The organism is Undibacterium sp. Dicai25W (genome assembly GCF_049340505.1).
Taxonomy (GTDB): Bacteria; Pseudomonadota; Gammaproteobacteria; order Burkholderiales; family Burkholderiaceae_D; genus Undibacterium; species Undibacterium jejuense.
This window is the reverse complement of sequence record NZ_JBMPOQ010000007.1, coordinates 115,343-173,013: the sequence shown is the minus strand read 5'-3', so window position 1 is coordinate 173,013 and position 57,671 is coordinate 115,343. Positions and strand designations below refer to the sequence as shown.

At 46.7% G+C, this 57,671-nt stretch carries 55 protein-coding genes (2 of these 55 running past the window's edge); 32 read left to right on the top strand and 23 right to left on the bottom strand.

Translation table 11 applies throughout. The annotated features are described in order from the left end of the window. Positions 1-469, top strand: partial view of an NAD(P)H-dependent oxidoreductase gene (locus tag ACO0KY_RS10660; protein ID WP_423045884.1) — the 3' portion only. It extends 101 nt beyond the left edge of the window; only the last 469 of its 570 coding nucleotides appear in the window; its start codon lies beyond the left edge, outside the window; it ends in the stop codon at positions 467-469. A 68-nt stretch (positions 470-537) separates the two neighbouring features. Here the strand turns inward: ACO0KY_RS10660 and ACO0KY_RS10655 are convergent, their stop codons facing one another. After that, positions 538-990 carry a hypothetical protein gene (locus ACO0KY_RS10655; protein WP_423045882.1) on the bottom strand — a complete coding sequence of 151 codons (453 nt, stop codon included), beginning with the start codon at positions 988-990 and terminating at the stop codon, positions 538-540. 254 nt (positions 991-1,244) lie between these two features. On the opposite strand from ACO0KY_RS10655, the gene ACO0KY_RS10650 reads away from it, so the two are divergent. Further along, positions 1,245-2,873 carry a M28 family peptidase gene (locus ACO0KY_RS10650; RefSeq protein ID WP_423045880.1) on the top strand — a complete coding sequence of 543 codons (1,629 nt, stop codon included), beginning with the start codon at positions 1,245-1,247 and terminating at the stop codon, positions 2,871-2,873. 123 nt (positions 2,874-2,996) lie between these two features. Here the strand turns inward: ACO0KY_RS10650 and ACO0KY_RS10645 are convergent, their stop codons facing one another. The 5 genes from ACO0KY_RS10645 to kynB form a co-directional block, all read right to left on the bottom strand. Further along, positions 2,997-3,623 (bottom strand): LysE family translocator, encoded by a 627-nt coding sequence (locus ACO0KY_RS10645; RefSeq protein ID WP_423045878.1) that lies wholly within the window; start codon positions 3,621-3,623, stop codon positions 2,997-2,999. A gap of 121 nt (positions 3,624-3,744) precedes the next feature. Next, positions 3,745-3,975 (bottom strand): hypothetical protein, encoded by a 231-nt coding sequence (locus ACO0KY_RS10640; RefSeq protein ID WP_422989697.1) that lies wholly within the window; start codon positions 3,973-3,975, stop codon positions 3,745-3,747. 474 nt (positions 3,976-4,449) lie between these two features. Next, positions 4,450-5,304: a tryptophan 2,3-dioxygenase gene (gene kynA / locus ACO0KY_RS10635; RefSeq protein ID WP_423045875.1), complete on the bottom strand. Its 855-nt coding sequence runs from the start codon at positions 5,302-5,304 to the stop codon at positions 4,450-4,452. 45 nt (positions 5,305-5,349) lie between these two features. Further along, complete coding sequence (kynU, locus tag ACO0KY_RS10630; protein ID WP_423045873.1) at positions 5,350-6,600, bottom strand: kynureninase; 1,251 nt, start codon at positions 6,598-6,600, stop codon at positions 5,350-5,352. Between the two features lie 67 nt (positions 6,601-6,667). Next, the gene (kynB, locus tag ACO0KY_RS10625) at positions 6,668-7,300 is read right to left on the bottom strand and encodes an arylformamidase (protein ID WP_423045871.1); all 633 of its coding nucleotides are present in this window, start codon (positions 7,298-7,300) and stop codon (positions 6,668-6,670) included. A gap of 272 nt (positions 7,301-7,572) precedes the next feature. Between kynB and ACO0KY_RS10620 the strand changes: the two genes are divergently transcribed. Together ACO0KY_RS10620 and ACO0KY_RS10615 are read left to right on the top strand one after the other, a co-directional pair. Further along, a complete protein-coding gene (locus ACO0KY_RS10620; RefSeq protein WP_423045869.1) occupies positions 7,573-8,052 on the top strand; it encodes an Lrp/AsnC family transcriptional regulator in 480 nt (159 codons plus the stop codon). A 39-nt stretch (positions 8,053-8,091) separates the two neighbouring features. After that, positions 8,092-8,307, top strand: coding sequence for a DUF6500 family protein (locus tag ACO0KY_RS10615; RefSeq protein ID WP_423045867.1), 216 nt, complete (start codon positions 8,092-8,094; stop codon positions 8,305-8,307). A 68-nt stretch (positions 8,308-8,375) separates the two neighbouring features. Here ACO0KY_RS10615 and ACO0KY_RS10610 read toward each other — a convergent pair whose 3' ends face one another. After that, on the bottom strand, positions 8,376-9,479 hold the full coding sequence (locus tag ACO0KY_RS10610; RefSeq protein ID WP_423045865.1) for a serine hydrolase domain-containing protein: 1,104 nt from the start codon (positions 9,477-9,479) through the stop codon (positions 8,376-8,378). 114 nt (positions 9,480-9,593) lie between these two features. On the opposite strand from ACO0KY_RS10610, the gene ACO0KY_RS10605 reads away from it, so the two are divergent. From ACO0KY_RS10605 to ACO0KY_RS10595, 3 genes are all read left to right on the top strand, one after another. After that, positions 9,594-9,746 (top strand): hypothetical protein, encoded by a 153-nt coding sequence (locus ACO0KY_RS10605; protein ID WP_423045863.1) that lies wholly within the window; start codon positions 9,594-9,596, stop codon positions 9,744-9,746. Between the two features lie 20 nt (positions 9,747-9,766). Further along, on the top strand, positions 9,767-11,320 hold the full coding sequence (gene murJ / locus ACO0KY_RS10600) for a murein biosynthesis integral membrane protein MurJ (RefSeq protein ID WP_186911729.1): 1,554 nt from the start codon (positions 9,767-9,769) through the stop codon (positions 11,318-11,320). A gap of 134 nt (positions 11,321-11,454) precedes the next feature. Beyond that, positions 11,455-11,952: a hypothetical protein gene (locus tag ACO0KY_RS10595; protein WP_423045861.1), complete on the top strand. Its 498-nt coding sequence runs from the start codon at positions 11,455-11,457 to the stop codon at positions 11,950-11,952. A 111-nt stretch (positions 11,953-12,063) separates the two neighbouring features. On the opposite strand, the gene ACO0KY_RS10590 is transcribed toward ACO0KY_RS10595, so the two are convergent. Next, positions 12,064-12,378 (bottom strand): pyrimidine/purine nucleoside phosphorylase, encoded by a 315-nt coding sequence (locus ACO0KY_RS10590; protein WP_186911731.1) that lies wholly within the window; start codon positions 12,376-12,378, stop codon positions 12,064-12,066. A 508-nt stretch (positions 12,379-12,886) separates the two neighbouring features. Here ACO0KY_RS10590 and ACO0KY_RS10585 point away from each other — a divergent pair. Next, positions 12,887-13,714, top strand: coding sequence for a hypothetical protein (locus ACO0KY_RS10585; protein WP_423045858.1), 828 nt, complete (start codon positions 12,887-12,889; stop codon positions 13,712-13,714). A 132-nt stretch (positions 13,715-13,846) separates the two neighbouring features. Here ACO0KY_RS10585 and ACO0KY_RS10580 read toward each other — a convergent pair whose 3' ends face one another. Beyond that, a complete protein-coding gene (locus ACO0KY_RS10580) occupies positions 13,847-15,079 on the bottom strand; it encodes an argininosuccinate synthase (RefSeq protein ID WP_422993525.1) in 1,233 nt (410 codons plus the stop codon). Positions 15,080-15,189: 110 nt separating this feature from the next. Further along, on the bottom strand, positions 15,190-16,104 hold the full coding sequence (gene argF, locus ACO0KY_RS10575) for an ornithine carbamoyltransferase (RefSeq protein ID WP_423045856.1): 915 nt from the start codon (positions 16,102-16,104) through the stop codon (positions 15,190-15,192). Positions 16,105-16,498: 394 nt separating this feature from the next. On the opposite strand from argF, the gene ACO0KY_RS10570 reads away from it, so the two are divergent. The 4 genes from ACO0KY_RS10570 (at position 16,499) to ACO0KY_RS10555 (ending at position 20,578) form a co-directional block, all read left to right on the top strand. Beyond that, positions 16,499-17,158 carry an SGNH/GDSL hydrolase family protein gene (locus ACO0KY_RS10570; protein ID WP_186911735.1) on the top strand — a complete coding sequence of 220 codons (660 nt, stop codon included), beginning with the start codon at positions 16,499-16,501 and terminating at the stop codon, positions 17,156-17,158. 190 nt (positions 17,159-17,348) lie between these two features. After that, positions 17,349-18,005: a cell division protein FtsQ gene (locus ACO0KY_RS10565; protein ID WP_422993531.1), complete on the top strand. Its 657-nt coding sequence runs from the start codon at positions 17,349-17,351 to the stop codon at positions 18,003-18,005. Positions 18,006-18,025: 20 nt separating this feature from the next. Further along, entirely contained in the window at positions 18,026-19,423 is a 1,398-nt protein-coding gene (locus tag ACO0KY_RS10560; RefSeq protein ID WP_423045853.1) for an MBOAT family O-acyltransferase, read from the top strand. A 9-nt stretch (positions 19,424-19,432) separates the two neighbouring features. Then, positions 19,433-20,578 carry an alginate O-acetyltransferase AlgX-related protein gene (locus ACO0KY_RS10555; protein ID WP_423045851.1) on the top strand — a complete coding sequence of 382 codons (1,146 nt, stop codon included), beginning with the start codon at positions 19,433-19,435 and terminating at the stop codon, positions 20,576-20,578. Positions 20,579-20,676: 98 nt separating this feature from the next. Here the strand turns inward: ACO0KY_RS10555 and rsgA are convergent, their stop codons facing one another. The 3 genes from rsgA to ACO0KY_RS10540 are packed head-to-tail and all read right to left on the bottom strand — an operon-like array spanning position 20,677 to position 23,245. Continuing rightward, positions 20,677-21,591 (bottom strand): ribosome small subunit-dependent GTPase A, encoded by a 915-nt coding sequence (rsgA, locus tag ACO0KY_RS10550; protein WP_423045849.1) that lies wholly within the window; start codon positions 21,589-21,591, stop codon positions 20,677-20,679. Further along, on the bottom strand, positions 21,591-21,941 hold the full coding sequence (locus ACO0KY_RS10545) for a 4a-hydroxytetrahydrobiopterin dehydratase (RefSeq protein WP_186911740.1): 351 nt from the start codon (positions 21,939-21,941) through the stop codon (positions 21,591-21,593). The genes rsgA and ACO0KY_RS10545 overlap by 1 nt, the downstream gene beginning before the upstream one ends. A gap of 47 nt (positions 21,942-21,988) precedes the next feature. Continuing rightward, positions 21,989-23,245 (bottom strand): M48 family metallopeptidase, encoded by a 1,257-nt coding sequence (locus ACO0KY_RS10540; RefSeq protein WP_423045846.1) that lies wholly within the window; start codon positions 23,243-23,245, stop codon positions 21,989-21,991. Between the two features lie 40 nt (positions 23,246-23,285). On the opposite strand from ACO0KY_RS10540, the gene orn reads away from it, so the two are divergent. After that, positions 23,286-23,873 carry an oligoribonuclease gene (gene orn, locus ACO0KY_RS10535; RefSeq protein WP_186911742.1) on the top strand — a complete coding sequence of 196 codons (588 nt, stop codon included), beginning with the start codon at positions 23,286-23,288 and terminating at the stop codon, positions 23,871-23,873. Positions 23,874-24,121: 248 nt separating this feature from the next. Here the strand turns inward: orn and ACO0KY_RS10530 are convergent, their stop codons facing one another. After that, on the bottom strand, positions 24,122-24,478 hold the full coding sequence (locus ACO0KY_RS10530) for an FKBP-type peptidyl-prolyl cis-trans isomerase (protein WP_162021193.1): 357 nt from the start codon (positions 24,476-24,478) through the stop codon (positions 24,122-24,124). Between the two features lie 248 nt (positions 24,479-24,726). Between ACO0KY_RS10530 and ACO0KY_RS10525 the strand changes: the two genes are divergently transcribed. Genes ACO0KY_RS10525 through ACO0KY_RS10500 form a run of 6 tightly spaced genes read left to right on the top strand, consistent with a single transcriptional unit; the run spans position 24,727 to position 30,553 of the window. Beyond that, the gene (locus ACO0KY_RS10525; protein ID WP_186911744.1) at positions 24,727-25,701 is read left to right on the top strand and encodes a cytochrome D1 domain-containing protein; all 975 of its coding nucleotides are present in this window, start codon (positions 24,727-24,729) and stop codon (positions 25,699-25,701) included. A 7-nt stretch (positions 25,702-25,708) separates the two neighbouring features. Next, on the top strand, positions 25,709-26,509 hold the full coding sequence (locus ACO0KY_RS10520) for a polysaccharide deacetylase family protein (protein WP_423045923.1): 801 nt from the start codon (positions 25,709-25,711) through the stop codon (positions 26,507-26,509). A 37-nt stretch (positions 26,510-26,546) separates the two neighbouring features. Then, positions 26,547-27,515, top strand: coding sequence for a sterol desaturase family protein (locus ACO0KY_RS10515; RefSeq protein ID WP_186911745.1), 969 nt, complete (start codon positions 26,547-26,549; stop codon positions 27,513-27,515). Positions 27,516-27,557: 42 nt separating this feature from the next. Further along, complete coding sequence (locus tag ACO0KY_RS10510) at positions 27,558-28,370, top strand: EI24 domain-containing protein (RefSeq protein WP_186911746.1); 813 nt, start codon at positions 27,558-27,560, stop codon at positions 28,368-28,370. A 15-nt stretch (positions 28,371-28,385) separates the two neighbouring features. Then, complete coding sequence (locus ACO0KY_RS10505) at positions 28,386-29,180, top strand: competence/damage-inducible protein A (RefSeq protein WP_423045843.1); 795 nt, start codon at positions 28,386-28,388, stop codon at positions 29,178-29,180. A 26-nt stretch (positions 29,181-29,206) separates the two neighbouring features. Next, positions 29,207-30,553: a TAXI family TRAP transporter solute-binding subunit gene (locus tag ACO0KY_RS10500; protein ID WP_423045841.1), complete on the top strand. Its 1,347-nt coding sequence runs from the start codon at positions 29,207-29,209 to the stop codon at positions 30,551-30,553. 115 nt (positions 30,554-30,668) lie between these two features. On the opposite strand, the gene ACO0KY_RS10495 is transcribed toward ACO0KY_RS10500, so the two are convergent. Beyond that, a complete protein-coding gene (locus ACO0KY_RS10495) occupies positions 30,669-31,763 on the bottom strand; it encodes a threonine aldolase family protein (RefSeq protein ID WP_423045839.1) in 1,095 nt (364 codons plus the stop codon). A gap of 127 nt (positions 31,764-31,890) precedes the next feature. On the opposite strand from ACO0KY_RS10495, the gene ACO0KY_RS10490 reads away from it, so the two are divergent. From ACO0KY_RS10490 to ACO0KY_RS10470, 5 genes are all read left to right on the top strand, one after another. Then, on the top strand, positions 31,891-33,597 hold the full coding sequence (locus ACO0KY_RS10490; protein WP_423045837.1) for a M14 family zinc carboxypeptidase: 1,707 nt from the start codon (positions 31,891-31,893) through the stop codon (positions 33,595-33,597). Between the two features lie 104 nt (positions 33,598-33,701). Beyond that, on the top strand, positions 33,702-33,917 hold the full coding sequence (locus tag ACO0KY_RS10485) for a hypothetical protein (RefSeq protein WP_423045835.1): 216 nt from the start codon (positions 33,702-33,704) through the stop codon (positions 33,915-33,917). Between the two features lie 32 nt (positions 33,918-33,949). Continuing rightward, positions 33,950-35,713, top strand: coding sequence for a GGDEF domain-containing protein (locus ACO0KY_RS10480; protein WP_423045832.1), 1,764 nt, complete (start codon positions 33,950-33,952; stop codon positions 35,711-35,713). Between the two features lie 33 nt (positions 35,714-35,746). Next, positions 35,747-36,583, top strand: coding sequence for an SAM-dependent methyltransferase (locus tag ACO0KY_RS10475; RefSeq protein WP_423045830.1), 837 nt, complete (start codon positions 35,747-35,749; stop codon positions 36,581-36,583). Positions 36,584-36,776: 193 nt separating this feature from the next. Further along, a complete protein-coding gene (locus tag ACO0KY_RS10470; RefSeq protein ID WP_423045828.1) occupies positions 36,777-37,181 on the top strand; it encodes a hypothetical protein in 405 nt (134 codons plus the stop codon). Between the two features lie 206 nt (positions 37,182-37,387). Here the strand turns inward: ACO0KY_RS10470 and ACO0KY_RS10465 are convergent, their stop codons facing one another. The 4 genes from ACO0KY_RS10465 to hutC form a co-directional block, all read right to left on the bottom strand. Then, the gene (locus ACO0KY_RS10465) at positions 37,388-37,597 is read right to left on the bottom strand and encodes a DUF3820 family protein (protein ID WP_186911909.1); all 210 of its coding nucleotides are present in this window, start codon (positions 37,595-37,597) and stop codon (positions 37,388-37,390) included. A gap of 18 nt (positions 37,598-37,615) precedes the next feature. Further along, positions 37,616-38,305 (bottom strand): DUF2242 domain-containing protein, encoded by a 690-nt coding sequence (locus ACO0KY_RS10460; RefSeq protein ID WP_186911755.1) that lies wholly within the window; start codon positions 38,303-38,305, stop codon positions 37,616-37,618. 45 nt (positions 38,306-38,350) lie between these two features. Then, on the bottom strand, positions 38,351-38,548 hold the full coding sequence (locus ACO0KY_RS10455; protein ID WP_422991286.1) for a hypothetical protein: 198 nt from the start codon (positions 38,546-38,548) through the stop codon (positions 38,351-38,353). A gap of 144 nt (positions 38,549-38,692) precedes the next feature. After that, a complete protein-coding gene (hutC, locus tag ACO0KY_RS10450) occupies positions 38,693-39,406 on the bottom strand; it encodes a histidine utilization repressor (RefSeq protein ID WP_423045920.1) in 714 nt (237 codons plus the stop codon). A 185-nt stretch (positions 39,407-39,591) separates the two neighbouring features. Between hutC and hutU the strand changes: the two genes are divergently transcribed. The 7 genes from hutU (at position 39,592) to ACO0KY_RS10415 (ending at position 50,915) form a co-directional block, all read left to right on the top strand. Beyond that, positions 39,592-41,295 (top strand): urocanate hydratase, encoded by a 1,704-nt coding sequence (gene hutU / locus ACO0KY_RS10445; RefSeq protein ID WP_423045825.1) that lies wholly within the window; start codon positions 39,592-39,594, stop codon positions 41,293-41,295. Positions 41,296-41,344: 49 nt separating this feature from the next. Beyond that, on the top strand, positions 41,345-42,886 hold the full coding sequence (gene hutH / locus ACO0KY_RS10440) for a histidine ammonia-lyase (RefSeq protein ID WP_423045823.1): 1,542 nt from the start codon (positions 41,345-41,347) through the stop codon (positions 42,884-42,886). Between the two features lie 20 nt (positions 42,887-42,906). After that, positions 42,907-43,518: a HutD family protein gene (locus ACO0KY_RS10435; protein ID WP_423045821.1), complete on the top strand. Its 612-nt coding sequence runs from the start codon at positions 42,907-42,909 to the stop codon at positions 43,516-43,518. Continuing rightward, positions 43,518-44,726 (top strand): imidazolonepropionase, encoded by a 1,209-nt coding sequence (gene hutI, locus ACO0KY_RS10430; protein ID WP_423045819.1) that lies wholly within the window; start codon positions 43,518-43,520, stop codon positions 44,724-44,726. The genes ACO0KY_RS10435 and hutI overlap by 1 nt, the downstream gene beginning before the upstream one ends. 250 nt (positions 44,727-44,976) lie before the next feature. Beyond that, the gene (locus ACO0KY_RS10425; protein WP_423045817.1) at positions 44,977-48,672 is read left to right on the top strand and encodes a DUF748 domain-containing protein; all 3,696 of its coding nucleotides are present in this window, start codon (positions 44,977-44,979) and stop codon (positions 48,670-48,672) included. Positions 48,673-48,869: 197 nt separating this feature from the next. Next, entirely contained in the window at positions 48,870-49,262 is a 393-nt protein-coding gene (locus ACO0KY_RS10420; protein ID WP_186911763.1) for a response regulator, read from the top strand. Next, a complete protein-coding gene (locus tag ACO0KY_RS10415) occupies positions 49,263-50,915 on the top strand; it encodes a diguanylate cyclase (RefSeq protein WP_423045815.1) in 1,653 nt (550 codons plus the stop codon). A 103-nt stretch (positions 50,916-51,018) separates the two neighbouring features. Here ACO0KY_RS10415 and parC read toward each other — a convergent pair whose 3' ends face one another. Both parC and ACO0KY_RS10405 read right to left on the bottom strand, forming a co-directional pair. Next, the gene (gene parC / locus ACO0KY_RS10410) at positions 51,019-53,334 is read right to left on the bottom strand and encodes a DNA topoisomerase IV subunit A (RefSeq protein ID WP_423045813.1); all 2,316 of its coding nucleotides are present in this window, start codon (positions 53,332-53,334) and stop codon (positions 51,019-51,021) included. Between the two features lie 73 nt (positions 53,335-53,407). Next, a complete protein-coding gene (locus ACO0KY_RS10405; RefSeq protein ID WP_422991277.1) occupies positions 53,408-55,399 on the bottom strand; it encodes a DNA topoisomerase IV subunit B in 1,992 nt (663 codons plus the stop codon). 134 nt (positions 55,400-55,533) lie between these two features. Here ACO0KY_RS10405 and ACO0KY_RS10400 point away from each other — a divergent pair, with 134 nt between their 5' ends. After that, a complete protein-coding gene (locus tag ACO0KY_RS10400) occupies positions 55,534-56,364 on the top strand; it encodes a response regulator (protein WP_186911767.1) in 831 nt (276 codons plus the stop codon). A 60-nt stretch (positions 56,365-56,424) separates the two neighbouring features. Here ACO0KY_RS10400 and ACO0KY_RS10395 read toward each other — a convergent pair whose 3' ends face one another. Continuing rightward, positions 56,425-57,594 (bottom strand): vWA domain-containing protein, encoded by a 1,170-nt coding sequence (locus tag ACO0KY_RS10395; RefSeq protein ID WP_423045810.1) that lies wholly within the window; start codon positions 57,592-57,594, stop codon positions 56,425-56,427. A gap of 51 nt (positions 57,595-57,645) precedes the next feature. After that, positions 57,646-57,671 carry the final stretch of a GNAT family N-acetyltransferase gene (locus ACO0KY_RS10390; protein WP_423045808.1) on the bottom strand. It continues 568 nt past the right edge of the window, so 26 of the gene's 594 nt are visible here — the last part of the coding sequence; its start codon lies beyond the right edge, outside the window; its stop codon occupies positions 57,646-57,648.

Below are 57,671 nucleotides of genomic sequence, written 5' to 3'. Positions count from 1 at the left end.
CCTGATTTTGATCGACAAAGAAGGCAATATTACAGACGCACAATGGGCCAGCCTCGCAGCGGCGCAGGCGATCATTTTTGGCTCACCAACCTACATGGGAACGGTTTCATGGCAATTTAAGAAATTCGCAGATGCAACTTCCAAGCCTTGGTACACCCAAGTCTGGAAAGATAAAATCGCTGCTGGTTTTACTAATTCTGCGAGTATGAATGGCGATAAACTGTCGACGCTGCATTATCTGTTTACCCTGTCTCAGCAGCATTCGATGATTTGGGTGGGCACGGGTATGATGCCATCCAACAGCAAAGCTGCGCAAAGAAACGACATCAACTATTTGGCAAGTTTTAGCGGTTTGATGACACAATCTCCATCCGATGCTTCGCCTGACGAAGGTCCATTGCCAGGCGATCTGGAAACAGCGAAATTGTTTGGTCAACGTATTGCGACGGTCGCAAAAAAACTCGCTTAATTCTTCGTTGAAGAAATAGATGGATTTGGCATCTTTTGCTTAACGGTGAAAGATGCCATTTACTTTTTTTAAGGATGCTGGATATTTTTCTGTTTCGCATCCAGTTCTATCGTTTTCGATAAAATCTGTTCGATAGTCCAATGTCGGGTAATCCAGATCACCATCGCGCTGCCAGACAGTTGTTGCCAGCTTGCTCCATCGCGTAACTGATGCTCACGTTGATAAGCCGCAGCAATGCGCCAGGCAAAAATAGTTGCTGGTGGTGGTGCCTCTAACGTACCAGCTGAAAAGAAATAAGATACGGGATCCAATTCAACTAATGTGGGAGTGCCTTCACATCCGGCTTTTTCCCATAAAACTTGCTGTTGTTGAACGTTGGCGACGACCGTTGGAAGAGCTGGTTTTCCACTCATACCTTCAAGACCCCAAAAATATAAAATCCACGGCCCACCGTAGATCAATGCAATGATGGTGATAAGCACGCCTGCGACTATTGCTTTGAGTTTCGTTGATTTCGTCATAAAAAACTGCATGAGATAAAAGAGGAATTACTCTTATTATCGACTGGTTTTCTGGCTTATTGGCAGGAATTTTAGAGAAATTCAATTCAGACTTACTCAATGTCAATATTATCTGCTGACATTTTGTATTCATGTCGACGGAAACATTATTGATGACAATTAAATGCTTTCTTTTGTAGTCCAGGTGGTAAGTAGCGCAAGCTATAATTCCAGAACTCTTCCTTACTTGATCAATAATTTATTTTCCGCTTCCCATGATAAAAAAAGCTGTTGGACTTTTCATTGCACTGAGTGTGTGTTCTCCATTCACCCCAGCACAGCAAGCTCGCATTAGTGAGCCAGTGATGCGAGCGCATTTGTCTTTTCTTGCCGATGATTTATTGGAGGGGCGTGGTACCGGTCAGCGTGGTGGTGATCTGGCGGTACGCTATCTGGAAACCCAATTAAGCATCATGGGCTTGCAGTCGCTGCCATCGGATAAAGTGTCTGGTTATCGCCAATCAGTGCGTATCGTCGGTAGCAAAACCTTACCTGAGAGCAGCGTCAGCTTTGAAATCAATGGTCAGACTTACGCACCGCAATTGGGTAGTGACATTGTCTTTGGATCTTCAGGCGGCAAAGCGGATGTGGCGTTCGATGCTCCGGTTGTATTTGTGGGTTATGGCGTGCGCGCACCAGAAGAGCGTTGGGATGATTTCAAAGGCGTTGATCTTAAGGGTAAATTGTTGGTGATGTTGGTCAATGATCCACAACCAACCGCCGAAGAGCCACATCGTTTTGCCGGTAAAGCGCTGACTTATTATGGTCGCTGGACATACAAATTTGAAGAAGCCGTTCGTCAGGGGGCGGCTGGTGTCCTATTGATCCACACCACGCCATCAGCAACGTATGCGTGGAATGTGCCACAAACCAGTTTCAGCCATGAGCGTTTTAGTCTGGCCAATAATGGCAATGCGATGGAAGGGTGGATACAGGACAGTGTTGCTCAGCAATTGTTTAGCCGTGCTGGTGCAAACCTCGATCAGTTGCGTACCCGTGCTGAAACGCGCGACTTTGCCCCAGTCGTTTTAAATGCCGTCGCGCATGTCAAACTCAAGAGCCAGATACGCCACGTCGAGCAATTTAACGTGTTGGGAATGGTGCCAGGCACAGATGCGACATTGAAATCGCAAGCAGTGGTGTATTCCGCACATTGGGATCATCTTGGGATAGAAACGCAGCCTGATGGTAGTACGCATATCTGGAATGGTGCGGTAGATAATGCATCAGGCGCAGCGGCTTTATTGGCGATGGCGCAGTTTGCTGTAGCGCATCCTGCCAAACGCACACAAATATTTTTATGGCCGGCAGCAGAAGAGCAATATTTATTAGGGAGCGCTGCCTACGTTAATAATCCTCCTTGGCCACTCGCAAAAACGGCAGCCGATTTGAATTTGGATAGTATGAATTTTGTTGGAAAAACACGCGACATCGGTATCGAAGGCAGTGAACGCAGTAGCTTGCATGCGAGTGCAGTCAAAGTCGCAAAGCAAATGGGTTTGCAAATTGCCACTGCGGCTCCGGATTTGGGTGGCGCATTTTTCCGCGCCGATCATTTTAATTTTGCGCGTTTTGGTGTTCCGGCTTTCAACGTTGGTTCAGCGGTATTTTCTGGCGATGGGCATTTTGACTTTATTGAACAAGATCATAGCAATGCCAGTGCCAAAATGCTGGGATTTAAAAACGATTATCATACCGAGCGTGATAAATATCACTTGGAATGGGATCTGAGCGGTATGCAACAGCAAGCACAATTTACACTCAATTTAGGTTACGAGATCGCCAATGCCAAAACCATGCCAGTGTGGAATAAAGGTGAAGCATTTGGAAAAAATCGCCACTAAGCGGCATTAGTAAATATCTTGCCGCTTAAAGCATATTTATTCTTTGAACGATAAAAAAGCCTTGCAGAGAAAATGTTTCTGCAAGGTTTTTTCTTATCAACGTTTGGGTTGTCAGAGTTTTTTTCAGCGTTGCGAGAACGCGAGTTTTAATGCCAGGCCTGCAAATACGAATGCTGCTGCCCGATTCATCCAACGTTGCGCACTCGCTGAACCGCGCAGACGTTGTCCGACCGTCGCTGCAAAATAGCTGATACTACCAAAGGCGATGATGGTCGCAAGGATAAAAATCGCACCTAATTCCACAAATTGAAATGCAACTGAACCACGTTCTGCAGAGACAAATTGCGGTAAAAATGCAAGGAAAAAGAACACTACTTTAGGATTAGTCAAATTCATAATCACTCCGCGCAAGTAAAGCTGGCTTGGGCGCAATGCTGTGGCGTTGATGCTGGTATCTTCACTTACAGGCGCACGGAACGCGCCCCAGGCGAGATATGCAAGATAGGCAGCACCAAGGCATTTTAAGACCAGAAAAGCCACTGCTGATGCCGCAAAAACGGCAGCGAGCCCCAGCGCAATAGCGATTGTATGAACGATGAGGCCAGTACACAGACCAAGCACGACGAGCATGCCTGCTTTGCGTCCTTGTGTCGCGGACTGCATCAGAACAAAGACGTTGTCTGGTCCCGGGGATAATCCCAATAAGATGGAGACGCCGAAGAAAGTCAGCGCAGTTTGAAAGGTAAGCATTGCCATCCCCGAGAATAAATGGACATTATGCAATATTTATTCTCAAGTCGCCACGAGCGCTATCAGAATGAAAAAGATAGCCCCTGTCCGCAAATGCAGGGACGTCTGCTTCAGGCGGTCATCAGATGTGCTGTAAGTGCTGAAGGGACCGGATCAAGACCTGTTGTGTGATTTGATTTGGCACGCCTTTACCTTGCATATATTCAATCGCACAGGTGGTGCCGTAGTCTTGTTGCAGGCTCAATCCCATTTCTATGTGATTGGCTACTACCTGATCGTAGTGGCGGACTTCTTCTGCGAAATGGGGGATCGTTGCTGTTGGCGTTGCCGTGCGTACCATGGGGGTGATCATGTCAAACTCCATATTCCATTCATATTGCATTGCATCAAAATTACTGATTAAGCATTTAAAAAATGTTGTCTCAGTGCGTATTTCATGCTTTTCAGTCACCGCATATTGCACTGACCACATAAGAAAAGAAGCATCCTTGAATCTGTCGCGATTATAGTCCGCTTAATAGATAAAAGTTTGTGCGAGCTCAAGAAAATTTAGCAATGTGTAAGAAAAATCATATTGAGTATGTATTTGATATGTCAGAGTGGTATGTAGTTAGTTATTTGATATCGCATTGCAGCAAAAATGACTTGAATAACTTGATTGACTAGTTGAAATTCGGGATAAGGAGCCTTGCGTGGATTTGAATATGCAGGTGAATGACGGCTTGCACCCACCCTTGCTTCTTGAAAAGATTATCGGACTCCAGCCTTCGCTGGAGTGATGTGCATGAGCTGTTTTGACTTAATTTGATAACGCAAATGTCATCGATTACAACGCTGTGCGCAACGCAAACAGTTCTGGGAACAGCACCACATCCAGCATTTTACGTAAATAACTCACGCCTGCAGTACCGCCGGTACCGGTCTTAAAGCCAATGATGCGCTCCACCGTGGTCACGTGACGGAAGCGCCAGATACGGAATGCGGTTTCCATATCCACCAGTTTCTCAGCCAGTTCGTAGAGTGACCAATATTGTTCCGGTGCTTGGTAGACTTTCAGCCATGCCGCTTTTACAGATTCGTTAGCCTGAACAGGTTGTGTCCAGTCGCGTTGCAAGCGATCCGCATCAATGTCAAAGCCCTGACGGGACATGAGCATAATCGCCTCGTCATAAATCGATGGTGTACTCAAGGCATCGTTCAGGGTCGCATGAATTTCTGGCTTGCTTTCATGCACCGTCAGCATGGTGGCGTTTTTGTTGCCGAGCAAATATTCCAGTTCACGATACTGATGCGATTGGAAGCCCGAGGATGCACCAAGATACGGGCGTATGGCAGTGTATTCACTTGGAGTCATTGTTGCTAACACGTCCCAGGCGTGCACCAACTGATCCATGATACGGGCAACGCGGGACAGCATTTTGAATGCGGGTGGTAAATCGTTGTTATGAATTTGTTGACGTACGCCATGCAATTCATGCAGCATTAATTTGATCCACAATTCACTGGTCTGGTGCTGAATGATGAACAGCATTTCATTGTGATTGGGCGAGCGTGGGTGTTGCGCAGTCAAAATCTGATCCAAACCCAGATAGTCGCCGTAACTCATGGACTCAGAAAAGTCGAGTTGTGCGCCATGCCAGGACATAGGGCATTTGCCGGATGATTCGTTGTTATTACTCATGATGGTTCTTTCAAAATAAGTTTTTATTGTCGGGACATTTGCCAATCAAGTCACGGCATTGCGTTGCAAATTCGTATCGTAATCTTGCTTGTCCAAAACATCGCGCAGTGTCTCAACCGCATCCCAGACATCGACGTAACGCACGTACAGCGGCGTAAAGCCAAAGCGCATGATCGCTGGCTCGCGGTAGTCACCAATCACACCACGTGTGATCAATGCCTGAATCACGGCATACGCATGTGGATGCTTGAAGCTGGCCTGACTACCACGTTGATGATGATCGCGGGGTGTAACCAATTCTAGTGGATGGGATGCGCAACGCTGCTCAACCAATTGAATAAACAAATCGGTGAGAGCCAGCGATTTTTTACGAATCGCTTGCATATCCGTTTTTCCGAATACATCCAGACCACAGCCAACCAGGGCTAATGAGACGATAGGTTGCGTACCGCACAAGGCGCGACGTATCCCTGGTGTTGGTGTAAATCCTGGTGCCATCGCAAATGGACTTTCATGTCCCCACCAGCCGGATAAAGGATGATTGAACACGGCTTGATGACGCTGTGGAACCCAGATAAATGCTGGTGCACCTGGGCCGCCATTCAGATATTTATAAGTACAACCCACCGCAAAGTCGGCATTGGCGGCATTCAAATGTACTGGCAAGGCGCCCGCAGAATGCGCGAGATCCCACAAGGCTAATGCGCCATGCTGATGAATTAATGTAGTGACGGCGGCCATGTCATGCAAATAGCCAGTACGGTAATTCACATGGGTGAGCATCACCAGTGCCGTTTGATCATTGATCACATCCGGTAATTCTTCTGGCGTGTCAATCAATACAATCTGATAGCCACGGTCCAGCCATTTAGTAATACCTTCCGCCATGTAGATATCGGTAGGGAAGTTACTACGTTCAGTAATAATTGTTTTGCGTTTTGCATCCTTAGCTTGAATTTGCAAAGCAGCCGCAATCGCTTTAAACAAGTTGATCGATGTCGAATCAGTGACCACGACTTCATTGGCTTCAGCGCCTACCAAAGGCGCAAGTTGATTGCCGAGTGAAGATGGCAATTCAAACCAGCCGGCCTTGTTCCAGCTGGTGATTAAGTCGGTGCCCCATTCTTGGGTAATGACTTCTTGTGCGCGCTGTAATGAAGCTTTAGGACGTGCGCCGAGTGAATTGCCATCGAGGTAAATGACGCCATCTGGCAAAATAAAGTCGTCGCGTAACGACCCTAAAGCATCTTGTTGATCTAATGCCTGGCAATCAGCGCGGCTTGTAATTTGAGTCATGTTGTCTCCTGAATATGGGCTAGTGGCTTACTTAGTTCGGAATTTAAATTTTTCTAAATATTGAAAATCACAAGGAACGCAATACCGCGCGTACCGGACTGGCATCGAGCCCTTTGAGTTTTAGGGGCAGGCAAATAAGTTCGTAATCACCAGCGGCGATGTCATCTAATACGATGCCTTCTAAAATCGCCATCTGATGTTTTTTAACGCACAAATGGGCGTCGAGTGTTTTGGATTCTTGTGGGTCTAGCGAAGGGCTATCAATACCTATTAATTTGACGCCGTGTGCAGCGAGCAACTCAATGGCAGCTGAACTGACATAGGGGAAATTGTTATCCCACTGCATCTGCGGCGCTTGCTGGTAAGCGCGGAACAATACACGGGGCGGTATTTGCGCTAGATAGGGTTGGACATGTTCGGGCAGAACTTGTGCCACACCGATGCAATGAATCACGCGGCAAGTGCCGATGTACGTTTGCAGATCCACTTCATCGATGGCCTTACCATCCACGCCGTAATGTGATGGCGCATCGCAATGCGCACCCGTGTGCGTGGACATGCTGATTTTGCTGACTTTGACCGGGCAACCATCAGCGATCTGCCAGGTGGTTTCTGCGGTATATTCACTGTCTCCCGGCCAGACCGGAATCCCTGCTTGTATTGCGGGGCTGATATCCCACAACTGAGATGGCGCAGACATAAGCTCTCCTGTTTAAAAACATGCAGAGATTTTATGCTGGAATGGCTGAATAATTGTTTCAAAGTGCAGTGAGTAATTTGGTATTTATAGAATATACTTCGAAGATATTGAGTATTTTTGAAATAATTGTTGTTATTGTGCTTGTGCGCCGCATCAATTGCTGTTTTTGGGTTGGTTTGTGCGAGAAAGTTCTAAAACTCCCAGCTTGGAGGGTGGGGGCACCCACCCGATAACTTTAAAACTGGCTGGACATTTTTATCCGGAGTTAAGGCATGCAGTTAGATCCCACCGATTTAAAAATTCTTCAACAATTACAAGAAGATGGTCGCATGAGTAATCAGGATTTGGCAGACAAAGTGTTCTTGTCTCCATCGTCGTGTCTGCGACGCGTCAGAATGTTAGAGGAGGCGGGGATTATTCATCACTACTGCGCAGTCATTGATTCCGCCAAAGTGGGATTAGAAGTCGATGCGTTTGTGCAAGTAACGATGCGCCGCGACGTCGAGCAATGGCATGAGAATTTTTCGCAAGCACTATTGCAATGGCCGGAAGTCATTGGTTCTTACATCATTACTGGCGATGCTAATTATTTGCTACGGGTCAGAGCGCGTAATTTGAAACACTATTCCAGCTTTGTACTGGAGCGTTTGTATAAGACCACGGGTGTCTTAGATATTCGTTCGAATATCGTATTACAGACTTTAAAAGATACGCATCAGATTGCAACTGAATTGATGAAAGATGCACTGTGAACTTATCCATTTTTCCTATTTTGAATGTAGAAAGTATGCATGACACCTGAATTAAAAAACAAAATCATTGCCGTCTGCGATCAAAAAATTTCACAAAAGGGCGATAACGTCGGTTTATCGTTTTACGCCTTTTTTGCCAATAAAAATGATAATCCGGTATTGTTGATGGAAGCCGCGACCTGGTGGATCGCAACGCATCAGCTCGACCATTTTGAGAAAGCGGCCAAAATCAAGGCGCTGGTACAGACAGAATAAACGCTTTTAGAGTGTGTGCAACCCGCCAAATAAGGCCGTACAGCTTCTCATTAATAGCTGTGTTTTATTTACTTACTTTGCAAAAGCGCTTTCAGCAATCCTGCCGCTGGTCCTTTGTTGGCCCAGGTTTGCGTCAAATCCAGATCGCCGTTGGTGCTGACGATGATCAAGATATTTCCAGATTGCACATCGACTAAATTTAAAATACGGATGCCTGCGATCCAGCCCTGGCGTTCGACGATCACAGTAGGATTTTTTTCATCAGCGCCATTAAATGGATAAACCCAGACTCCCAGCGCACCGCCGACGGCATTCGGTTTGATCATCTCTGAGCGTGATTTGGCGGAGATATATTTGTCTTTGATAAACGCACGGTCAAATGCTAACAAATCTTTTAAAGTACCAAACGACGAACCCGCAGCACCATAGCTGGCAAAGTTGACTTCTGGTTCTGCTTGTCCGCCCAGGCTGCCGTGGACATGCTCCGGGTTGTCTGGCATTGCAGCCGTATAAAAGCCAGAACTATTCATACTGGCAGGCGCAAAAATCCTTTTTTGCAAAAGTTGTACGTAAGGCTGCTGGGTGATTTTTTCTAGTAAAGCACCAAGCACCATGTAATCGCAATTGTTGTAATCAAACGTTGTTCCTGGTTGGCTATTCATTTGCCCGGCGCACATGCCGGTCGCAAATTTTTGCATGTTGTCGCCGTTATTGGCGTTCAGCATATGAAAAGTAGGAACGGCATTATCGTTAAATAAGCCAGAATAATGCGTCATCAATTGACGTATCGTCACGGCACGCACAGCAGGGTTAGGATAGTCGGACCAATAGGTGCCCAGAGTCGCGTCCAATTGCAAATGTCCTGCCTCGACTTCCTGCATCAGCATAATCGCCGTCATTTCTTTGGTAATCGAGGCAAAACGGAATGTACGGTTGATATCGCCAAAATTGCCAATGCTGGCTTTGTACAGCAGCTTGTCTCCGCGGGCAGCCAGTATCGCACCTTGAAAACCAGTTTGTTGCAATGCTGTGGCAGCAGCTTCAATGTCATTGCTGGCATTTTTATTCTTACCATCGGCAGCAAGCGCTGTGTTGCCGAATGCAAACAGGCTGGATAAAACCAGAGTCGCAGGACCTACATAACGGCGGCAGAATTGGTGCAATCGGGACATGGACACTCTCCGGATGAGAAGACTAAGGTTGTTACGACGGTATCTGACACGTGCTATAGAAAACTTGCTAAAGGTCTAAGCTCGGCCGTTAGTGTAGCAAATCAACGGTTTGCCGTGGATATAGTTGAAGAAATTGAGAAAGAAATTGAGAAAAAAATTGAGAAAAAAATTGAAAGATACGGGCTTGCTTTTGGTGCAAGAATATTGAAACCGGGGGAAGCTGTTCTGATAACAAATTTACCTTGTGTTAAAAATATCCATGAGTAGCCGATATATAATGCCGCACCATGAATTTAATCAAAACTCTCGCTTCCATTAGTGGCATGACCATGTTGTCGCGCGTTACCGGCCTGGCCCGTGATGTGCTCTTTTCAACGTATTTTGGTGCTAATGCTATGACGGATGCCTACAATATCGCATTCCGTATTCCCAATTTATTACGTCGTTTATTCGCCGAAGGCGCTTTTTCGCAAGCATTCGTGCCGATTCTGGCTGAATATAAAACGCAGCAGGGTAATGCGGCGACCAAAGAATTGGTCGATCACGTTGGAACATTATTGACCTGGGCCTTGTTGATCACTTGTATGCTAGGCATTATTGGCGCGCCAGTGATTCTTTATTTTGCTGCGAATGGCTTGCTGAAAAAGCCTGAGATATTTAGTGCCACGGTGCTGATGACGCGCATTATGTTTCCTTACATCGGATTTATGTCGATGGTGGCGCTGGCAGGTGGGATTCTGAATACCTGGCGCGAATTTAAAATACCTGCATTCACTCCGGTTATTTATAACCTGACTTCGATCGCATTCATGTTAGGTTTGTCACGCTGGATGGAAACGCCAATATATGGGCAGGCAATTGGCGTGTTTGTTGGTGGTTTGTTGCAGTTGTGGATACAGGTTCCCGCGCTGGTCAAGATTGGCATGTTACCGCGTATAGGCTGGCGACCCGCAACCGCATGGCAAGACGAAGGCGTGCGACGCATCATACGCAATATGCTTCCGGCAATCGTTGCGGTATCAGCCTCCCAGATCAGTATTCTGATTAATACCAGCCTTGCTTCAGGAATGGTCGCTGGCAGTACGACGTGGTTGGTGAATGCTGATCGCTTAATGGAATTCCCGACTGCGCTGCTCGGCGTCGCGCTGGGAACGATTCTATTGCCGGGCTTATCTAAAGCCAACGCCGATGGCGACACGGCAGAATATTCTGCATTGCTTGATTGGGGCTTACGCCTGACCTTCTTGCTGGCGATGCCAGCAGGTGTGGCGCTGGCAACGATTCCAATTCCGCTGACGGCGACCTTGTTCCATCATGGCGCTTTCGACGCACACGCAGTGCAAATGACATCCAATGCGCTGGTTGCTTACGGATTAGGTCTGATTGGCTTGATCGTGGTAAAAATTCTGGCACCGGGTTTCTATGCGCGTCAGGATATTCGTACACCGGTCAAAATTGCGGTCAGCGTGATGATCGCAACGCAGTTGATGAACTTGGTTTTTGTGCCGAAATTTGCGCATGCCGGACTTGCCTTGTCGGTGGGATTGGGCGCTTGTGTGAATGCCAGCTTTTTGTTTATTGGCTTGCGCCGCCGAGGAATCTTTCACCCACGAAAAGGTTGGGGGATGTTTTTGTTGAAATTACTTGCGGCATTGTTGTTGATGGCCTTTGTGTCACTTTGGATCTCTGATCAGTTTGACTGGTTGGCGATGAAGCATACCCCCTTACGTCGGATCGGAGCTTTATTTTTGCTGATACTGGCATCGGTCATCACTTATTTCTCCGCATTAGGTTTGATGGGCTTCCGTCCACGGGATTTTCGTAAAGTAGCAAAGATCTAAAATAGCAAGTAATGACGCGTTTGCTTTCATGATGCGACATAGCGTTACAAGTTGATTGCTTGTCCACGTCATCCTTTTTACATCCGCTCCCGTTGATGCAGTATGTTTCAATGGATGTACAAAGGATGTGTGTAATGAAAAAAATTATCTTCGCAGCTTGCGCACTTATCGTCGCCAGTGCCTCATTTGCACAAGGGGTCGGTGTTTCTGTATCTGTTGGCGAGCCAGGTTTTTACGGCCAGATTGATATTGGCCATGTCGCTCCACCCGCATTGATTTACTCAACTCCTGTCTTAGTTGCACGTCCTGCGTATGGTTACGTTGAGCAACCATTGTATTTACGCGTTCCACCTGAACATGTCAGATATTGGAGCCGCTATTGTGATGCGTATCATGCCTGTGGCCGTCATGTGTATTTTGTGCAGGATCATTGGTATAACAATGTCTACGCGCCGCAATATCGCATTCATGCCCATGAGTGGTATGGCCAGCACGATCGTTATGAAGACCACGCACGTTATGAACGGTATGAAGATCATCACGAACGAAGATACGAAGATCGCCATGATGATAGGCGTGATTGGCGTAATGAATATCGTGGTAACGAACATGGTGAATATCAGTATCGTTAAGCTTGGTTGACTTTAAAAGATGATTCTCAAGTCATCAAAAAAATACGTCAAAATTAAAAAAAGGAGCGCTTCAATTAGGCGTTCCTTTTTTTAAAAAATATCACCAATTTTTTAAACGAAGTGACAAACGTAATCCAGTGTTTCTAAGGTTTCGATTTCAAAACTGGAGTTCGCTGGTACATTAAATTGCTGGCCACCTTCATAGGCCGTCCACGTGTTTTCATCTTTGAGTCTGATTTTGCATTTACCTGCATTCAGTTCCATGATTTCGGCTGCCACCGTATTAAAGACCAAATTGGATGGGAAGATCACGCCTATGGTTTTCTTACTGCCATCGCTAAACAAAATGCTGTGTGAAACGCATTTTCCATCAAAATAAATATTCGCTTTTTTGATAACGCTGACTTGATCAAACTGGGTATTCATGACGTACTTTCTGTAGGTAAAAAGAGGAATCGCTAGGGGAGTCTGAGGTGCAATATAAATCAGTACCATCATGCAATGTATTCGCCCGGAGATCAACCCTGATCCGAAATTCATCTAAAAACTGTCGCGAATTTTCATACTCAGAAAATGTTCAGTGGATTTTTTTCCGGGATTTTTTATAACCAGAAAGCAATCCACATCCAAACAACATATTCAAAAAAATTGTAACTAAATTCTGTCGCGATTCGTTTGTTTCGTTACAAGAAACATTTTTTTGCAGTCATCTTTTTAAAAGTGCTCAACGTTAATGTGGCATAAGCAAGAACATTAATTTAGACGACATACATGTTCAGAACGGCGCGGAAATATGCTCTGAACTTGAGTCTGCATTGAGCATTTGCTTAAGGCTAAAACGTCATCCGAACACAGTCATTAGTGAGTATTTATTTATGGTGATTGATTGTCTGATGCTTCAATTTAAAAAACAGTACTAATTAAGGGGGAAATCATGAATTGCCAATTCACAAAAATTGCGTTGATGTGTGGTTCAGTTGTCGCAGCTCTTAGCTTGTCTGCGTGCGGTGGTGGCACCGTAACGGTTGGTACAGATGGCGGCGGAACTTTTGTCCCAGTTGCAATTTCCAGCAGCTACAACGATATTAATTTTTTGCAGAGCGTGAATGGGACTTCGTCTGGTATTGGCAGCATTGCTGATTATGGACCGGGTGGTCAAACTGGCTCTATTGTATTTGGTTCTAATGGTATGCAAAGTACGTCTGGATACGCCGTCAGCACGAGTGGCAATGTCTATTGGGGAAACAATATTTACGCAGCTTTGGGATTTGATACCAACGCCAATGATTCTTACACTCCCTCTCTTGCGATGATATGTAATCCTGTCGCTAATGGTGGAGTTGGTGCGAATAATGAAACTTCGACCGATGTATTGGTGAGTGTCGGTGCAATGCAGATTTTTAGCGGCTTACAATTGGCGGGTTTGACTTTTACACAGTACTACGAAAATTGTCAGGCTGGTGGCAGCATTCCTGCTCGGACTAGCGGCAACAACCTGACCTTCAATGCGGATGGGAGCGCAACAATTATTACGGTAAACGGTGGTTCTCAGGTGGATGGCATACAGACACTGACACCAACACAGGTTAATGCGGCATTGCAGGGTCTGCCAGTTCCTACCCTTGGCCCTCTGGGGGCCTATACGACCTTCACTGCGTATCAATACAAAAATGCGGCTGGCTCTACCAATTATGCCGTGGTTGAGCATGGTAGTTATATGCCGGTGAATTTAACGAATGGTTATGTGGCGGTCTGGTATTGATAGTAGTTGTTTTGCAAAAGCCAGTATTGACCAATATTGACCAATATTGACCAATATTAGCCAGTATTGAAAAGATAAAAACGTAAAAAAGCCTGCGCATTTTATGGCGCAGGCTTTTTTGAAGGTGAAAAATTACTGTCCGCGTTTGGCGCGAGCGTTGGCTGCAATACGCATACGCAGCGCATTGAGTTTGATAAATCCACCAGCATCTGCCTGGTTATACGCACCACCATCTTCATCAAATGTCGCGATGTTCATATCGAACAAAGAATCTGTTTTAGAATCGCGCGAGACGGTAATTACATTGCCTTTGTACAGCTTCAGACGCACCCAGCCGTTAACTGTTTGTTGGGTATGATCAATCAGTGTTTGCAGAGCCAAACGCTCTGGTGCCCACCAGTAGCCGTTGTATATCATGCTTGCGTAGCGTGGCATCAAATCATCTTTCAGATGCGCTACTTCACGATCGAGAGTAATGGATTCAATCGCACGATGCGCACGCAACATGATCGTGCCACCAGGGGTTTCATAGCAGCCACGGGATTTCATGCCTACGTAACGGTTTTCAACCAAATCTAAACGGCCAATACCATGTTTGCCACCGAGGCGGTTTAATTCAGTCAGTACGGTCGCTGGAGACATGCGTACGCCATTCAATGCAACGATGTCGCCACGTTCGAATTCGATGTCCAGATATTCAGGTGCATCCGGTGCTTGTTCCGGGCTGCAAGTCCAACGCCACATGCTTTCTTCTGCTTCAGCACTTGGGTTTTCCAGGTGACGACCTTCGAAGCTGATGTGCAATAAGTTGGCATCCATGGAATACGGAGCGCCGCCATTTTTGTGTTTTTGATCGATTTCTATACCTGCATCTTCGGCATATTTCATCAGTTTTTCACGGGACAGCAAATCCCATTCGCGCCATGGTGCGATGATTTTGACACCTGGCATTAACGCATAAGCGCCGAGTTCAAAACGTACCTGATCATTCCCTTTGCCAGTCGCGCCGTGGGAGATCGCATCGGCGCCCGTTTCTTTGGCGATGTCGATCAGACGTTTGGCGATCAATGGACGGGCGATGGAAGTACCCAACAGGTATTCGCCTTCGTAAATCGTGTTTGCACGGAACATCGGGAATACGAAATCACGCACGAATTCTTCACGCACGTCATCGATGTAAATATTTTCTGGCTTGATGCCGAATTTAATTGCTTTAGCGCGTGCTGGTTCCAGCTCTTCGCCTTGACCCAGATCAGCGGTGAAAGTAACGATTTCACACTGATAATTATCTTGCAGCCATTTCAGAATGACGGAGGTGTCCAGACCGCCAGAATAGGCGAGGACGACTTTTTTAATATCGCTCATGATGTACTTTCGAAAAAAATGCTATCAATCAAATTTAATTATTTTTTGGTGCTGTTTCGTATTTCAGGATCGATTTGAGATTCAATTTAAATAACCTGAACATACAAAAACTAGCGAATTTCGCCAACGACCAAATATTCCAATAATGCTTTTTGTACGTGTAAACGGTTTTCCGCTTCATCCCACACTACCGATTGTGGTCCGTCAATCACGCCAGCAGAAACTTCTTCACCACGATGGGCTGGCAGGCAGTGCATGAACAAGGCATCCGGGTTGGCGCGTGCCATTTTTTCTTCGTCAACTATCCAACCATCAAAGGCTTTCAAACGCGCCAGATTTTCAGCTTCATAACCCATACTGGTCCAGACATCGGTATTGACCAGGTCAACGCCAGCGCAGGCATCCGATGGGTCCTCAAAGACGGTGTATTGCGACGGATCAGCCGTGACTAAAGACATATCCATGTCATAGCCTTTTGGCGTAGAAATATGCAGATGGAAGTTGAATACTTGCGCCGCCTGCAACCAGGAGTACAGCATATTGTTGGCGTCACCGACCCAGGCGACTTTTTTGCCTGTGATCGAACCGCGATGCTCAATATAGGTGAAGACGTCCGCCAGAACCTGACAAGGGTGGTGCTGATTGGTCAGACCATTAATGACAGGTACGCGGGAATTCGCCGCAAAGCGTTCTATCATTTCCTGCTCAAACGTGCGGATCATGATGATGTCGCACATGCGTGACATGACTTGCCCTGCATCTTCTACCGGTTCGCCACGACCGAGCTGGCTGTCGCGGGTGTTGAGGTAAATCGCCGCGCCGCCGAGCTGGTGCATGCCAGCCTCAAAGGAGAGGCGAGTACGGGTGGAATTTTTCTCAAAAACCATGACCAGCGTTCTATCCAATAAAGGATGGTAGGTCTGATAAGCCTTAAACCGTTGTTTAATGATGCGGGCACGCTGCATCACATATTCGAACTCGGTGAGCGTGAAGTCGGAGAATTGCAGGAAGTGTTTGATAGCCATAAATAAAAACGGGCAGCATTTAAAGTTGCCGCCACTGGTCGTAACTGCTTAATTATAAGGGATTAAAATCACTTTCCCATATTAAATTCTGGGAATATCGAATTTCAACAGTATTTTGCTTTGTTTGAATAAAAAAAATCCAGCAAGGGGATAAATTTAACACAGACGTTTTAACTTAGCCTGATTTGTTAATTTTCGTCAATTAGTAAAAAAACGTAAATCTACTTGATAATCTTGTAATTCTGTCAGTGTTTAGTTGCTGCATCGTATTTATAATGGCTACTCTGTATCAACAAAAAGCATCTGTTTTACTGTAGTTGTCTATGTAGTTGTCTATTGTGGACATGACTCCAGGCAGATACCTTCAACAATATTTTAATTTCATCTATCTACTATGAGCGCACTTTTAGCCGGACTGACCGTCCTGATTATCGGCGATAGCCACATGTCTACACCAGATTATCTGATCACGACTTTGCACGATGACTTGATGAATAAAGGTGCTGTTGTCTATTCGTTCGGTGCTTGTGGGGTGGCAGCGGGAGAATGGATGGTGAAGACCCAATCTTCCTGCGGTGGTGCAGAGCGGATTAAAGATGGCCCGGTTGAGGTGAAAAGCGGCCAGGACGCCATGACGCGTCCATTTAATGAATTGGTTAAAACTTACAAACCAAATCTGGTCGTTGTTGTGAATGCCGATACCATGGCTTCATACAATCAGCCAGAATTGCAAAAAAACTGGATCTGGCAACAGGTTTCGCGTTTAACCAAAGGCATTAAAAAGAACGAAGTGAGCTGCGTCTGGGTTGGCCCGGCATGGGGAACCGAAGGTGGCAAGTTCGGTAAAACTTATGCACGTGCTAAGGAAATGTCTGGCTACCTGTCAGAAATCGTTTCTCCATGTACTTATGTTGATTCTCTGAGCTTTTCTCAGCCAGGTGAATGGGGCACGATCGATGGCCAGCATTTCGACGGCGCCGGTTATAAATCCTGGGGCTCAGCAATTGGAAACTTTATTTCTTCCCCAACAGTTTTGAAAACAATTAAGCATTAATATCTGAATGACGCATCGGTTCTGATCCAGAGCTGATGCGTTTTAATTTCAATAGTCGTTCGACGCCTGAATTTATCGTTCACTTCATCGTTGTTTGCCTGGCATTAAGTAAAAAAATCTGGCCGTCATGCTGATCTGATGTTATAGCGACGACCGTGACGAAAACTACTCCAATTATTGATTCGAAAAAATGAAAAAACTGATACTGACCTGTATTGCGACTATGTGTTCAATGGCTGCTTATGCGGATAATCCTTTGTATGAAACGGGTCCAGGGCAGGATTCTTCTTTCGTCCGTTTTTTAAACGCTAGCGGCGATAAAGCGACGGTAGTAAATGGATCAGCTAAAGTAAATTTAGACGCTAAAACAGAAGGGCGTGTTTCACGTTTCTATCCCGTAAAAGCAGGTGAAAAATTAACAGCAACGGTGCAAGTTGGCGCAGTCAAAACGTCCGTCGAAGTTACGGCGAAACCGGGTGAATTCGTTACCGTTGCGATTGTGAATAAAGGCGCAGCATTGGAAAGTATGTTGGTACGCGAAACACCGACCGATTTCAATGCCATGCGTGCATCCATTTCTTTGATGAATGTCGATGCGAGTTGTGCTGCCGCTGGCCTGACTGGTGGCGCCAAAAATGCCATGATATTTGAAGCGGTTAAGCCGGCGACCACAACGCGCCGCCTGGTCAATCCCGTAAGTCTGACTGTGCAGGCTAATTGCGGTGGCGAGGCAGCAGGTGCTGCGGTCGATATGTCGCAATTGCAGGCGGGAGAGCGTTACAGCGTGATTGTTATTCCTGCTAAAAAAGGTCGCCAAGCGTTCTTTGTACGCGATTCCACTTCCTAATCTGAGTCAGCGTATTTACCATGGTATTTGCATCTTTAGAGTTTCTGACGCTCTTTTTACCGCTTTTTTTTGCGTTTTATCTGATCACGCCTCAGCGATTTCGTAACCATACCTTACTGATCGGTAGCTGGTTATTTTATGCGTGGTGGACGCCGAAATTTTTATTGCTGATCATTGCCTTGACTATCCTGGCATGGGGTGCGGCGATATTGATCGATAAAGCATATGACGAGCGTTTAAAAACTCGCCTGATGGTGGCGACCATCGTATTAAATCTGGCATCGCTGGTTTGGTATAAGTACACCAATATGGTCATTGCCTCTCTCAATACGATATTGACCGGACATGATTTGCCGGAGATACCATGGGTCAAGCTGATGTTACCAATCGGCTTGTCGTTCACAGTGTTGCATGCTATTTCTTATGTCGTCGATGTCCGTCGTAAAACGGTACCGGCGCAATACAGCATCATTTCTTTTAGTGCATACATGGCGATGTTCCCGCATTTGATTGCAGGACCTATCGTACGTTATAAAATCATCGATAAAGAACTACGCGAACGCGTCTTTTCTTTAGATAAATTCAGCATGGGGGTGCGGCGTTTTATGATCGGCTTTTCTATGAAAGTGCTGATCGCTGATACGCTGGTACCGGTGGTGACTTTGGTTTTTGGATTGAAGAATCCGAGTTTCCAGGATGCATGGGTCGGTTGCATTGCGTACACTTTTCAGCTTTACTTTGATTTTGCTGGTTATAGTGCGATGGCCATTGGCTTGGGGCTGATGCTGGGTTTTGATTTTGCTGAAAACTTTAATCATCCTTATCTTGCCGTGTCGATTCAGGATTTCTGGCGTCGTTGGCATATGACTTTATCGTCTTGGTTGCGCGACTATTTGTATATCAGTCTGGGTGGTAATCGTCACGGGGCGGGCCGTACCTATGTGAATCTGATGTTAACCATGGCGATTGGTGGCCTGTGGCATGGTGGCGATAACTGGAATTATCTGATCTGGGGTTTTATCCAGGGCGCTGCTTTGTGTTGCGATCGTGCGTTCACACAGCGTGGATTGTCGATGCCCAATTATGCTTCGCGCACCTTGACCATGTTGACGGTCATGTTTGCCTGGACGGTATTCCGTGCGTCTGGTTTTGATCATGCGCTCGATATGTGGGCTGGTCAGTTAGGTTTGCACGGCATGGCGATGGCGGACGAAGTGATTTTGGCTTTACGACCAAGTATCTTGCTCACCTTTGCGATTGGCCTGATCTGCGTAATTTATCCAGCAACGCCTATCGGTAAACGCGGCGGATTAGGCATCATGAGCTGGAGCATGGTGTGGCCAGTCATCACATTCGCGTATGCGATTGTCGTGCTGGCAGGACAAAAAGCCATTCCGTTTTTATACTTTCAGTTTTAAGGAAAAAACATGAGCGAATCTTTTTCCTTTGACGCCAAAAAAGCGGGTGCGTGGCGCTATGTTCCGGCCGTATCCTTTGCTGCCATCATGCTGACCGGTCTGGTTGTCAGTGTTTCTTCTTTAATGAATGTGTCGCAAAAGACATGGCAAGAGATGGCACCTGTACAAAGCATCGTACAAGGTGAGTCTACACGTCGCTTTACTACACAATTAAATGAGCATTTTCTGTGGAGTAAGCCATTCGCCAAAATTCAGCGTGCAGTAGATTGGAACATTGCACGTGATGCGGGCGCCGCGGTCAGTGTCGGATGCACAGATTGGTTTTTTCTGAATGACGAGTTGAACACCTTTGATGGTGGTTCGCAAAATGCGAACGCACGCGCTTATATGGTGGAGCAAGTTGCACATCTGCTCAAACAACGTGGCGTGAGTCTGATGGTTGCAGTTGTACCTGACAAAACCCGCATAGAGCAAGAACACCTGTGTGGGGTTCATCGACCAGCAGCATTTGCGCAGCGCGTCGAAATGTGGATCAATACCCTTAGAAAGAATCAGGTTGAAGTCATCGACCTGCGTGAAGCACTGGAGTCAGTCAAAACAGAGCGTTATTACCGTACAGATTCACATTGGAATGAAACCGGTGCTGATGCCGCAGCAATGGCGATCGCGCGTCGATTGCAAGATTTACAGTTGGCTGATAAAACGGATTTAAAACCAGCACCTGGTGCGATTAAAACCGTTACCGAAGAACGCCCCGGTGATTTGTTCCGTGTATCCAATCTAGAAGGCGTGCCGCTGTGGTTGCGTCCACCAGTTGAAAAAGTCGCCAATAGTACCGTCGCCCCCGTCGTTAATAAGAGTGATGATTTGTTTGGTGACGGCGGTCTACCATCGATCGCATTGGTGGGAACTTCATTTAGCCTGCGTGGCAATTTTGTGCCGTTTATGAGCCAACATCTGGGCGTACCAGTCGCTAATCTGGCAAAAGACGGCGGCGATTTTGACGGCGCGGCGATGACTTATCTGCAAAGTAAAGCGTTTCAGCAGGAACCACCTAAAGTTGTGATTTGGGAAGTGCCAGAACGCATGCTGCAAAAACCGTTTAAAGAGAGTGAACGACAATGGTTGGAGAAGTTGAAACAGGGGCAGCTTTGAAGCGTATCGACGCTTTCTGAGAGGTTCTGTAGGGCGGGTGCGCACCGCCAGCCAACGCGATGGCAGGAGATGCACCCACCCTACGAGTCTTTACAACATCAATGTGGTTTATAACCCATTGTCTGTTGAGATTCGTGTACCAACTGTTCAAACATCTGGTGCCGCATCGGCGAGATTGCGCCGCTTTTTACAGCCTCTAAAATCGCACAATTTGGTTCGGCATGATGGTGGCAATTATAGAATTTGCAGTTTCCCAGATACGGCAAAAATTCTGGAAATGCGCGCTCCAGCATACCTTCGCTTAAGTGATGTAAACCAAATTCCTGAAAACCCGGAGAATCAATCACATACGAATTCTCGTCCATGTGATACAGACGCGTAAATGTGGTCGTATGTTTTCCGGTGTCTAATGCAGCAGAGATCTCGCGTGTCGCGATTTCTGCGTCGGGTATCAGCAAATTGATCAGAGAAGATTTACCCATCCCCGATTGACCAATCAGAATAGTACTTTGGCCTTGCATTAGTTTGGTCAGGAGCGAGCGGGTGACTTCCGGATCGCCTTTAGCTGAAACCTCATGCACCGGATAGCCCAGTTTGGCGTACAAACCAACGCGCTGACGGGCTTTTTCCAGTGATTCTGTCACGTCGACTTTGTTCAGAATTAAATGCGGCTTAATGCCAGACGATTCCGCAGCAACTAAGGCACGCGATACCAGATCATCGGTAAAGCTAGGTTCGGTGGCGACCACAATCAAGAGTTGCGTTAAGTTTGCCGCCAGCATCTTAGATTTGTACTGGTCAGAGCGGTACAGCAAAGTTTTGCGGTCGGTGATCGCTTCGATGACGCCTTGATTTTTGGACGTGAGGGCAAACTCCACAATATCACCAACGGAGACATCGCTTTTTTTTCCGCGAGTGACACAATGTAGTTTTTGCTGGCTGCCGTCAATCTCGGCCTGAATCAGATAATGGCGGCCATGCGCAGCAATGACCAGACCTTGCAAGCGTGCCATCAGGAAAAGCTCTGCTCAAAAACCGCATCAATCTTAGCCGCGCAGATAAAGTCATTGACTGAAATGCCGCCTTTGCCGTCATTCACAGTGTGTGTATCGAATTTGATCACGCAACGGTTATAGGTAACGACTAATTCTGGGTGATGATCTTCGGCGTGAATGACGTAGGCAATCGCGTTAATAAACGACAGCGTTTCGTAATAGTTTTTGAAGTTGTATGTTTTAACGATGCGTGGGCCATCTTGCTCCCAACCTGGTGTCGCTGCGAAATAGGGCGCCAGCTTGGAATCAGCCAGGCCAGTTTCAGTATGCTGAGATTTGATCGCAAGTAAATCTGTGGTCTTAATCATGGTGTCTTCCTTTATTTGCTTATTTCTTACTTATTTTAAAACTCGTTTCAGGATGTCAGCAATTTGCTGATGCGAACGCTCGCTGGTGGGTGAGAATCATAAAATGCCGAGTGCAGCGGGTCTGGCGTCAATGTCGATGCATTATCTTCATACAGTTTGACCAGCGCTGCAACCAGGTCATTTGCATTGGTGTGATGGGCAGCAAATGCATCGGCTTCAAATTCGTGTTTGCGGGAACTGATCGAGGTCAGTGGCGAAAACAAAAAGGTAAAGACAGGCAAGCTCAGCATAAACAAGATCAGTGCCATCGCATCATTTTTTGCCAGTAACATAGGATCAACACCCAGTCCAGTATAAAACCAGACTTGCTGCTTCAGATAACCAAGCAATGCTAAAAATGCCAGCGACACACCAAAAATCACCACCATGCGTTTGACGATGTGTTTGAGCTTAAAGTGCCCCAATTCATGCGCCAGTACAGCTTCGATTTCTTCTGGTGCCAGGCGGGCAATCAGCGTATCAAAAAACACAATGCGCTTCGCTGCGCCAAAACCTGAAAAATAGGCATTGCCATGTGCGCTACGCTTGGAGCCATCCATTACAAACAAGCCTTTAGAAGCAAAACCTACTCTTTGCATTAAACCTTCAATGCGGCTACGCAGACTGTCGTCTTCTAATGGCGTAAATTTATTAAAAATCGGCGCAATCACGCTAGGGTAAATCAACATCATCAACAGTTGAAAACCACTCCAGACTACCCAAGCGTACAGCCACCACAGCGCACCGGACTTATCCATCAAATTCAACACCACCCAGATCAAAGGCAAACCAATCACTGCACCTAAGGCGGTGCTTTTCAGCATATCACCGAAAAACAGAGCAGGGGTCATCTTATTAAAGCCAAACTTTTGTTCCAGCACAAATTGCGAGTAATACGAGAATGGCAAATCCAGTAATCCGCTGACAACAGCAAATGCCGCCAACAAGCCAATTTGGTACAGCATGCCGGGGCCAGTCAGGTTGAGTACCGTTACCGACAAGAATTGCAGTCCACCAAACAAAGTAAAACCCATCAGCACCACAGCGTTAAAAAGCAGCGAAACCAAGCCGAATTTAGTCTTGGCGATGCTGTAATCAGCCGCCTTCTGATGCGCTTCCAGGGGGATTTTAGACGCAAATTCTGGTGGTACTGCAGCGCGATGCTGGAGAATGTGACGAATCTGGCGCGAGCCCAGCCAGAACTGCACAATAAGAGTAATCAGCAGAAAGCCGATGAAGAAAACCGAAAAGGTAACTGAATTCATGGGAAAATGTGGCATTCGTAAAAAAAGCTAAGGAAGAATTATGTCACAAGCTACCGACATTCAAGCAAACACTAACACTACAATCCGCCCAAATGAGATGAATCTGATCTGGGTTGACATGGAAATGACCGGTTTAGAGCCAGATACTGACAAAATCATTGAAGTGGCGGTCGTGGTCACAGACTCACAATTGAATGTATTGGCAGAAGGTCCGGTGTTTGTTATCCATCAATCTGACGAAACGCTGGATAAAATGGATGCCTGGAACAAAGGCACCCACGGTCGTTCCGGTTTAATCGATAAAGTGAAGGCGTCCACAGTCACTGAAGCTGAAGCTGAGCAAGCACTGATAGAGTTTTTAAAACCTTACGTGCCAGCCGGTAAATCACCAATGTGCGGAAATACCATCGGTCAGGACCGCCGTTTCATGGTACGCGGCATGCCAAAACTGGAAGCGTATTTCCATTATCGCAATTTGGACGTATCGACGCTCAAAGAGCTTTGCCGCCGTTGGAAGCCGGAATTGTTGGCGGGTTTTAAGAAGCAGCAGAAGCACACAGCACTGGCTGATATTGTTGAATCGATCGAAGAATTAAAATACTACCGTCAGCATTTTATTAAAGAATAAGGTAAATTTTTTGTAGCCACTATTTTGTAGCCACTATTCAACGAACCCTTCTTCCGTGAATGGAAGATCACATGATGGGGTAGGGATTCGGGGAGTTGAGGCGTCCTACATCAGATTGTAAAAAAGCGCCGACATTGGCGCTTTTTTACTGGTAGGGAGTATTTAAATTCATGCTCTTGTGGAGCTTATTTCATCAAGACATTGAGAGAAAATTGAAGGATACTCCCCCATGTTGGTGTCAAACCAAATTAAACACCCAACAATTCAACTTCAAAAATCAAGGTCGCGTTTGGTGGAATCACACCGCCTGCGCCGCGTGGGCCGTAGCCTAAGCTCGACGGGATAGTCAGGATACGTGTGCCGCCAATTTTCATGCCTTGTACGCCTTCATCCCAGCCCTTGATCACATGACCAGCACCGAGTGGGAAGGAGAATGGGTCATTGCGGTCTTTGCTGGAATCAAATTTTTTGCCAGCGCTGCCATCAGGATTTTGCAACCAGCCTGTGTAATGCACTACAACGTGGTTGCCAGCTTGTGCTTCTGCGCCTTCGCCAACAACTTTATCTTCGTATTGCAAACCGCTTACGGTAGTGATCGTGCTCATGGGATTCCTTTAATCTCGAAAAAAAGTGGGGCAATTGTAGAACAAAATTCCTGTTATCGCTTTTATTTACGATGCAATTGCGCTGATCGCGCTCTTAATAACGGCTTTATTTCTCAAATGAAATAAATTGCTTATCGAATTATCATTAAAAAATGGCGAAAAATAAGAAAACTATAAGCTTAATCAAACACTATCGGTCTATGCACGGTAAAATGCTGGCTTATTTCTTTTATTAGCGGTCTTTGTTCATGCGTAGTCGTTCTTTGTTGGCATCCTTGCTGGTTGGTCTTCTCTTTCCTTTTTTCAGTCCTGCGGCACAAGCAAATGTGGTTGTGGTATTGAATTCTCGTGATGCGACGGTAACGCTCCTTGATCAAACGACATACAAAGAAATCAGCACTTTCCCGGTCGGCAAAGAACCCCATCATCTGATGGCGACGCCAGACAACAAATCATTGATCATTGCCAATGCGGTTGGTGATGAGTTGGTGTTCCTCGATCCGGTCAGTGGACAAATTCAACGCCGCATCAAAGATATTGCCGATCCTTATCAAATTGGCTTCTCGCCAGATCAAAAATGGTTTGTTTCGAACTCATTGCGTTTAGATCGTGTTGATTTTTATCGCTATGACGGTAAAGATTTGAAATTAGCAAGTCGTGTACCTTTAGCCAAATTACCTAGTCACATGGCTTTCGACAAAGCGAGCACCACAGTATTTATTACCCAGCAGGGTAGCGATCAGGTGTCAGCGATTGATCTGGCGACCCAAAAAGTAAAATGGACTATCCCGGTGGGAAAATTACCGGCTGGTATTGCCATGACACCAGACGATAAATACTTATTGGTTGGCATCATGGGCAGTAATTATGTTGAAGTCATTGATTGGCGCACCCAAAAAACCGTAAAGAAAATCACGGCTGGTGTGGGCACTCATAATTTCCGTGCAATGGGTGATAAACGGCATATCTTTGTTTCAAATCGTACTTCGAATGAAATCAATATCATCGACCAGCAAACTTTAGAAAACATCGGCAGCATTGCTGTTCCAGGTGGCCCGGATTGTATGGAGGTCAGCGCTGACGGAAAAACTTTGTGGACCACATTGCGCTGGATTAAAAAAGTCGCCGTGATCGATATTCCATCCAGAAAGGTCATCAAGCTGATTCCTGTTGGACGATCACCGCACGGAGTGTACTTTGCCAATCGCGCACCGGACATGTAAAGCTATTCTGAGTATCCAGCGCCCCGCCCAGTACCTGCTGGAGTGGGTGTTGGTAGCCTCGACACTACTCAATGCCAGTAGTGTCACCGCAGCGGGTAACGTTGATCCAAAAGTATGTAAAGCAACCGTCTATCTGACTTTTGATACGGGCAGTCAATCACAGGCGCAGTTGGTTGCCAATACACTGCGTCAACATCACATCAAAGCCAGTTTTTTTCTGGCGAACGAAAAAACCATCAATGGCGATTATTCGCTAGACCCGAACTGGGCTACCTATTGGAAAAGTTTAGCCAACGAAGGGCATGCGTTTGGTACGCATACCTTCGATCATGTCTATGTGGTCAACGATTTAGCCGATGGCCGTATCGTCGTCAAACCACAATTTGGTGCCCAGGCGGGTAAAGAATTAATCTGGACATCACAACAATATTGCGAAGAATTGCATCGTGTCGATGAACGATTTCTACAATTGACGGGTCATAAGCTTGATCCACTCTGGCGCGCACCCGGCGGTAAGCTCACGCCGAATTTGCTCAAAGCCGGTGAGTCTTGCGGTTATCGCCATGTAGCTTGGGCACCCGCGGGATTTTCTGGCGATGAATTATCGAGCGAAAAATTTAGTAATCCGGTGTTGTTGAAGCGGGTGCTTGATCATTTACGCGATGGCGACATTTTTATGGCGCATCTGGGTATCTGGTCGCGTAAGCAAGCGTGGATACCAGAAAATCTGGAACCTTTAATCACTGGTCTGGAACAAAAAGGCTATTGTTTTGCAACTTTGCGCGAGCATCCGGCCTATCGGAAATAGTCGATACGCCAGGCCAAACACTAAGTTAGAAGAAGGCATGAATTATTCAGAACTAATGACAACGCTGCAAGCGTGGATTTTTGAAACTATCGTACAACCCGCCATGTTTTATCTTGGCTTGGGCGAATTTGTTGAAGATTCTTTTGAAGGCGTGGAGTGGTTTATTTTTGGCGTACTGCAATTGATCGTGCTGTTTGTCATTTTGCGGCCATTAGAATCTCTGATACCTGTACAAAAAATTGAAAATCGCTTTGCGCGATGGAATGATTTTATCTACACCGCCTTGCATCGGCTCGGTGCTTTCTCGATATTAATCTTTTTTGTGCTTGACCCCTTGCTGGATAAATTGACGGCGGTCTTGCATTTTGAAGGTGTCAACCCACTCAATCTGGAAAACATGTGGCCGGGTTTTTTGACTTACCCGGCGCTGTTATTTTTTGCGTATCTGGTGGTATTGGATTTCTTTGATTACTGGTATCACCGCGCCGAACACCAGTTTGATTGGTGGTGGGGTTTGCATAGCCTGCACCATAGCCAGCGCGATATGAATTTATGGAGCGATAACCGCAATCATTTACTCGACGATTTTTTACGCGATGTATATATGGGAGTGATCGCCATTGTGATAGGTGTACAACCAGGGCAATACGTGATGTTAGTGATGGCGTCGCAGATGTTGCAGAGTTTGCAGCATGCGAATATCCGAGTACATTTTGGCAAAGTCGGTGAATACTTCTTGGTGTCGCCACGCTTCCATCGTACCCATCACGCGATCGGTATTGGTCATGAAACCAAAGGCAAGGGCACCCTTGGTGGACATAATTTTGCGGTGCTGTTTCCGATATGGGATGTAATGTTTGGTACTGCGTATTTTAGTAAAGAATTTGCATTGACCGGCATACGCGATCAATTGCCAGCGCCGGAAGGGTGCTCTCGTGAATATGGTACTGGCTTTTGGTCGCAGCAATGGCTGGGCTTAAAGCGTATGTGCGGCCTGCAAAAATAATGATGCAGAAGTAATGCAAAAATAAGCGAAGGATAAGCAAGCATGAGTATCGTCAAAGTAAGTGTTTCCTGGGGCAGGGCGGTTGCCTCGCAATTGCATATCCGTATGTTGCTGCTGACATTTTTGCCGTTTATCGCTGCACTATTGTTGTGGAGCGTCGCGATGTGGTTTGGCATGCAAGCGTTGATCGACTTTGTTCAAGAATGGTTCAATGATCATCATAGTTTTCAGACCGCCGGTGATGTGTTAGCGATGTTGGGTTTGTTGACGTTTAAAGCCATGGTCGTGCCGCTGGTGGCGATGTGGTTGCTGCTCCCAGTCATGGTTTTTACAGCCTTGTTGTGCATCGGTCTGTTTGCCATGCCGGCAATTAGCAAACATGTTGGTGGCAAGTATTATCCTGAGTTGGAGCAAAAACGTGGCGGCTCGGTGTTTGGCAGTTTATGGTTCTCGCTCAGCTCGTTTTTGATTTTTGCGGTAATCTGGCTAGTAACCTTGCCGTTGACTTTATTTCCTGTGATCAGTCTGGTGTTGCAACCTTTGTTGTGGGGTTGGCTGACTTATAGAGTGATTGTGTATGACGCTTTGGCGGCGCATGCTGACGTTGATGAGCGTAAGGCCTTGATACAGCAACACCGCTGGTCTTTGTTATTCATCGGTACTGTGGCTGGTTTATTTGGTGCGGCACCTGGTTTGTTATGGTTAGGTGGCGTTATTTCGGTCATGTTTTTACCTGTCATTGCAGGTGCGGCAATTTGGTTATATGTACTGGTATTTGTCTTTACCGGTTTGTGGTTCCAACATTATTGTCTGGCAGCGCTGGAGCAGCAGAGGCTCAAGGCTCAGACAACATAACAACGAGAGCAGATTATGGCGATAGGCATCATTATCATAGGCGATGAAATTCTGTCAGGCAAACGCGAAGACAAACATTTATCGAAGTTTATTCAGATACTGACGGAACGCGGTTTGCAATTGGATTGGGCAGAATACGTCGGCGACAACCGAGAACGTATCATCGCCACCTTGCAGCGTAGCTTTGCATCAGGCGATATCGTGTTTTCAACTGGTGGCATCGGTGCAACGCCGGACGATCATACGCGCCAGTGTGCCGCACTGGCCTTGAATGTTGACATTGCTTTGCATCCGGAAGCCAAACGTCTGATACAAGAACGTATCATGGATACCGCCGCTGAAGCGGGTAAAACTGTCGACCTCAATACGCCCGATAATTTGCATCGACTCAAGATGGGTGAATTTCCGGTTGGATCAGAATTGATCCCAAATCCATTTAATAAAATTCCGGGCTTTGCGATCAAGCAGCACTATTTTGTGCCAGGTTTTCCAGTCATGGCGTGGCCGATGATGGAATGGGTGTTGGACACGCATTACTCACATCTGTTTCACCAACAAGCACGCGCTGAGAAAGCAGTGATCGTTTATGAAGCCATAGAATCTGTGCTGACGCCAATGATGGAACAGCTGGAAGCCGAGTTCCCCTTAATTAAAGTCTTCAGCTTACCTAGCGTTGCGACAGAAACACAACGTCGACACATTGAGTTAGGTGTCAAAGGTGACCCGCAACAGGTAGAATCTGCGTTCGCAAAAATGTGCGCAGGTCTGGATCAATTGCAATCCGAATACGTGCCGATTTCACCAAAATAACTCTCTTGCCCTAAGCCAGATGCCAAATGAAAAAAATTAAATTCACGTTGTTTTCAATACGCGATTTGTTGCTTGCATTTGGCCCTATGATCCTGGCGCTAGTGATTATTGCTGGTGCCGCTTACTACCTCGTTGATCCGGCACCGAAGCGCGTGATTGAACTTTCTGCTGGCCCGGAAAATAGTTCTTACCAGCGTTTCGCCAAACAGTATGCTTCGGAGTTGGCCAAAAATAAAGTGACGCTGCACATCAACCCCTCTCAGGGTTCGCAAGAGAATTTGCAAAAAATCAGCGATCCCGATTCGGATATTCAGGTCGGTTTTGTACGTAGCGGTTCTACTGACGCGCAAATAGCTGAAGAGAAAGGCCTGGTGTCACTTGGTAGCTTGTTTTACGAGCCGATCTGGATTTTTTACCGGAGCAAAAAAGAGTTCGATACCATCAGCCAATTTAAAGGCAAACGTATCAATCTCGGTGCCGAGGGCAATGGCATGCACCGCATGTTTTCGCAGATTTTGAGCGTTAATGGCATGCAAGATGCTGACGTGCAAATTCAACGTCTGGATGATGCGGAAGCGACCAAAACATTTTTAAACGGTAAGCTCGATGCACTGGTATTTAGCTCCGCTAGTGACTCACCGCTGGTACAGCAACTGCTCCAGACACCCGATGTACGCTTGTTTGATTTTGTGCAGGCCGAAGCCTATACGCGTCGTTTTCCGTTTTTATCCAGCGTCGTATTACCGCGCGGGATTGTTGATATAGGACGGGATATTCCTGCTCGGGATTACCATCTGATTGCCCCTACCGCGACATTGGTTGCGCATGAAAGCTTGCATCCGGCATTGATGGGGTTGTTATTGCAGGCAGCGCGTAAAATTCACAGTAAAGCAGATTGGTTTAGTGATCAGGGTGAATTTCCATCGGATAAATACACAGAAATTCCTGTCGCGGCGGAAGCCGAGAAGTTTTACAAAAATGGCCCGCCAATGTTGCAACGCTATATGAGCTTCTGGATGGCGAACTTTTTTGATCGCATGTGGGTGGTGCTGATCACAGCTGGCGCTTTGCTGCTGCCTTTATCCAAAGTGATACCGCCGCTCTACGTATGGCGTATCCGTTCACGCATTTACCGCTGGTACGGTCAGTTGCGCATCGCGGAGCAATTCATCGATGAAGCAGGGGAGAATTCACCTGTACACACCTTGCAAAAGCAAATGCAGCACCTTGATGAGATAGAAGAAAAAGTTAATAACACCAGCTTACCCTTGTCGTATATGGAGGAGTTGTATCACCTGCGTAGCCACATTCATTTTGTTCGCGACCGGCTTGTAGAACGTTTGCGGGCTGTTGAGACGGCGCAGCAGGTTTAATCATCGATGATTGAATGCGCTTAAGCTCCCATTTCCCTTTTACCTTTTCCCTTTTCCCGCTTGCGGTGGAGGGGGAGCCACCGTGTGGGGCGCACCCTTCCTACGACGCTACATATTAATGGCCAATCTCCGCCACAAATAAATCCAACGCACGACGTAAGGTCTGATCATCCAGATGCAATAACTGATCACCGACATACCATTCAAACATGCTGCTTTCTGGTAACGCTGCGGCAACGGCGTTATTAAACAACCAGATACCATGTTCCTGAGCGATACGATTACGGATAGCAATTGCCTTTTCTGCTGAAACTGGCAAGTGGACATGCAGCATATTTGCTTGTGGCTGGGACGGGTTCGTCTGTAACGGCGGATAATTGCGTAAATGCACAAATAGCTCCTGAGTGCGTTTGAAGTAGTCTGACATTGCAGCAAGGCGCTCATCAAATTGCATGGCAGCCGACACCACGTAAGGCGTGCGGCGGAATACATTCCCGCCTAAGCGATGGTTCCATACCTTTGCTTTTGCCAGAAATTCTTTTTTACCCAACAGCATCGCGCCACCAAGACCTGCCATCCCTTTGTAAAATGAGACATAGACCGTATCGAAACCCTGTGCAATTTCTTGCCAGGTTTTGCCATAGTAAGCGGCTGCTTCCCATAATCTGGCACCGTCCATGTGCAAATGAATATCCTGTTCATGGCAATGCGTTTTGATGGCTTCGAGCTCGTCCCAGGCGGGCAATTGACCGCCAATTTCTCGCATTGGCAATTCAATTTGCAAGGCGGCTAATGGCTCTGTTTGGGTTTGTATATCTTTGTATGCCCAAGGACGATGTGGTTGACCTAAAGTGAGCGATTGGAAATGCTGCAAGGTTTGGAAATTACTGCGCTCATGGATCAGGATATGCGAGCTGGCATGCAATCCTACCAAAGGGTTGCCTCGCTCCTGGCAAGCCAATCTGAGCGCGGTTGCTTGCGTCATGGTGCCGGTAATGCAAAACAATCCGGCTTCCCTGCCCAGTAAGGTGGCGACTTTTTGTTCGAATGCTTGAACCGTTGCGCCTTCCCCATACACATCGTTTTCAATCTGATGTTGTGCGCACCATGCTGCCATGTTGGCAAAACTTTCTGCCGGAGAAAGTGCTTTATGACCTGCCAGATGGGTATGACAAGAATTTTTTAATTTTGATAATTCAGCGTCGGTCAAGATTTTCTCCTGAAAATTGGGGCTTCGATAAATTTTTTATTGCAGTATGCCACGAGACTAAATTACTACGAAATGTATCCCAGAGTGAGCTAGAATCAACGCTTTCCAGATTTCATTTCGCCAGACTATGACTACCCAGCTGCCGTTTGCACCAGACTTTAAAACACCCTATGAAAGCGGAAATCGCAACCAGACCACGCATTGGGATGATTGCATCCGGTTTTATCAAGAGTTAGCGCAACAGTTCCCACGGATTCTGCATTTCTTTGAAATTGGGCAGTCAGATGCCGGACGGCCTTTATTTGCTGGAGTGATCACTGCTGATGGTGAATTCGATCGTGCGAACTTGCAGTCGCAAGGGCGACCCGTGTTTTTCAATAACAACGGCATCCATCCTGGTGAACCTGAAGGCGTGGACGCCTGCATGGCCTTGGTCAGAGATTTTTGTTTTCAGCCTGAACGTTTGGCTGCCTTGGGTAAAACAGTATTCTTGTTTATCCCTATGTACAACGTCGATGGTAGTCTGAACCGTCAGAATACCTCCCGTGTGAATCAGGATGGGCCAGAGAGCTTTGGCTTCCGCGGTAACAGCCAGCATCTGGATCTGAATCGTGATTTTATTAAGTGCGATAGCTTAAATGCCCAAGCCTTCAATCGCTTTTTCAGCGCCTGGAGCCCTGATGTCATGGTCGATACCCACACCTCCAACGGTGCAGATTATCACTACACCATGACCCTGATTCAGACGCAAACTGATAAGCTGGGCTACGGTTTAGGACCATTCCTTAAAGATACCATGTTGCCAGCCATCTATGCCGAGATGGCGCAACGCGGTTGGCCGACTTGCCCGTATGTGAATCCGATTAAAGATATTCCTGACCACGGCATCGAAGATTTCTTAGAAACACCGCGCTTCTCAACGGGTTATGCCACCCTGCATCACACCATTGGTTTCATGCCAGAAACGCATATGTTGAAGCCCTTTGCTGATCGTTACGAGTCCATGCGTGCGTTAGTGGAAACCGTTTTAAATTTCACCATCGCCAATGCAACGCAAATTCAGCAACTGCGCGCACAAGCGCGGGTGGCTGCAGCCAGGAACCAGAAAGTGGCAGTCCACTGGTCAGCAGACCACGGAAAAAAGTCCAGCTTCTTATTCAAAGGCTACAAAGCTGTGTATAGCCCTAGCGTCATCGGGCACTACACGCGCTTGTCGTACGACCGCAGCCAGCCATGGGAAAAACCTATCCCTTACTTTAATCACTTTGTTGCTGATATCAATGTTGTGCAGCCTAAAGCCTATCTGGTGCCACAATCGTGGCGTACCGTGATAGAACGCCTGCAATGGAATGGTGTGCAAATGCAGCGTTTGAGTGCCGATCAAGTGATGCAGGCCGAAACCTACCGCGTGCTTTCTGTCACCTCACGCCCACATGCGTATGAAGGACACATGTTCCATGACGAAGTGAACCTGCAAAGCCAGCAAGAACAAGTGCAGGCACTGGCCGGCGACTATCTGATTTCAATCGATCAGCCACAGGCACGTTACATCGTCGAAACACTGGAACCACAAGCGCACGACAGCTTCTTCCGCTGGGGCTTTTTCAATAGCTGTCTGGAGAAAAAAGAAGCGTATTCCGATTACGTGTTTGAAGATACCGCCGCAGAAATCCTGCGCGACGAACCCGGTACCCGTGCTGCGTTTGAAGCCTGGAAGCAAGTCAACCCTGATTTGTTAGAAGATCAGACCACCGTGCTGGACTTTATTTTCACGCACTGCCAGCGCTTTAAAGAACCTGAATGGAATCGTTATCCGGTGTTGCGTCTTTTTTAATGAAAATGCGGAGAAACATTGTTCCATTTAGTTACAATTTTAGCGAAAACATAATAGAATCTTCCCTTGCATTAATCTCATCAACCTTTTTGAATAGGTAGTGTATGTCAAAGCTAGTCGATTATCTGAATCACCTTGACCAAAATGCTGACGCAAGTGCAGCGCATGCAAAAGACCCGCATGCTGCAATGACACATTTTGGTTTGTCGCATGAAGAGCAAGCTGCGATTAAGTCTGGTAATAAATCACATGTGGCAAAAGTTGCTGGTATTGCTGAGGCAGATGTGCCTTCTATTCAGTCGACTGACGAGCCTCGTTAATTACCGAAGTTAGCGTTGATACAGCGAAAAACATGACTCAATTTTTGTCGAGAGTGTTCTGTATTGTTGTGCTTCTGATCGTTGGCTCAACGCTTCCCTTATTTGCAAATTCGAACCAACTTAATGGTCAAGATAGCGATAGTAACGATGCTATTTTGAATCAGATAAGTCTCCACCTTCGGAATTCTCCGGAGTTGGCCCTGCCTTTACTGGAACAGCTTAAGCAGCGTGAGTCAAGCTTAAGTGAGCCGCAAAAAAATCGTTTTTACCTCGAACAACTATCTTCCCTTGCGTTAAGAGGTAAATACGAAGACGAAGTTGAAATTATTGAGAAGCGTATTTCAAATGTAAAAGATCCAAATGAAAAAGCTCGCTATTTGTATCATTTGTCAGATGCTTATGCGCTCATAGGTAAATATGAAGCAGCCTTAAAAGTCGTAAATCAGTCAATTGCATTGTTGCCAACAGTTACGGATGCGAATTCAAAAATCGGTATCTTACAAGGCGCATACTCGGTGCTTTCGCATGTTCATGCTTACGATGACGCGATGATTTACGCCGATCGACTTTATAACACCGATGTGGGTGAAGTTAAACACGCAAAATGCATAGGCATTGGCGATCGCATGGAAATTTATTTTTCAAGCGGACGACCAGATCAGGCGAGAAAATTGCTTCCGGAGGTAAATGATGTCTGTCGAATCGCTGAATATAAGATCGTTGTCGCTATAGCGAATGTCTTAAAATCGATTGACCTTATTGATTCAGGTGAATTTTCAATCGGGATAAAAGAAGGGGAGCAGGCGCTCGCCAATTACTCGAAAATTGACCCTTCCTCAGATTATGTTTCACATTTAGAAGAGGCATTGGCGCGCGCCCATTTAGCGCAAGGAAGATTGGATCTCGCTGAACGTTACGGACAATCGTCTTATCTGCATGCAGCACAAGGTAAATTTTTGCAATTGCAGGAAAAAGCCAATGAAACCATGTCCAAGACCAAGCAAGCTCAAGGGCAATACGTAACTGCTTTAGAGTATGCGGACACTGCATTGAAGCTCAAAAATAATTTGCTGGATCAACAGCTACAAAAAAATATCGCCTATCAGCGTGTCAAATTCGATATGCAAGACAAGGCTAATCAACTGACCTTGCTTGAACAAAAAAATAAATTGCTATCGATAGAAAAACAACTAGATAAAAAAAATAATCAAGTCTTGTTGCTATTCATCGGTCTGATTGTCGTTGCATTGTTGTTGGTTGGTGTGTGGCTGTGGAAAGTTATACAGCAAAAAAATATCTTTAAGCGTCATGCGCAAGTCGATGCGCTGACACAGATCAGTAACCGCCGGCATTTTATCGATATCACTACAGCGGCGGTCGCTGAGCGAACTGCGCCGATCAGCCTGATCCTGTTCGATATGGATTTCTTTAAAAAAATTAACGATAACTTTGGTCACCCGACTGGTGATTGGGTATTGATTCATGTATGTCAGGCAGTGACCGAAGTATTGCGTAAAGGTGATATGTTTGGGCGTTTAGGCGGCGAAGAATTTGCAATTTGCATGCCTGCGGCGGATACCCATGTCGCCAAACAACTGGCAGAGCGTTGCCGTTTAGCGATTGCTGCAATTGATACCGAACCGAGCGGATTTCGTTTTCCTTTGACCGCCAGTTTTGGTATTGCGACCATTGATACCTATACCGTCAGCACCTTTGAAGCCTTGATGGAATCTGCTGACAAGGCACTTTACAAGTCCAAAGCTGATGGACGTAATTGTGTCTCAGTGTTTGAGTGATTAAGCCATCATTACCTACCAGAAATTTCCAATATGAGCGATCAAAAAGCCGGACAACTTGTATGCGTAGGTACAGGCATGCGTATGGCGGGGCAATTGACGCCCCTCGCAAAGAGTTATATCGAGTCATTTGACATCGTCATTGCCGCCGTGCCGAATATTTTTACGCGTCAATGGCTGCAGACTATCGCCAAAGAATATGTGTGTCTGAATGACCATTATGAAGACACCAAAATTGATGGTAAAACCCGCCGTAACACTTACCGTCGTATGACGGACACGATTTTGAAAGAAGTCCGCGCCGGCAAGCGCGTTTGCGCGGCATTTTACGGACATCCTGGCATCTTTGCTTGTATCTCACACATGGCGATTGCCGATGCGCGTAAAGAGGGGTATGCCGCGCACATGGAGCCAGGTATTTCAGCGTTGGATTGTCTGGTCGCTGATCTTGGCATTGATCCAGGATCACGTGGCATGCAGTCGATGGAAGCGACGCAGTTTATGATTTATGAACGGGTGATCGATCCGTCTGCGATGTTCGTCGTCTGGCAAATTGGTCTAGCTGGTGATTTAACCTTAAAGCGTTACGACACTGAACCAGCGCACTTGCAAATTATTATCGACAAATTGGCCCTCACGTATTCACTCGATCATGAAGTGATTTTGTATGAAGCCGCAACCAACCCCATAGAGCAAAACCGCATCGAAAAAATCCGTTTGGGTGATTTGCCGAAGGCGAATTTGAAACAAATTACGACCCTGGTGATTCCGGCTGAGCAGGCGTTAAAAGTGGATCAAAAAGTGATGGATCAGTTGAAGGCATTGGAATTGGCACGTGCTGCCGCAAACGAGGTAACTGAGGCGGCATAATTTATAGGAAGCGTGCAACCCGCGTTGAGACCCGCACCATTGATATGATCTGAAAACATCAAAAAATTTCCACACGGAAATTGCTATGATTTATTTCTTTTTAATTGTAAATCAGTGCTTTCTATTTACATGAGTCTTCATTAGAATCATTCGCTGAGGTAAGACAATTTTGTCGATTTGTTGAGGAGACGCTATGAAAAAATTGATTAAAAGCGCTGTAGTTGGTCTGGCTCTGGTAGGTGGTATTTCTGCTGCTTACGCTGAGGGTGTTGATACCTCCGTAGAGGGTATTTTTAATGCGCTGACTTCCAGTGCAAATCTGCAAGCAACCGTCGACGGTCTGGTTGCAGGTGGTGCGAATCCACAATCCATCGTCTCTGTTGCTGCTGCGGCCGGTATTCCACTCGACGCGGTTAAGCAATTGCAAGTCTGCACAAATTCTGCCGCTGCTGATGCAACTGTATTGAGCGCTTCTTGCCTCAGACAAAAAAGCGTCGTGACCGCTTACGCTGCTGGCGTGAACGATCCGATGAAATTTTTGCCTGCCTCTGCTGCTGGCAAACAAAACAAGCAAGAAACAAAAACTGAATTTAAATAATCTTAATTCATCGGTTCTACTCAAATTTTTGATTTGAAAAAAAGCAGCGCACACATTGGTGGCGCTGCTTTTTTATTTGGTGTTCACTGGTCTGCTAATGAATACTAATGATTGCTAATGAATATTAATGATTGCTAATGAATATTAATGATTGCTAATGAATATTAATGATTGCTAATGAATGTTATTAGTTGCAGTTGTTGTTTTTATTTTCTCAAAGGAATGAGTAAATCGCGCAAGTTATTGTGATCGATTTCATACATTAATTCTAATAATCGCCCAATTTCACCCTTAGGAAAACCCTCGCGTGCGAACCATCCCAGATAGTGCCCAGGCAGGTCGCCGATCAGTCTGTCCTTGTATTTGCCATATGGCATTTTGAGGGTCAGCAATCGTTGTAAGTCATCTGCTTGCATGGTTTTTTCAAACATGGCTTAGTTGTTGTCCATTTTATTGTCTGATTTGTTTTGTGTCGCTGTAAATGCTGTGGCTCCCGTGGATTCAGGCTTGCTGTTACTGCCCGCATCCATTTTTGCCGCGGGTAATTCAGTGGGCTTGTTTGCCATGTCTTTTTTATCGCTATCAGGTTCATTTGGGAATTTAGTCGCGTCCAGATAGCGTTCGACTAAGTCAAAAAACTGATTATAAAATTGACCAGTAGCGATGGTTTCACTAGCAACTTTCACCAGCGAATCGTCGGTAGAACCGAATGGCAATGATACGGAACCGATGGCGCTGACGCCTATGCTGGCTGAATTATTACTCTTCTTGAGCGAGTAACGATCGCGTATCGCATTAGCAAACATAGTTGAGCTATTGCTGCCTTTGCTATCCGGTACACAAACGACATTAAACTCAATTTCAGCGTGGGTCTCGGCGTCGTGCTGGTATTTGCGGCGACCTTTAATATTGGTTGGTTTCCACTCATTGATCACGTACCCCTGACTGAGCAAGGCGCGGCGGGATGCTTCGCAGGCAGCCTGTTCGGTGCCAGGGAAGCTACGCGTAAAGACACCGGTCTCACCAAATTCTTCATGCTGGAGTCCCGACGTTTTAGTGCTGGAGCAGGCGCTCAAGCCAGACAATAAAAATACGAGGGGAATTAATAAAAAGCGACGAACCATGTTGTAATCTAAACCAAGTGTTGTGCAGGGCGAGAGCCCTTTTGTTTAAGCTAATGCTTCTTTAGCGGCTTCTTCTGGTGTTAAACCATCAAAAAATAAATCGGTGAACCACTCAATTTGTTCTTCGATATGGTCTTGCGCTTGCGCAACAGTAGCACCGCCAGCGACTAAAAATCCTTCTACTTCGATACACCAGGCGATCAGTGCTTCTGTTTCTGGATCGATATCATTCTTTTTTGCCATGGTGTTGTCCTCTATAAATGCTCTTGATCAATGGATTTGATCTTTTTATTGAAAAAACTGCGCGTATTTTAACTTGTCACTGGTATTTACATTGTTACCAGTTGTTGGTGCTTAGTTTCATCACCTCAGAATGCGGTCGCTCTGTCAGAAACTTCCGGCAAACTGGTAACGCTTTCCAGGGTGCCACATGGTCACGATCGTGGCGATTTTTCCTTGGGAACGCGTCTTTCTGTGCAATACCAGGCAAACCTCTTTGATGGAAATTTGCAACATCTCAGCGACTTGTTTGCCTGGCATGACGGCCTCAATGCGGTAATCGACGCCTTGCAAGGGGGCGACAGCAACTAAATATTCATTCGGCGTCATGTTGCTAAAGTCTTGCGCTAAGTAATCTGGCGTTACGCTGGAATTAACCCAACGGTCCTCGACCTGAATCGCCATGTCGTTTTCAAAATGCACAATCACTGAATGAAAAAGACGATGTCCGGCTTTGACATTAAATTCTTGCGCAAGTTGCTCAGAAGCTGGAATTTCTTTTAAAAGATGTAATTCGCTGCGATGAATGTGTCCACGCAGACGAATTTCTTCGGCAATGCTTTTAATCTCAACCAGGGTTGCCTGATATTTTTGCTGGGCAACATAGGTACCGGAACCCTGTATCCGGTTCAAAATCTGTTCGCTGGTTAGCTCGCGAACCGCCCGATTCACGGTCATGCGCGAAACGCCAAATTGCTCTGCCAGCATGGCTTCCGAGGGGATAGCGTCGCCTTCTTTCCAGGTACCCGTCTGGATTTCCTTGAGCAGATAGTCTTTAATGGTCTGGAAGGCGGGTGAGGGTGATTGAACTTTTGACACGATTATCCTAATGAAGTAGCGCTCGTATTGTCTCATTAAAAATCCGCTTGCAAAAGTTGTATATACAACTTAAAATTTATTTTGAGTTGAGCTGTAATCAAAATCAATTGATAGCGCGTCCTGGCTGATACCCCGGTATCTGGACGTGTTTTTGTATGTAATGTTTGTCGTACCTGGAGAGAGACAAAATGACGAATAACCTTCAAAACGATGCTCGCTGGGATGCCAGCCGCGTAATCCATGCACCAACTGGTGCTGAAAAAGTTTGTAAAACCTGGGTGGCGGAGGCTGCTTATCGCATGATTCAGAACAATCTGGACCCCGCCGTGGCAGAAAATCCTAAACACCTGGTCGTGTACGGTGGCATTGGTCGCGCAGCGCGTAACTGGGAATGTTTTGATCAGATTCTGGCATCGTTGAAGGCTCTGGGCGAAGATGAAACTTTGCTGATTCAATCTGGCAAACCGGTCGGCGTGTTCAAAACTCATGAAGACGCACCGCGTGTTTTGATCGCGAATTCAAACCTGGTACCTAAGTGGGCAAATTGGGAACACTTCAATGAACTCGACCGCAAAGGCTTGTTCATGTACGGACAGATGACTGCAGGTAGCTGGATTTATATCGGCACCCAAGGCATTGTTCAGGGAACCTATGAAACCTTTGCAGAAGCTGGCCGCCAGCACTTCAATGGTGATTGGGGCGGCCGCTGGATACTGACTGCTGGTTTAGGTGGTATGGGCGGTGCACAGCCATTGGCTGCAAGTTTTGCAGGTGCGGTTTCTTTAAATATCGAATGCCAACAAAGCAGTATTGATTTTCGCCTGCGTACCCGCTACGTAGACAAACAAGCCAAAGATTTGGACGACGCACTTGCATTAATCAAACATCATTGCGACCGCAAAGAAGCGGTATCGATTGCCTTGCTGGGCAATGCTGCTGAAATTTTGCCAGAACTGGTTCAGCGTGCGAAAGCGGGTGGCATGAAGCCAGATCTGGTGACCGATCAGACTTCCGCTCATGATTTGATTAATGGTTACCTGCCTATCGGTTGGAGCGTTGAGCAATGGAAAGCAGCTCAACATGATGCCAGCCAACATGCCAAACTGACTGCGGACGCAGCGCAGGCCTGTGCGGTTCACGTGCAAGCGATGCTGGATTTCCATGCGATGGGTATCCCCACCGTAGATTACGGCAATAACATCCGTCAGGTGGCGTTTGACACCGGCGTTAAAAATGCCTTTGATTTTCCTGGCTTTGTTCCTGCCTACATTCGTCCTTTGTTCTGTGATGGCAAAGGCCCATTCCGTTGGGTGGCTTTGTCTGGCGATCCGGAAGATATCCGTAAAACGGATGCCAAGATTAAAGAACTGTTCCCGCACAATAAAGGCGTACACAAATGGCTGGACATGGCGGGCGAACGCATTGCGTTCCAGGGCTTGCCAGCGCGGATTTGCTGGCTAGGTTTGGGCGAGCGCCATATTGCTGGTCTGGCATTCAATGAAATGGTTAAAAATGGCGAACTCAAAGCGCCTATCGTAATTGGTCGCGACCACCTGGATACCGGCTCTGTCTCCAGTCCAAATCGTGAAACAGAAGGTATGAAAGATGGCACTGATGCTGTTTCTGACTGGCCTTTACTGAACGCTTTGCTCAATACCGCTGGCGGTGCGAGCTGGGTTTCTCTGCATCATGGTGGTGGCGTTGGTATGGGATATTCGCAGCATTCGGGTATGGTGATCGTTGCTGATGGTACTGAGGCCGCTGCTAAACGTCTGGCACGCGTGCTGGTCAATGATTGCGGCTCTGGCGTTATGCGTCACGCGGATGCGGGCTACGAACAGGCCGTTGCATGCGCAAAGCGTGAAGGCTTGAATCTGCCGATGATCAAGTAATCAAACTGATCCATCGACCAATGACAGAATAATTAAAGAGAGAAAAATAATGACTAAGTATGTTGAAATTCATCCGGGCGAATTCAGTCTGTCCGATCTGCGCGCCATCTGGACTGCGTCACAGCCATTGAAATTGACACCAGGCGCCTATGCCGCGATCAATGCATCGGCTGATACGATTCATAAAATTGTCGCCAAGGGCGATGCAGCTTACGGGATCAATACCGGTTTTGGTAAATTAGCCAAAACCCGTATTCCGGATGAGCAATTAGAGCTGTTGCAACGCAATCTGATTTTGTCGCATTCGGTAGGCTCGGGTGAATTGATTTCCGATGAAGTTGTACGTCTGATTTTAGCGATGAAGATCGCCAGTCTGGCACGTGGCTTCTCTGGCATTCGTGCATCGGTGATCGATAGCATGATTGCGATGTATAACGCAGGCATCATGCCGACCATTCCGGTCAAAGGTTCAGTCGGTGCTTCCGGTGATCTGGCGCCATTGTCACACATGACGCTGGCATTGCTGGGTGAAGGCGATGTGCGTGTGAACGGTAAATTGGTTCCTGCCAAAGAAGCACTTGCACAAGCTGGAATTACGCCAGTCGTATTGGCGGCAAAAGAAGGTCTGGCATTGATCAATGGTACGCAAGTATCCACTGCTCTGGCCCTAAATGGCTTGTTCCTCGCAGAGCGTTTGTTAGAGGCTGCAACAATTACTGGCGCATTGTCAGTGGATGCCGCTAAAGGTAGCGATGCGCCATTTGATGCACGTATCCACACAAGTCGCGGTCAACCAGGTCAAATTGCCACTGCGGCGATTTATCGTGAGTTACTTAAAGGTAGCGAAATTCGTTTGTCGCATCTGGTCAACGATGAGCGCGTGCAAGACCCGTACTGCTTGCGTTGTCAACCGCAAGTCATGGGGGCTTGCCTTGATATCATCAACAATGCGGCACGTACTTTGCTGATCGAAGCCAATGCCGTGACTGATAATCCACTGGTGTTTGTCGAAACAGGTGAGGTGATTTCTGGCGGTAACTTCCATGCCGAACCTGTCGCATTTGCGGCAGATACGCTGGCATTGGCGATTGCTGAAATCGGTTCGATTTCGGAACGCCGCATTGCTCTGCTGATTGATTCTTCCATCTCAGGTTTGCCACCATTCCTGGTGCCATCATCTGGTCTGAATTCTGGCTTCATGATCGCCCACGTGACTGCTGCTGCGTTGGCTTCGGAAAACAAATCCCACGCGCATCCGTCTAGCGTTGATACGATTCCGACATCGGCTAATCAGGAAGATCACGTCAGTATGGCGACCTTTGGTGCGCGTCGTTTGCACGAAATGGCACACAATACGGCTACCATTGTTGGTATAGAATTGTTAGCGGCAGCGCAGGGTGTGGATTTCCACGCGCCACTCAAAACGTCGGAGATGCTGACCCAAGTGCACCAGTCTTTGCGTGGCAAAGTGTCGTTCTACGATAAAGATCGCTTCTTTGCACCAGATATCGAAGCAGCAAAAGAACTGGTCGTGTCTGGTAGTTTGAGTGCACAATGTCAACATCTGTACCAACACTTATATTTAGCCTAAGTTGATCTGAAAATCTGATTATGCGTAAATGGACCCATCAGGACTATCAAACCATGCCATGGAAAAATGGCGGCGGCAGCACGACTGAGCTGGCGATTTTTCCTTCGGATGCCACGCTGGATAATTTCGTCTGGCGTTTGAGTACTGCAACGGTGAATACTGATGGACCATTTTCGCATTTTGCTCAGATAGACCGTACGCTGGCTATTTTGTCGGGTGCGGGCCTGATTTTGCATACCGACGATGGCCAGCAGGCACCTGCTGCTAGCATTGAGTTGACGCAGACAAGTACGCCACACAGGTTTTCCGGTGAGCTACCGATCAATGCTGAGTTGATTGCCGATACCGTCCTTGATCTGAACATGATGACGCGACGTGACGTGTGTAGCCACTACATGCAAAGACTTTCAGCTGGCGAACACTTCGTCGCTGCTGGTGACGCGCAACAATTGCTGCTGTATTGCGCTAAAGGCACGGCGACGCTGAGTTCTGGTGAGCAAATCATTGCAGGTGATCTGTGTTTATTCGAAGAACGTCACGAGCATGAAGGCATTATTTTAGGATTTTCCGCGGATGAAGGTTCGGACGTATATTTGATTCGCGTCCATTTTTTAAATATGGGACAAAGCTGATGCCGCATTGGGATAGCTTATGGAAAAACCTGCATCTGGCAACCATGACCGATGGTTATGGTGAGATACGTGATGCAGCAATCGCTGTTAGTAACGGCAAAATTGCGTGGCTAGGCGCAGCGGCTGATTTACCAAAAGATAGCACCGCTGATGCCATGCACGATGGCGCTGGATGCTGGCTGACACCAGGTCTGATCGATTGTCATACTCATCTGGTGTATGCCGGTAATCGCAGCAATGAATTTGAGGCGCGCTTAAATGGCGTTGCCTATGAAGAAATCGCCCGCCAGGGTGGTGGCATTGTGTCTACCGTCAATGCTACGCGCGCCGCTACCGAAGATGATTTATTACAAGCCTGCTTACCGCGTTTAAAAAGTCTGCTTTCTGAAGGTGTGACAACGCTGGAAATCAAATCTGGCTATGGTCTTGATCTGGAAACAGAAGCGCGGATTTTACGTGTCGCTAGGCGGATAGGTCGTGAATTTCCGGTGCGTGTTAAAACGACGTTTTTGGGTGCCCATGCCGTGCCCCCAGAATATGCTGGCCGTTCAGACGATTACATCAGCCTGGTTTGTGACGTGATGCTTCCGACTCTGCATGCGGAAGGCCTGGTAGACGCGGTGGATGTGTTCTGCGAAAAAATTGGCTTTACTCCCGCACAAACTGAGCGGGTATTTCAGGCGGCACAATCTCTTGGTTTGCCAGTTAAACTGCATGCTGAGCAATTATCTGATCAGGGTGGGGCAGGGTTGACCGCACGTTATCAGGGCTTATCTGCCGATCATCTCGAATATTTGTCAGATGACGGTATTGCCGCGATGGCTAAGCATGGCACGGTGGCTGTCTTGTTACCTGGCGCTTTCTACTTTTTGCGTGAAACGAAATACCCACCGTTGGCAGCGTTGCGTGCAGCAGGCGTACCGATTGCCCTGGCGACCGATTGCAATCCGGGAACTTCACCTATGACTTCGTTGTTATTGACCATGAATATGGCGTGCACAATTTTCCGTATGACGCCTTTAGAAGCGTTGCAGGGAATCACCTGTAACGCGGCGCGTGCTCTGGGTCTTTCAGCGGAAATTGGAACCCTGGAAGTAGGGAGAGCAGCCGATTTTGTGATTTGGAACATAGATCGCCCTGCGGATCTGGCATATTTTATTGGTGGTAATCCGGCACAGATAAAAGTTGTATCCGGGCGCCATGTCTGAAGCGCACTTTTTTAAATTCTGTTCATCTGTGTTCGCAAATGGGACATGCCAATTCAGCGTTTCGATTTGACATTTATTAACCCCGCCATGGCGGGGTTAGTTTTTTTTATCAGTACTTGAGACGTATAATGTTGCAAAAAAATGAATGATGTACTTTGTATAAGCTTATTCTTCAATTCGACCAGCGACAATGACGCTTGGTTAGTGCAAAGTATCGTCTGAATAGCTATCAATTCGCTCGAGGTAAACCGTGACAACATCCACTCCTGAAACAAAGATCTCAATCCCACTCTGGCGTCGTTGGCAACTGGTACGAATCCTCGGGGTCATCGTAGTATTGACCCTATTGCTGGCAATCCTGAGCTGGGCGTTGCTGCCGGGTTATGTCAAACGTATCGCCGCTGAACAAACACGAACCCAGATAGGTCGTAAGCTAGACATAGACGAAATTCATTTCTCGCCATTTCAACTGACACTGACAGCAGATGGTGTCCGTTTATACGAAGCAGATCAAAAGACCGTCGCGTTTGCTGTTAAAGAATTGGTGATTAAACTATCGCTGAGTTCGGTATTTCATCAGGCTTTGGTTCTCAGTGAATTACAGTTAAGCGCTGCCGATGTCCATCTGGTGCGCTTGAGCGCTGACGGGCACGGTCTGTATAACTTCAGCGATATTCTCGACAAAATTGCCGCGATGCCTAAAAGTGACAGCCCTTTCCGGTTTGCGATGGCAAATATTCAGGTCAAAAACAGTGGGATTGATCTTGACGATAAAGTCTTGGCAAAGCAATTTAAGATCACCGATTTGAATATTGGTGTTCCATTTATTTCAAATTTCCCTAAAGCCATTGATAGTTTTGTTGATCCACATCTTTCTGGACGTATCAATGGCGCGGGTTTTGCGCTCAATGCGCGCGCCAAACCTTTCTCAAAAAGCCTGGCTACCACATTGGCAATCGATCTGGAACAACTGGATCTGTCGCAATATGTTGCTTATGTGCCAGTTGCTTTACCAGTTCAGATCGCTCGCGCCAAATTGAGCACCAAACTCGATTTGAATTTCAAACGTGAACCACAAGCGCAAGTCTTATTGAGCGGTGACGTGCATCTGCAGGACGTTGATATCAAAGATAGCCAAGCCACAGATTTATTGAAACTCGCTGACTTGCACGCGCAAATTAAGCAGATGGATGTCATGACTGCGAGTGCAGAATTGACGCAGTTGCATTTGACCTCACCACAAGTCTGGATCGATTTTTCTCAAAAAAATGGCTTTAACTGGGCAAATTTAAGCACGCCAGATTCTAAAAAAGCAGCCCAAAGCAGACTCGCAAAAGCGATACCAGAAAAAAAATCGCAAGTCGTTGCTGTACCAGCTCCGGCTCTGCCATTCATCAGCATCAACGATTTGCAAATCCATGGCGGTGAAGTTCATGTTTCTGACGCCGTCCATGCCCAGCCTGCACAAACGCTGGAATTGCAGCATCTGGTGTTACAGGTGAAAGGTCTGAGCACAGCAAAAGACGCTCCAGTAGCGCCGGTAAAATTGACGCTCGCGACTGACACCGACGAAAAAGTAGATTTTGAAGGTGCGCTTCAGGCGTTGGCAGGCAGCCTCAAAGGTAAGCTGACGCTCAATGATATTGAGTTGTCGCACTTTCAAAACTTTATATCGCCATTTTTGCGTGCGAATTTGAGCGCAAAACTCAATGCAAAAACTGAGCTTGACTTTAATCCAGAACGGTTTTCACTCAACGAGTTAAGCGTCAATTTGGATCATCTGCGTTTGCAAGGCAAGCCAGACGATGGCAGTGTTGCGTTTGATTCTTTGGTGATAGAAAAAGCGCGGTTAGATACTCAGGCCAAAACGTTGACAGTTCCTGCTGTGTCGCTAAATGGTGTTAAAACTGATCTACGGCGTGACAATCAAGCGGTTCTTGGTTTTCAGCATTGGTTGGCAATGAACAGCAAGGCTGGGCAGGACGCACCAGCTACTGTGAAAGCTCAGGCAGTTGGTCCTGCATGGAGAGTGAATCTGGAGCAATTTGACTTAAAAGACAGTGAAATTGCGTTTAACGATCAGTCTGTCAATCCGACTGTAAAGCTCAATGCCAATGGTATTAATCTAAGCCTGAGCCAATTTAAGAGCGATTTGTCACAACCTTTTAAACTTAGTCTGAAGTCACATTTTAATCGCAAAGGTCAATTCAATTTTAGTGCTCAGGCCACACCGCAATTAAAACAATTGAGTGTGACTTTAGATGCTCAAAGCTTGCCGGTCGCGGCGTTTTATCCGTATTTCTCGAAGTTGTTGAATGTGGAAATTACCAAGGGACGTGCTAGTGCAAAAGGTAAGCTCGATATGAGCGATGTTTTGCTAGATCAAAGGCAATTTGCTTACAACGGCAGCCTGAGTTTTAATGATTTTAAAATCTATGAAAATGGAAGTGATGATGATTTCTTAGAATGGAAGGATATTATCTTCGATGGTATTAATGCCAAGATAGGTAGTGCTCAACCAGTCATCAATTTAAAAAAACTGACTCTGAATGACTTTTTCGCGCGCGTGGTTTTATCTGAAAAGGCGAGACTGAATTTGCAGGATATTCTGGTCAAAAATACTTCAGCCAAGACAGCATCTGATAGCGTAATAACCCCCGCAACCCTGGTGCCCACATCTGTAGCATCAATATCTGCATCGGCAGCGGAAACATCTAAAGCTGATAATAAGGTGGCAGGCAAAGCCGCAATGCCAACTATCATACGCATAACACAAACCGAACTGCATGGTGGAAATGTCAACTTCACTGATAATTTTATTAAACCGAATTACCATGCCAATCTGACCAATATCAGCGGCAGTATCGGGTTACTTGCTTCGGATAATCCGCAACCGGCAAATCTGGAATTGCACGGCACTGTCGATAACGATGCACCTTTGTTGATTTCTGGCGCGATTAATCCGCTGGCGTCGCCCATTTTCTTGGATATCACCGGTAGTGCCAATGGTCTGGAATTAACTCGCTTGACACCTTACTCTGCCAAATATGCTGGTTATCCGATAGAAAAAGGTAAGCTGTCTATGCAAGTCAGCTACCACGTTGAAAATCAACAACTGAAAGCAGAAAATTCCATCACGCTTGATCAGTTGACCTTTGGCGAGTACGTGGACGGCCCGAATGTGACCAAGTTACCGGTTATGCTGGCTGTGGCATTGTTGCGTGATAATCAAGGACGAATAGCGATCAACTTACCGATTTCAGGCTCATTAAGCGATCCTCAGTTTTCTGTTGGGGGGATCATTTTTAAAGTGTTTGTAAACCTGATTACTAAAGCGGTGACATCGCCATTTGCCATACTCGGTTCGATGTTTGGTGGTAGTGAGGAGCTGTCCTATGTCGAATTTAATCCGGGCCTCGCTGTTCTTACGCCACCAGCGATGGCAAAACTAGATAATTTGGCTAAGGCACTCAATCATCGGTCGGGGTTGAAACTCGATATTGTTGGTCGCGTTGATCCAGAAAGTGACGGCGTCGGGGTTCGAAAAAATGTATTGGAGTCGAAATTGCGTGATGCTAAATGGCGCGAACTTCATCAAAAAGATCGCAGTATTAAATTGGCTGATATCGAATTGACCGCAGATGATCGCAATAAATACCTGCAAATCGTCTATCAGGCAGAGAAATTTGATAAGCCTCGCAATTTGATCGGCATGGCAAAAACGCTACAGACACCAGAAGCGGAAGCATTAATTTTGAAAAATATGTCCGTCTCAGAGGATGATTTGCGGGTCTTGGCTCAACAGCGGGAAGATGTAGTCAGGGATTATCTGGAAAATACCGGCAAAGTTCAGCGCGACCGTTTGTATTTGATTGCCCCGAAGCTTGATAGCTCAGGTATAAAGGATAAGGGTGCACTAAGTCGCGTGGATTTTTCTTTGAAATAAGGCATCAAAGAAGTGTCGAAATGAGGTGCTTCTTTTCATGTTGCAGATTGTTTTTAATTCGACCTGAAGGCTTGCTGCGCTTGTTCTAAAATTTTGCGAACAAATTATTGATGCAAGCTGGCAATTCTGGTTGTTTTGGAATGCGTCTTGATTTATGCTGACTTAATCGATTCGTTACTTTTGTGTGGGGAGAAACAATGACATCTGCAAACCTGGCTAATATTTTGTATGTTGAGGATGATCCCGATATTCAAACGGTGGCGCAGATTGCTTTAGAGGTTGTGGGTGGATTTGCTTTGCGAACCTGTAGTTCAGGGGCTCAGGCTCTGACTGAGATAAAGTCTGGCTTTGTGCCAGATTTGCTGTTGTTGGATGTCATGATGCCCAATATGGATGGTCCGACAACCTTGGCTGAACTACGCAAGTTGGCTACCACAGCGCAAACCCCAGTCATCTTTATGACGGCGAAGGTACAATCATCCGAGCTCGATTATTACAAGTCGTTGGGAGCGATCGGGGTCATCGCCAAGCCCTTTGACCCTATGGAATTGTCGACACAGGTGATGAAGCTTTGGCAGGAAAGGGTATAGATGACCGATAAAAATGATAGCTTGCAAGAGAAACTGCGCGCTTTAGAGGCTGTTTTTTTACAAAAACTTCCGTCTAAGTTTGATGAAATCATCTCCGCTTTAGAGCTATTTCAGCATGAACCGGAAAACAAAGACGCCCTGACAGTGTTGCATCGCCACCTACATACAATGGCGGGTTCTGCTGGAACCTTTGGGTTTGCTGAGTTGGGTGTGCAAGCGAGAGTTTTTGAGTCTAAGGTCAAACCTTGGTTGGTAATTCCTCGCCCAGAACAAGATGAACTAAATGCCTTTGCCAGTGAAGTAAGTCAATATTTCACCTTGGCGCGAGGTCGACTCAACACGATGGCAAGCCAAGAGGATGATTTTGTCGAGCAAAGACCAGAAGTCGCTCATACCGACCACAATTCTAGTTTAATTTATCTGGTAGATGAAGATAGTGAACAACAACTGGCGATCACCACGCAATTAGAACATTTTGGTTATGAAGTCGTGTGTATTGCACAACTTAAAGATCTTGCTGTCGCCGTTGCAACCCGCCGTCCCGATGTTATCGTCATTGAATTGAGTTTTCCAGAAGGTAAAATTTCCGGCGTCGATGAAATCAAAAAAATAGAACAATTACAACGCTTAAGAATCCCAACGATTTTTGTTTCTAAATCGAGCAGTTTTGAATCGCGTTTAATCGCGGTACGTGCCCATGGCGATGGTTATTTTACCAAGCCTTTGGATGTGGTTGCGGTGACGGAACGCATTGATAATATCCTGCAGCATGGTGACAATAAAGGTTATCGCATTTTGATTGTGGATGATGACACGGTCACATCAAAATTCTATGGGACGATTTTGCGCGATGCTGGCATGAACGTGCGCTTACTTAGTGATCCCACCCAGATCTTATCGGTGATGACGGATTTTCGTCCGGAACTGCTGTTGCTCGACATTTATATGCCGGTTTGCAGCGGTGTTGAATTGTCGCATCTGATACGTCAGGATAATTCCTATGTGGACGTGCCTATTGTTTTTCTGTCTAGTGAAGTAGATTTAGATAAACAACTGGAAGCCGTCCGTGCTGGTGCCGATGATTTTATTACTAAACCAGTGTCAACAGAATATCTGATCTCTTCCTTATCTACCCGTGCTGAGCGGTATCGTTCTTTGCGTGCCTTGATTATGCGCGATGGTCTGACGAGTTTGTTAAATCATACTGCGATCAAAGAACAGTTAGCTTCAGAGATTTTGCAGGCAGGGCGCAATGGCTCTCACTTGGCACTGGCAATGATCGATCTGGATAATTTTAAACAGGTCAATGACAATTACGGGCATGCAACCGGGGATCAGGTCTTGCGTACCCTGGCGCGCTTGCTACGTCAGCGTTTGCGGCGCAGTGATATTGTTGGCCGTTACGGAGGTGAAGAATTTGCGATCATTTTCCCTGACACCACAGCCAGCACCGCACGTAAGGTGTTGGATCAGGTACGAATTGCGTTTGCGAAGATCCGTCAACATTCTGAAGATGTTGAATTTTCTGTGACTTTTTCTGGTGGCGTTGCTGATTTAGCGGCAACGACAGATGCCGATCAATTGTTTGACGTTGCTGACTCCGCGATGTACGTTTCTAAACAGAGTGGTCGTAACCGCATTACGTTGGCATAAGCTATCGCAGATATTATCTCATTATAAAAAAAGCCTGAATTTCAGGCTTTTTTGTTTCTGCGTGTTTTACGATCATATCGCGGAACGCGGGTAAATAATCTTTTTAAGTGATCTTTTGTAAGCCGGAAGCTTTAATTTTTGATTCCAGCGCTTTACCTTTACGGGCGCGTTTATTGATATGGATGCTTAGGCTGGTAGCGCTGAGGTTGACCTCTTGTTCTTTGCCGCCACGACCTACGCCACGTACTTTGACACCTTTCTGACTAATCGCTTGCGCGCCAATCAGCATTTCTTTATCTTCCAATTCCATCAGAATCACACCGCGACCACCGCTGGATAATTGTTTGATTTCGGCCAGGCCAAATACTAATAGCCTGCCTTTTTCTGACAAGCAGGCAATCGCGCTGGCATCGTCGCTGATGATGGCGGGTGGCAATGGGAGATCGGATTCTTCGAGGGTCATAAAAGCTTTGCCTGCCTTCATGCGCCCGACCATATCGCCGACTTTGGCGGTAAAGCCATAACCAGCGCTGGACGCCAGCAATAAGCCTGTTTCATTATTTCCAGCGAAGTAATGCAATATTTTGCTACCACTCGCCAGATCGATCAGCGTCGTGATAGGTACGCCATCACCACGTGCCCCCGGTAGGGCGGAGACCGCGACAGAATATACGCGACCATTGGAACCGAAGACCAGCAAATTGTCGACGGTACGGCATTCAAACGTGCCATACAGGCTATCACCCGCTTTGAACGTAAATTGTGCTGCCTCATGACCGTGACCAGTACGTGCGCGTACCCAGCCTTTTTCTGAGATAACGACAGTCACTGGTTCATCAACCACTTTTTGTTCTATCGACGCCCGTGCAGCTTCTTCGATGATAGTGCGGCGGGCATCGCCGAATTGTTTGGCGTCAGCTTCAATCTCTTTGATCAGCATTTTTTTCATCGATGCTGGATTATCAAGTAGATCATGTAGTGTGGCTTTTTCTTTGCGTAATTCAGCCAATTCTTGTTGAATTTTGATCGTTTCCAGACGCGCTAACTGACGCAAACGGATTTCTAAAATGTCTTCTGCCTGACGGTCAGACAGTTTAAATGCCTGAATCAACGCTGGCTTTGGCTCATCCGACTCACGGATGATGCGTATGACTTCGTCAATATTGAGCAAGATTGCTTCGCGACCTTCGAGGATATGAATCCTGTCGTCGACTTTCTTTAAACGGAATTGCGTACGACGTGTCACCGTTGCAAAGCGGAATGCAATCCATTCGCTCAGGATATCCAGCAAGCCTTTTTGGCGTGGGCGTCCATCGCCACCAATCATGACAAGATTGATGGATGCAGACGTTTCCAGCGACGTGTGCGCCAATAACATTTGCATGAACTCGGTCTGATCCTGATTTTTGGATTTTGGTTCTAAAACCAGGCGTACTGGTGCATCTTTACCTGATTCATCGCGCACCGTATCGAGCACAGACAAAATCACTTGTTTTAAGCTGATTTGTTCTGGCGACAGGGTTTTCTTACCTGTTTTGATTTTAGGATTGGTCAGTTCTTCGATTTCTTCCAGCACTTTTTGTGAAGACGTGCCTGGAGGCAGTTCTGTGACTACCGCTTGCCATTGGCCACGCGCCATTTCTTCGATTTTCCAGCGTGCACGCACTTTCATGCTGCCGCGTCCGGTCGCATACATATCGGCAATCGTTGCTGCTGGAGTGATGATCTGACCGCCACCCGGGAAATCAGGACCCGGTATCATTTCCATTAATTCAGCGTGTTTTAATCCCGGATTGCGTATCAAGGCGACTGCCGCTTTAGCAACCTCAGTCAGATTATGCGAAGGAATTTCTGTCGCTAAACCCACTGCAATCCCAGAGGCACCATTTAATAAAACGAAAGGCAGCCGACTAGGTAGTAGTTTTGGTTCTTCGGTCGTGCCATCGTAGTTAGGCTGAAAATCAACCGTACCTTGATCGATTTCATCCATCAGCAATTTAGAAATCGGTGTCAGTCGTGCTTCCGTGTACCGCATTGCTGCTGCGCCATCGCCATCGCGTGAGCCGAAGTTACCCTGACCATCGATCAGTGGATAACGTAATGAGAAATCTTGTGCCATCCGCACCAGTGCGTCATACACCGATTGATCGCCATGGGGATGTAATTTACCAAGTACATCACCGACTACCGCTGCGGATTTACGTGGTTTGGCAGATGAGTTTAGCCCTAATTCATTCATCGCATACAGAATGCGACGCTGAACTGGCTTCTGACCATCGCAGACATCTGGCAAAGCACGGCCTTTAACGACTGAAATAGCGTAATCCAGATATGCCCGTTCCGCAAAGGTTGCCAGCGTCAAGGCTTCGCCATCATTAGGCGGTGGTGCTTGTTCAAATAAGTTCGCTTGTTCGCTCATAGTGTCTAATTTTTTTTACTTAATTCAAGGTGATGTTGGTGTTTGGTTTGCGTATCGTCAGTAGTATCTGAAATCAGATATCAGCCTCGACGGCGTTACCATGCTCTTCTATCCACGAGCGACGGGCAGCGGCTTCACCTTTGCCCATCAACATATTGAAGCGCGCTTCAGAGAAATCCTGATCGAATTCACCAAGAGAAACCGGCAATAAACGGCGTGTATCTGGATTCATGGTGGTTTCCCATAACTGAGACGCGTTCATTTCACCCAGACCTTTAAAGCGGGAAATCGCCCAGGCGCCGTCTTTGACACCGTCTTTGCGTAATTTGTCTTCAATTGCTGTCAGTTCACCGGTATCTAACGCATAGATTTTTTGCGCTGGTTTTTTACCGCGCGCCGGCGCATCCACGCGGAACAAAGGCGGGCGGGCAACGCAAATATGCCCACGTGCGATCAATTGTGGGAAGTGCTTGAAGAACAGCGTCAACAACAAAACCTGAATATGTGAACCATCCACGTCCGCATCGGACAAGATACAGATTTTGCCGTAGCGCAGATTGCTCAGATCCGGATTGTCGTTCGGACCATGTGGATCAACCCCAATCGCTACCGCGATATCGTGGATTTCATTATTTGCAAATAATCGGTCACGTTCGGATTCCCACGAGTTCAGCACTTTTCCGCGCAAAGGTAAGATCGCCTGGAACTCTTTATCGCGCCCCATCTTAGCGGAGCCACCAGCGGAGTCACCCTCGACTAAGAAAATCTCATTGCGGGTAATGTCACTGGATTCGCAATCGGTCAACTTGCCCGGTAAGACGGCAACGCCAGAAGATTTTTTCTTTTCAACTTTTTGAGCAGAACGCAAACGCGATTGCGCTTGTTTGATCACCAACTCAGCAAGTTTTTTACCATAGTCGACGTGCGAGTTAAGCCAGAGCTCTAGTGGTGGCTTGGTGAAGGAAGACACCAGACGCACCGCATCGCGTGAATTCAAACGTTCTTTGATCTGCCCCTGGAATTGTGGGTCCAGTACTTTGGCCGATAGTACAAAAGAAACACGTGCAAATACATCTTCTGGCAACAGCTTCACGCCTTTTGGCAAGAGTGAGTGCATTTCAGCAAAGCTTTTAACGGCACCAAATAAGCCTTCACGCAAACCGGATTCATGCGTGCCGCCTGCGGGGGTAGGGATCAGATTGACGTAGGATTCGCGTACCACATTGCCTTCTTCTGTCCATGCTACGACCCAGGATGCGCCTTCGCCTTCGGCAAAGCCTTCGCTGTCCGAGTTTGCGAATTGTTCGCCTTCAAACAAAGGAATCAGTGGCTCGCCGTGCGAAGAATGCGCCAGCGCTTCGGTCAGGTAGCCGCGCAAGCCCTGGTCATATTGCCAGGTCTGGCTTTCTCCAGTTTTTGCATTGGTCAGTGTGACTTTGACACCGGGCAGCAACACGGCTTTGGATCGCAATAAGCGTTGTAATTCCGCAAATGGAATATTGGCTGAGTCAAAATATTTGGCATCTGGCCAGATGCTGACGCGAGTACCGTTCTTTTTATCGCCGCGACCTAAAGGCTGGCTACGTAAAGGCTCGATTACATCGCCATCAGCAAAAGTCAGCTGATGCATGCCGGCTTCGCGCCAGACTGTGATTTCCAGACGTTTGGACAAGGCATTCGTGACTGACACACCAACGCCATGTAAACCACCGGAGAACGCGTACGCGCCGCCTGAGCCTTTGTCGAATTTGCCACCAGCGTGCAGCCGTGTGAACACGATTTCGACGGTAGGTACGCCTTCTTCAGGGTGTAAACCGACCGGAATACCGCGGCCGTCATCTTCGACGGTAACGCTACTATCGGCATTGAGGGTGACCAGGATATTTTTACAATGGCCGCCTAGAGCTTCATCTGATGCATTATCGATCACCTCTTGAATGATATGTAAGGGGTTTTCGGTTCGGGTGTACATGCCCGGTCTTTGTTTGACCGGCTCCAAGCCTTTTAAGACGCGGATAGACGATTCGCTATAGTCGGATGGGGAAGTATTTTTTTTAGTGGCCATGCAAATAGAAATCTGTTGTTTTGGTTGAAATGTAATGGTATTTTGCAATTATTTAGTCAGGCGTACATAATTTCAATGTATTCTTCCGTACGTTTTGACAGCTATTGTAGCTGCAATGTGTAGATGGATAAACGATGTCACAAAAAACTCCAACGATCGCGATCAGACTGCTTGGATTTTCCGCAAAAGATGAAGAAACTTTTTTCAATGTGCTTGCCGTTGCACGAGAGAAAGGGTACCGCTACGCGTGCCTGAAGCCTGGGTCAGTACAGGATCCTGATATGTACATTGTCAATGCGGAACAAGTTTCTGCGCTGGCGACTTTATCAGATCTGCACCCCGGTGATGCACAACCAGTGTTGTTAATTGGTAAAACTGACGTGGATTTACCATATCAGACCATGCCAAGGCCCATTCGTTGGCGCAAAATTTTTGATGTACTGGACGATTTGGTCAGCAAACGAGAATTGCTGCTGACTACCTTGAGCCCGCATGCAACTGTATCAGTGCATGAGCGCCGACGCGCAAAACGTCTGGATTTAGATTTAACCGACCCTGGCATCTATGAACGTATGCGTAAGCAACCAATGGCCAAGGGCGGAATTCTGGTGGTTGATAAAGACACGCAGTTTCGGGAATATGTCGCTGCTGTGATGGATCCTTATGGTTACACGGTAACCCTCGCTTCCGATGAGCGTAGTGCATTATTGTTAGATAGAAATAATCAGCACGCATTAACTTTGATTAACACATCCACCCCCAATGTGGATCCTTATCGGCTGTGTGATGGCTTAAAAAAGCAAAATGAAGGCTTAAAGACTTCAGTGATATTATTAATTGACCAGTCTTTTGAGTATAAAGTTAGTCTGGCGGAGCGGGTTAAATGCGCCGGATTTTTGGTTAAGCCACTGTCCCGCCGTGTGCTCTTGCGTACTTTAAAGAAATATTTACAGTTGGCACACTAATGGCGTGTTTCGGAATTAGTGTGTGTCATTTATTTCACCCAGTTCGCTATCCCGTGAGTTTTATTTGCTCAGCAGTCGCATGCCGCGTTCCAGTCCTTCTATCGTGACCGGGAACATGCGGTTGCTCATGACTTGTCGAATAACCGAAATTGATTGACGGTATTGCCACAGGCCTTCAGGTTCAGGATTGAGCCAGATGTACTTGGGGAAGGTCGTCGCGAAACGCTGCAGCCATACGGCCCCCGCTTCTTCGTTGTTATATTCCACTGAGCCACCGGGTTGCAGGATTTCGTAGGGACTCATGGTGGCGTCGCCGACAAAAATTAATTTGGTATCAGGTGGATATTTACGCAAGATGTCCCAGGTCGGAAATTTCTCTGCATGGCGACGGCGGTTGTTTTTCCATAAATAATCGTAGACGCAGTTATGGAAATAAAAGAATTCCATATTCTTAAATTCAGTTTTTGCTGCTGAAAACAACTCTTCGGTTTGCGCAATATGGTCATCCATGGTGCCGCCGACATCGAGCAGCATCAACACTTTGATGTTGTTTTTGCGTTCAGGCTGCATCTTAATGTCGAGATAGCCCGCATTATTCGCTGTAGCTTTGATAGTGGCGTCGAGCGCCAATTCTTCTTCCGCACCTTGACGTGCAAATTTGCGTAAGCGTCGTAGGGCGACTTTAATGTTGCGCGTACCTAGTTCGCGTTCGGCGTCGTAGTCTTTAAATGCGCGCTCTTCCCAGACCTTGACAGCACTGCGGTTACCTCCCTTGCCCCCTATACGTATGCCTTCCGGGTTCGATCCGCCGTTGCCGAAAGGAGAGGTACCCCCAGTGCCTATCCATTTGCTGCCACCCTCGTGACGCTCTTTTTGTTCTTTTAAAAGTTCCTTCAAGCGATCCATGAGTTTGTCGTAGCCAAACTTTTCAATCGCGGCTTTTTGTTCGTCAGTTAATTCACGTTCGAGGCGTTTGGTCAGCCAATCTAAAGGAATCTCCGGATGCTTTTCAAAAATAGTGTCTATGCCTTTGAAGTACATACCAAAGGCTTTATCAAATTTGTCGTAATGCGCTTCATCCTTGACCATGATGGTACGCGATAGAAAGTAAAAATCGTCCAGCGACATGCTGATCAGACCTTTATCCAGGGCTTCTAGCAACATCAGAAATTCTTTAATCGACACCGGAATTTTGGCGTCTTTCAAGCTAAAGAAAAAATCAATCAGCACTTGTTTTGCTCTCTTAACTAAGTTAATTATTTGCGTATTTAGTTCTTATATTTAGTTCTTATATTTAGATTGCATAT

Excerpts from the sequence above, each read along its gene's own strand:
- ACO0KY_RS10510 (WP_186911746.1), top strand. The coding sequence starts at position 27,558 with ATGAGTATCGTCAAAGTAAGTGTTTCCTGGGGCAGGGCGGTTGCCTCG.
- ACO0KY_RS10505 (WP_423045843.1), top strand. The coding sequence starts at position 28,386 with ATGGCGATAGGCATCATTATCATAGGCGATGAAATTCTGTCAGGCAAA.
- ACO0KY_RS10615 (WP_423045867.1), top strand. The coding sequence starts at position 8,092 with ATGACACCTGAATTAAAAAACAAAATCATTGCCGTCTGCGATCAAAAA.
- ACO0KY_RS10465 (WP_186911909.1), bottom strand. The coding sequence starts at position 37,597 with ATGCAAGCAGATGACTTACAACGATTGCTGACCCTCAAAATGCCATAT.
- hutH (WP_423045823.1), top strand. The coding sequence starts at position 41,345 with ATGACTAAGTATGTTGAAATTCATCCGGGCGAATTCAGTCTGTCCGAT.
- ACO0KY_RS10515 (WP_186911745.1), top strand. The coding sequence starts at position 26,547 with ATGAATTATTCAGAACTAATGACAACGCTGCAAGCGTGGATTTTTGAA.
- ACO0KY_RS10420 (WP_186911763.1), top strand. The coding sequence starts at position 48,870 with ATGACATCTGCAAACCTGGCTAATATTTTGTATGTTGAGGATGATCCC.
- ACO0KY_RS10460 (WP_186911755.1), bottom strand. The coding sequence starts at position 38,305 with ATGGTTCGTCGCTTTTTATTAATTCCCCTCGTATTTTTATTGTCTGGC.
- ACO0KY_RS10470 (WP_423045828.1), top strand. The coding sequence starts at position 36,777 with ATGAAAAAATTGATTAAAAGCGCTGTAGTTGGTCTGGCTCTGGTAGGT.
- ACO0KY_RS10475 (WP_423045830.1), top strand. The coding sequence starts at position 35,747 with ATGAGCGATCAAAAAGCCGGACAACTTGTATGCGTAGGTACAGGCATG.
- ACO0KY_RS10455 (WP_422991286.1), bottom strand. The coding sequence starts at position 38,548 with ATGGCAAAAAAGAATGATATCGATCCAGAAACAGAAGCACTGATCGCC.
- ACO0KY_RS10645 (WP_423045878.1), bottom strand. The coding sequence starts at position 3,623 with ATGCTTACCTTTCAAACTGCGCTGACTTTCTTCGGCGTCTCCATCTTA.
- ACO0KY_RS10595 (WP_423045861.1), top strand. The coding sequence starts at position 11,455 with ATGAAAAAAATTATCTTCGCAGCTTGCGCACTTATCGTCGCCAGTGCC.
- argF (WP_423045856.1), bottom strand. The coding sequence starts at position 16,104 with ATGGCTATCAAACACTTCCTGCAATTCTCCGACTTCACGCTCACCGAG.
- ACO0KY_RS10500 (WP_423045841.1), top strand. The coding sequence starts at position 29,207 with ATGAAAAAAATTAAATTCACGTTGTTTTCAATACGCGATTTGTTGCTT.
- ACO0KY_RS10480 (WP_423045832.1), top strand. The coding sequence starts at position 33,950 with ATGACTCAATTTTTGTCGAGAGTGTTCTGTATTGTTGTGCTTCTGATC.
- ACO0KY_RS10485 (WP_423045835.1), top strand. The coding sequence starts at position 33,702 with ATGTCAAAGCTAGTCGATTATCTGAATCACCTTGACCAAAATGCTGAC.
- ACO0KY_RS10525 (WP_186911744.1), top strand. The coding sequence starts at position 24,727 with ATGCGTAGTCGTTCTTTGTTGGCATCCTTGCTGGTTGGTCTTCTCTTT.
- parC (WP_423045813.1), bottom strand. The coding sequence starts at position 53,334 with ATGAGCGAACAAGCGAACTTATTTGAACAAGCACCACCGCCTAATGAT.
- ACO0KY_RS10565 (WP_422993531.1), top strand. The coding sequence starts at position 17,349 with ATGAAAAAACTGATACTGACCTGTATTGCGACTATGTGTTCAATGGCT.
- ACO0KY_RS10590 (WP_186911731.1), bottom strand. The coding sequence starts at position 12,378 with ATGAATACCCAGTTTGATCAAGTCAGCGTTATCAAAAAAGCGAATATT.
- ACO0KY_RS10620 (WP_423045869.1), top strand. The coding sequence starts at position 7,573 with ATGCAGTTAGATCCCACCGATTTAAAAATTCTTCAACAATTACAAGAA.
- ACO0KY_RS10405 (WP_422991277.1), bottom strand. The coding sequence starts at position 55,399 with ATGGCCACTAAAAAAAATACTTCCCCATCCGACTATAGCGAATCGTCT.
- ACO0KY_RS10400 (WP_186911767.1), top strand. The coding sequence starts at position 55,534 with ATGTCACAAAAAACTCCAACGATCGCGATCAGACTGCTTGGATTTTCC.
- ACO0KY_RS10435 (WP_423045821.1), top strand. The coding sequence starts at position 42,907 with ATGCGTAAATGGACCCATCAGGACTATCAAACCATGCCATGGAAAAAT.
- ACO0KY_RS10530 (WP_162021193.1), bottom strand. The coding sequence starts at position 24,478 with ATGAGCACGATCACTACCGTAAGCGGTTTGCAATACGAAGATAAAGTT.
- ACO0KY_RS10585 (WP_423045858.1), top strand. The coding sequence starts at position 12,887 with ATGAATTGCCAATTCACAAAAATTGCGTTGATGTGTGGTTCAGTTGTC.
- ACO0KY_RS10555 (WP_423045851.1), top strand. The coding sequence starts at position 19,433 with ATGAGCGAATCTTTTTCCTTTGACGCCAAAAAAGCGGGTGCGTGGCGC.
- kynA (WP_423045875.1), bottom strand. The coding sequence starts at position 5,304 with ATGAGTAATAACAACGAATCATCCGGCAAATGCCCTATGTCCTGGCAT.
- murJ (WP_186911729.1), top strand. The coding sequence starts at position 9,767 with ATGAATTTAATCAAAACTCTCGCTTCCATTAGTGGCATGACCATGTTG.
- ACO0KY_RS10640 (WP_422989697.1), bottom strand. The coding sequence starts at position 3,975 with ATGATCACCCCCATGGTACGCACGGCAACGCCAACAGCAACGATCCCC.
- ACO0KY_RS10540 (WP_423045846.1), bottom strand. The coding sequence starts at position 23,245 with ATGAATTCAGTTACCTTTTCGGTTTTCTTCATCGGCTTTCTGCTGATT.
- ACO0KY_RS10650 (WP_423045880.1), top strand. The coding sequence starts at position 1,245 with ATGATAAAAAAAGCTGTTGGACTTTTCATTGCACTGAGTGTGTGTTCT.
- rsgA (WP_423045849.1), bottom strand. The coding sequence starts at position 21,591 with ATGGCACGCTTGCAAGGTCTGGTCATTGCTGCGCATGGCCGCCATTAT.
- ACO0KY_RS10545 (WP_186911740.1), bottom strand. The coding sequence starts at position 21,941 with ATGATTAAGACCACAGATTTACTTGCGATCAAATCTCAGCATACTGAA.
- ACO0KY_RS10610 (WP_423045865.1), bottom strand. The coding sequence starts at position 9,479 with ATGTCCCGATTGCACCAATTCTGCCGCCGTTATGTAGGTCCTGCGACT.
- kynU (WP_423045873.1), bottom strand. The coding sequence starts at position 6,600 with ATGACTCAAATTACAAGCCGCGCTGATTGCCAGGCATTAGATCAACAA.
- ACO0KY_RS10580 (WP_422993525.1), bottom strand. The coding sequence starts at position 15,079 with ATGAGCGATATTAAAAAAGTCGTCCTCGCCTATTCTGGCGGTCTGGAC.
- ACO0KY_RS10655 (WP_423045882.1), bottom strand. The coding sequence starts at position 990 with ATGACGAAATCAACGAAACTCAAAGCAATAGTCGCAGGCGTGCTTATC.
- hutU (WP_423045825.1), top strand. The coding sequence starts at position 39,592 with ATGACGAATAACCTTCAAAACGATGCTCGCTGGGATGCCAGCCGCGTA.
- ACO0KY_RS10415 (WP_423045815.1), top strand. The coding sequence starts at position 49,263 with ATGACCGATAAAAATGATAGCTTGCAAGAGAAACTGCGCGCTTTAGAG.
- hutI (WP_423045819.1), top strand. The coding sequence starts at position 43,518 with ATGCCGCATTGGGATAGCTTATGGAAAAACCTGCATCTGGCAACCATG.
- ACO0KY_RS10560 (WP_423045853.1), top strand. The coding sequence starts at position 18,026 with ATGGTATTTGCATCTTTAGAGTTTCTGACGCTCTTTTTACCGCTTTTT.
- ACO0KY_RS10570 (WP_186911735.1), top strand. The coding sequence starts at position 16,499 with ATGAGCGCACTTTTAGCCGGACTGACCGTCCTGATTATCGGCGATAGC.
- orn (WP_186911742.1), top strand. The coding sequence starts at position 23,286 with ATGTCACAAGCTACCGACATTCAAGCAAACACTAACACTACAATCCGC.
- kynB (WP_423045871.1), bottom strand. The coding sequence starts at position 7,300 with ATGTCTGCGCCATCTCAGTTGTGGGATATCAGCCCCGCAATACAAGCA.
- ACO0KY_RS10490 (WP_423045837.1), top strand. The coding sequence starts at position 31,891 with ATGACTACCCAGCTGCCGTTTGCACCAGACTTTAAAACACCCTATGAA.